Genomic DNA, 46,655 nt, shown 5'->3' on the forward strand with positions numbered 1-46,655 from the left:
GGCCTGCGGGCCGGGGCCTTGCCGGGAACCGCGAAGTTTACTCGCGAAAACCCTAGGGCGTCAACTTGTCTTATGTCTTATATAAGATATGATTGCACTTGTTTCAAGCAGCAAATTCCACCCCCTGACCGCACGCTGACGCGATGGCCCAGACGCCCTCCTCTTCCAACGACAACGCCCTGGCACAGCTCGGCGCGCAGGAGCAGGCGACACCGGCGTTCAGCCCCCTGTACCAGCAGATCAAGGTGCTGATCCTGCAAAGCCTGCAGTCGGGCGAGTGGAAGCCCGGCGAGGCCATCCCCAGCGAGATCGACCTGGCCGCGCGCTTTAGGGTGAGCCAAGGCACAGTGCGCAAGGCGATCGACGAGTTGGCGGCAGAAAACCTGGTCGTGCGGCGCCAGGGCAAGGGCACCTTCGTCGCAACGCACTCCGAGCAGCACGTTCAATACCGGTTCCTCAAGCTGATGCCCGATTCGGGCAACCAGGACACCGACGGCCCCGCCCAGCGCTCGGTCCTCGAATGCAAGCGCGTGCGCGCCACCGCGGATATCGCGCGGGCGCTGGCGTTGCGCTCCGGCGACCCGGTGGTGCAGGTGCGGCGAACGCTCTCGTTCGGCGGCGTGCCCACCATCCTGGAAGACCTGTGGCTGCCGGGGAACGCCTTCAAAGGCATCACGGCGGACCAGATGGCCGGCTACCAGGGTCCGACCTACGCGATGTTCGAAGTCGAATTCGGCGTGCGCATGGTCCGTGCAGAAGAAAAAATCCGTGCCGTGGCGGCCGATGCGCAGCAGGCCTTGCTATTGAATGTGGAGCACGCGAGCCCGCTGCTGAGCGTCGAGCGGATCGCCTACACCTATAACGACGTGCCGATGGAACTGCGCCGGGGCCTGTATCGCACGGACACACACCATTACCGCAACGATTTGAGTTGACTTGAAGAAAGGTGAAGGTTCCGTGTCAGCTTGTTGCGTTGCAATAGAATTTTGGGCTGTCTGCCATTTCCGAATTACAAAGCGGTTACCACCGCGAAAGCCTTGCTCATGACCGACCTTGCCAAGAAGCGGCCCGAATTCCGCAACATCAACGCGCTGACGGACCTCCCCTCTTACCGTTTGCCGGCCGCCGGATGGGTTTCCATCCTGCACCGCGTGAGCGGCGTCCTGATGTTCCTTTTGATGCCGTTCATCATCTGGATGTTCGACACCTCGGTCTCGTCCGAACTCTCCTTCGCCAAATTCAGGGCCGCCTTCAACGTCGGCATCGGGTTCGTTCCCGGCTTCTTCATCAAGCTGGTGGTGCTGTCGCTGATCTGGGCCTACCTGCACCATCTGATCGCCGGCGTGCGTCACCTGTGGATGGACGTGAGCCACGCCGCCGTGAGCAAGGAATTCGGCCGCACCTCCGCGCTGGTGACGCTGGGCTTGAGCATCCTGCTCACCCTGGTGCTGGGCGCCAAGCTGTTCGGCCTGTACTGACAACAACAAGGAGCACCAGAAAATGTCCGTGAACTACGGCTCCAAGCGCATCGTCGTTGGCGCGCACTATGGCCTGCGCGACTGGCTCAGCCAGCGCGTGACGGCCGGCCTGATGGCCCTCTTCACCCTGATCGTCCTGGCCCAGGTGATCTTCTCCAAAGGCCCGATCGGCTACGACAAATGGGCCGGCATCTTCGCCGCCCAGTGGATGAAGGTGCTGACGTTCACCGTGATCGTCGCCCTGCTCTGGCACGTGTGGGTGGGCATCCGCGACGTGCTGATGGACTACGTCACCTCCCTCGTGTGGCTGCGCCTCCTGCTGCAGATCTTCACGATCGTCTGGCTCACCGGCTGCGCCGGCTGGGCGATCCAGGTCCTCTGGAGACTGTAAGAGTAAGAACATGAGCTACACCACCAACAACATCACCAAGCGCAAGTTCGACGTCGTCATCGTCGGCGCCGGGGGCTCGGGCATGCGCGCCTCGCTGCAACTCGCGCGCGCCGGCCTGAACGTGGCCGTCCTGTCCAAAGTGTTCCCCACCCGTTCGCACACCGTCGCGGCCCAAGGCGGCATCGGCGCGTCGCTGGGCAATATGTCCGAGGACAACTGGCACTACCACTTCTACGACACCGTCAAGGGCTCCGACTGGCTCGGCGACCAGGACGCGATCGAGTTCATGTGCCGCGAAGCGCCGAAGGTCGTGTACGACCTCGAGCACATGGGCATGCCTTTCGACCGCAACCCCGACGGCACGATCTACCAGCGCCCGTTCGGCGGCCATACGGCTAACTACGGCGAGAAGCCGGTGCAGCGCGCGTGCGCCGCGGCCGACCGTACTGGCCACGCCATGCTGCACACGCTGTACCAGCAGAACGTCAAGGCCAAGACCAGCTTCTTCGTCGAATGGATGGCGCTGGACCTGATCCGCGACGCCGACGGCGACGTGGTCGGCGTCACCGCGCTGGAAATGGAAACCGGCGACCTGCACATCCTCGAAGCCAAAACCACGCTGCTGGCCACCGGCGGCGCGGGACGCATCTTCGCTGCATCCACCAACGCCTTCATCAACACCGGCGACGGCCTGGGCATGGCGGCGCGCGCCGGCATCCCGCTGGAAGACATGGAGTTCTGGCAGTTCCACCCCACCGGCGTGGCCGGCGCGGGCGTGCTGCTGACCGAAGGCTGCCGTGGCGAAGGCGCGATCCTGCTCAACAGCAATGGTGAACGCTTCATGGAGCGTTATGCGCCCACCTTGAAGGACCTGGCGCCGCGTGACTTCGTGTCGCGCTCGATGGACCAGGAGATCAAGGAAGGCCGCGGCTGCGGTCCGAACAAGGATTACGTGCTGCTCAAACTGGATCACCTGGGTGCAGAGACCATCCACAAGCGTCTGCCGTCGGTGTACGAGATCGGCGTGAACTTCGCCAACGTCGACATCACCAAGGAGCCGATCCCCGTGGTGCCGACCATTCACTACCAGATGGGGGGCGTTCCGACCAACATCAATGGGCAGGTCGTCACGCAGCAAGGCAGTGATGGGAACATGGTGCACAACGCCGTGGTGAACGGCCTGTACGCGGTCGGCGAATGTTCCTGCGTGAGTGTGCACGGCGCCAACCGACTGGGCACCAACTCGCTGCTCGACCTGCTGGTGTTCGGCCGTGCGGCCGGCAACCACATCGTCGAATTCGCCAGCCGCACCAAGTCGCACAAGCCATTGCCGGCAGATGCGGCCGACCAGACGCTGGAGCGACTGAACCGCCTCGAAAACACCGCAAACGGCGAGTACGCGCAAGACGTTGCCAACGACATGCGCAACTCCATGCAGAAGCACGCGAGCGTGTTCCGCACGCAGGCACTGATGGACGCGGGCGTCAAGGAGATCGCCGTCATCCGCGAGCGCGTGAAATCGCTGGCGCTCAAGGACAAGTCCAAGGTGTTCAACACGGCGCGCATCGAGGCGCTGGAAGTGGAAAACCTGATCGAATGCGCTGAAGCCACCATGGTTTCGGCCGCCGCCCGCAAGGAGTGCCGCGGTGCCCATACCGTCGTCGACTACGAGCGCCCGGCCGACGACCCGGTCTCGCCGATGGGCCGCGACGACGCCAACTGGATGAAGCACTCGCTCTGGTACAGCGAAGGCAATCGCCTGTCGTACAAGCCGGTGCAGTTGAAGCCGCTCACGGTGGAATCGGTGCCTCCCAAGGTCCGCACCTTCTAAGCCATCCTACGTAATACCGCTGACCGGCAAAGCGCCTAGATTTAATAACTAAACGATTTTGCGGGACAGATCTTCAGCTCTGTCCCCAACTGACTAGGAATATATGCAAAAACGCACCTTCCAGATCTACCGTTACGACCCGGACAAGGATGCCAAGCCGTACATGCAGACCATCGAGATCGAGCTCGACGGCCACGAGCGCATGCTGCTGGACGCCCTGATGAAGCTCAAGGCGCAGGACCCGACGCTGTCCTTCCGCCGCTCCTGCCGCGAAGGCGTGTGCGGCTCGGACGCGATGAACATCAACGGCAAGAACGGCCTGGCTTGCCTGACCAACATGCTCACGCTGCAGGGCACGATCGTGCTCAAGCCCCTGCCCGGCCTGCCCGTCATCCGCGACCTGATCGTGGACATGACGCAGTTCTTCAAGCAGTACAACTCGATCAAGCCGTACCTCGTCAACGACAACATCCCGCCCGAGAAGGAGCGCCTGCAGTCGCCCGAAGAGCGTGAAGAGCTCAACGGCCTGTACGAGTGCATCCTGTGCGCCAGCTGCTCGACCAGCTGCCCCAGCTTCTGGTGGAACCCCGACAAGTTCGTCGGCCCGGCCGGCCTGCTGCAGGCCTACCGCTTCATCGCCGACAGCCGCGACGAAGCCACGGCCGAGCGCCTGGACAACCTGGAAGACCCGTATCGGCTCTTCCGTTGCCACACCATCATGAATTGCGTCGACGTGTGCCCGAAGGGACTGAACCCGACCATGGCCATCGGCAAGATCAAGGAATTGATGGTTCGCAGGGCTATCTAGTGAATGAAGGCAATGAGCTGATTGACGAGCGGTCGCTCAGCAAGCTGAAATGGCGGTGTCGCCGGGGCTTGCTCGAGAACGACCTGTTCATCGAGCGGTTCTTTGCCCGGCACGAAGCGAGCCTCACGACGAGGCACGCGGCGGCCCTGAACGAATTGATGGATTTGGCAGACAACGACTTGCTGGACCTGCTGCTTAGCCGCAAGGAACCGGAAGGCGACATAAATAGAAGCGACGTGAGAGAAGTGATCGAGATGCTGCGAAGCCGGTGACCTTGCGGACAGGCCTTCAGCTCTGTCCCCGACTGATTAAGACTCAAGGAAAATGCTATGAAACTCTCTGACAACAAAGCCACCCTGTCGTTCAGCAACGGCAGCCCCAACGTCGAGCTGCCGGTCTACCAGGGCAGCGTGGGCCCGGACGTCATCGACATCCGCAAGCTCTATGCGCAGACGGGCATGTTCACCTACGACCCGGGCTTCATGTCCACCGCCGCCTGCCAGTCTTCGATCACCTACATCGACGGCGACAAGGGCGAGCTGCTGTACCGCGGCTACCCGATCGAGCAGTTGGCCACTCAGTGCGACTTCCTGGAAACCTGCCACCTGCTGCTTTACGGCGAGCTGCCCGACGAAGCCGGCAAGAAAGACTTCACCAAGCGCGTGACCATGCACACGATGGTCAACGAGCAGATGCAGTTCTTCCTGCGCGGCTTCCGCCGCGACGCCCACCCGATGGCCATCATGACGGGCCTGGTCGGTGCCCTGTCGGCCTTCTATCACGACAGCACGGACATCAACAACCCGGAGCACCGCGAGATCTCGGCCATCCGCCTCATCGCCAAGATGCCCACGCTGGTCGCCATGGCGTACAAGTACAGCGCCGGCCAGCCCTACATCTACCCGAAGAACGACCTGTCCTACTCGGGCAACTTCCTGCGCATGATGTTCGCCACGCCCTGCGAGGAGTACACCGTGAGCCCGGTGCTCGAGCGCGCCCTGGACCGCATCTTCATCCTGCACGCCGACCACGAGCAGAACGCCTCCACCTCGACGGTGCGCCTGTGCGGCTCGTCCGGCACCAATCCGTTCGCGGCCATCGCGGCCGGCGTGGCCTGCCTGTGGGGCCCCGCCCACGGCGGCGCCAACGAGGCGGCGCTGAACATGCTGTACGACATCCAGAAGGCCGGCGGCGTCGAGAAGATCGGCGACTTCATCAAGCAGGTGAAGGACAAGAACTCCGGCATCAAGCTGATGGGCTTCGGCCACCGCGTGTACAAGAACTACGACCCGCGCGCCAAGCTGATGCAGGAAACCTGCAAGGAAGTGCTGGGCGAACTGGGCCTGCAGAACGACCCGCTGTTCAAGCTGGCCATGGCGCTCGAAAAGATCGCCCTGGAAGACGAATACTTCGTCTCGCGCAAGCTCTACCCGAACGTCGACTTCTACTCGGGTATCGTGCAGCGCGCCATCGGCATCCCCGTCTCGTTGTTCACCGCCATCTTCGCGGCAGCCCGCACCGTCGGCTGGATCGCCCAGCTCAACGAGATGATCGGCGACCCGGAATACAAGATCGGCCGCCCGCGCCAGCTGTTCACCGGCTCGGCCCGCCGCGAAGTGAAGCCGCTGAACCAGCGTTGATGCCGGATCCGTCCGGTGTGACAGGAAAGGAAAGCCCCGCGAGGGGCTTTTCTCATGGGCGAGCCGCCTGAGCGAGAATCCGACTCGCGTCCCACTTCATCCCCGACCGATGCCCCGCCAGCCTGCCAGCGTCTCGCGCCCCGCGGCCGCACCACGCCTGTCCCGCACCCGCAAGCCCGACCAGATGTCGCTCGAAGACTGGCAGGCCGCGCTGCGCGCGCAGTTCGGACGCGAGCAGCCATTCCGGATCCAGCGCCTGGGCGACGAGCCGGTGTTCTCCGATTTCGCCGTCAGCAACCCGGAAAGCGGCGGGCATTACCGGGTGGCCATCCGAGGCGGCTTGCCGGGCGACAATTTCTGCACTTGTCCTGACTTCGCCACCAATCAGCTGGGCACCTGCAAGCACATCGAGTCCACGTTGGCGCACCTGCTGCGCAAGCGCGGCGGCCCGGCGGCGTTGCGCAACGGCTTTACCGCGCCCTACAGCGAGGTTTACCTGGAGTACGCCGGCCAGCGATGCCTGCGCTTTCGCGCCGGCGCCGACTGCCCGCCTGCACTGGCCAAGCAGGGCCGGAAGCTGGTCGACGGCAGCGCCGATCCGGACTGCGCGCTGGAGGACTTCTTGCGCACTGCAGGGAAGACGGGCCACGAAGTGCGCTGCTATGACGACGCGCGCGCCTTCCTGGCCGAGCTGCGCGACACGCGGCGCCGGCGCGAGCTGTTCGCGCAGGCATACCCCCAGGGCGCGCAGAGCAAGGCGCTGCGCAACCTGCTGAAAGCGCCGCTCTATCCGTACCAGGCCGAGGGTGCGCTGTTCGCGGCCAGCGCCGGCCGGGCGCTGATCGGCGACGAGATGGGGCTGGGCAAGACCATCCAGGCCATCGCCGCGGCCGAACTGCTGTCGCGCCATTGCGGCGTGGAACGCGTGCTGGTGGTCTGTCCCACCTCCCTCAAGTACCAGTGGCAGCGCGAGATCGCCCGTTTCGCTGGGCGCGAGGCGCAGGCGATCCACGGCCTGCGACCGGCACGCCAGCAGCAGTACGCATCCGATGCGCCGTGCTGGGCCAAGATCACTAACTACGAAACCCTGTCGCGCGACCTGGACCTGATCCAGGCCTGGGGCCCCGACCTCGTGATCGTGGACGAGGCCCAGCGCATCAAGAACTGGAACACGATCGCGGCCCGATCGCTCAAGCGCATCGCAAGCCCCTACGCCATCGTGCTGACCGGCACACCGCTGGAAAACCGGCTGGAGGAACTGGTCTCGATCGTGCAGTTCGTCGACCAGCACCGGCTCGGGCCCACCTGGAAGCTGTTGAACGAACATCAGCAACGCGACGAAGCCGGCCGCGTGATCGGCTACCGCGCGCTCGACCGGATCGCCGGAACTTTGGCGCCCATCATGCTGCGACGACGCAAGGCGCAGGTACTGGACCAGCTGCCTGGCCGCATCGACAACACGCTGTTCGTGCCCATGACGGAACAGCAGCGCGTGCACCACGACGAGAACGGCGCCATCGTCAGCCGAATCGTGCAGCGCTGGCGCAAGACCGGCTACCTGTCGGATGCCGACCAGCGGCGCCTGACCTGCGCCCTGCAGAACATGCGCATGTCGTGCAACAGCACCTACCTGCTGGACCACGAGACCGACCACGGCAGCAAGGCCGACGAGCTGATGACGCTGCTGGAAGATCTGCTCGAGCAGCCCGACGCCAAGGTCGTGGTGTTCAGCCAATGGGTGCGCACCCACGAGCTGCTGATTCGGCGCCTCGAAGCGCGCGGCTGGGGCCATGTGCTGTTCCACGGCGGTGTGCCTTCGCAGCGGCGGCCGGCCCTGGTGGACCGCTTCCACGAAGACCCCGGGTGCCGGCTGTTCCTGTCCACCGATGCGGGCGGCGTCGGCCTCAACCTGCAGCACGCGGCGGCGGCCGTCGTCAACATGGACCTGCCCTGGAACCCGGCCGTTCTGGAGCAGCGCATCGGCCGGGTGCACCGCCTGGGGCAGAAGCGCAGCGTGCAGGTCGTCAACTTCGTGGCCCAGGGCACGATCGAGGAAGGCATGCTCTCGGTGCTGGCGTTCAAGAGGTCGCTCTTCGCCGGCGTGCTGGACGGAGGCGAAAGCGAAGTGTTCCTGCAGGGCACGCGGCTGTCCCAGTTCATGGCGAGCGTGGAGAAGGTGACCGGCGCGATGGGCGAGCCCGAATCCGGGATCGCCGACGAGAGCGCCGCAGCCGCCGGCGAAGCTGGCGTGCCGGTCGCATCGGCCGCGGCACCGGCCCTGCCCTCGCCCCCGGAAGCCGGGCCCGCGCCGGATCCCTGGGCGGCGCTCGCCGACGCTGCGCTGCCCCTGCTGCAGGCGCTCGCTTCACGCGGCGCCGGCACAACGCCTGCCGCGCCCTGGATCGAACGCGATCCGCACACCGGCCAGGAATTCCTGAAGCTGCCCCTGCCGCAACCGCAGACCGTTCAACGGCTGGCCGACGCGCTGCGCGGCCTGCTGAGCCGGCCGCCCTCCGCATAGCCATCCCTCATGCCGCTGGATGTCGCCACCCTCGAAACCCTGCGCCGCCAGCACCCGGCCTGGCGCTTGCTGGTGGCCGACTCGGCCCCGCTGGTGGCAAGCTTTCTGCACCGCGTGTTTGTGCAGCCCAATGTGCGCTCCATGCCGCAGGGCGCACTGGCCGAAGCGCTGGAGGACACGCTGTTCGCCTTGCGCGAGCAGCGCGGCGAATCCGCCTGGCCCCGGGGCGCGCTGGACTACCTGAACGACTGGTGCGCCAACGAACGCGGCTGGTTGCGCAAGTTCTATCCGCCGGGCTCGGACGAACCGCATTTCGACCTGACCCCCGCCACCGAGAAGGCGGTCGCCTGGCTGGCCGGCCTGACCGAACGCGCCTTCGTCGGCACCGAGTCGCGCCTGCTCACGCTGTTCACCTTGCTCAAGCAGATGGACGAGGGCAGCGAGACCGACCCCGCAGCCCGCCTGGCGGAGCTGCAGCGCCGGCGGGACGAGTTGGATGCGGAGATCGAACGGGTGCGCCAGGGCGAGATCGCCCTGCTGGGCGACACGGCGCTCAGAGAACGTTTCCAGCAGTTCACCGGCCTGGCCCGTGAGCTGCTGGCGGACTTCCGCGAGGTGGAGCACAACTTCCGCGCGCTCGACCGCCGCGTGCGCGAGCGCATCGCGCTGTGGGACGGCGGCAAGGGTGCGCTGCTGCAGGAGATCATGGGCGAGCGCGACCTGATCGCCGAGTCCGACCAGGGCCGCAGTTTCCGCGCGTTCTGGGACTTCCTGATGTCGCAAGCCCGCCAGGAGGAGCTGTCCCGGCTGCTGGAGCGCGTGCTGGCGCTGCCGCCGGTGGCGCAGCTGGAGCCGGATGCTCGCCTGCGCCGAGTCCACTACGACTGGCTGGAAGCCGGCGAGCATGCGCAACGAACCGTGGCCCTGCTGTCGCAGCAGTTGCGCCGTTTCCTGGACGACCAGGCCTGGCTGGAGAACCGCCGCATCATGGAAATCCTGCGCGGCATCGAGGCCGGCGCGCTGGCGGTGCGCGAGGCGCCGCCGGCCGGCGCCTTCATGGCCGTGGCCGAGACCCAGGCACAGATCGAGCTGCCGATGGAGCGGCCCCTGCACCGCGCCTCGGTCCGGTCCGCCATTGCCAGCCTGCGGCTGGAAAGCGGCGACGAGGACCTGGACGCCGCCAGCCTGTTCTCGCAGTTCGCGGTGGACAGGACGCTGCTGGCGCGCAACATCCGCCAGGCCTTGCAGCAGCGTTCGCAGGTCACGCTGGCGGAACTGGTTCAGGACCATCCGCTGCAGCAGGGCCTGTCGGAGTTGCTGGCCTATCTGCAGCTGGCCGCCGAACAGGGCGCCGCAGTCGCTGAAGAGGGCGAGGCTGACAGCGTGAGCTGGCCCACGCCCGACGGCGGCCAGCGCCGCGCGCGGCTGCCGCGCGTGATTTTCACGAGGTAATCAGGATGGACGAAACACCCGCCACCGGCCCGGCACCGGAGCTCTCCGCGCTGGTGGTGCCGCTGCTCAAGGGCGTGCTCTATCGCGACGACGACACGGCGCGCTGGAGCGCGCTGCTGCAGCTGCAAGGCCGGGTGCGCGACCACATGGCGGTGCTGGGTCTGGAGCTGAGCCTGGACGAGGCCGAGGGCTACGCCTTTCTGCGCTCACAGCCCGATTCGGAGGACCCGGCCGCACCGGCCCCGCCGCGGCTGGTGGCACGCCGGCCCCTGAGCTTCCCGGTAAGCCTGCTGCTTGCCCTGCTGCGCAAGAAGCTGGCCGAATTCGATGCCGCCGGCAGCGACACACGGCTGATCCTCTCGCGCGACGATGTCGCCGAGATGCTGCGCGTGTTCCTGCCGGCAGGCAGCAACGAGACGCGCCTCGTCGACCAGGTGGACACCCACCTGAACAAGGTCGCCGAGCTGGGCTTCGTGCGCCGACTGCGCGGGCAGGAGCACATGATCGAGGTGCTGCGCATTCTCAAGGCCTTCGTCGACGCGCAGTGGCTGGGGGAATTCGACGCGCGGCTGACCGAGTACCGCAAGCAGCTGGAAGGGGCCGCAGGCGACGAGTAGGTTTTTTGCGCAAGATAGGTTGCGCACAAGCCTTGATAATTGCGCAAAAATCAACCATAGTTGCGCACATCGCCATCGCGCAATCATTCGAAGGCTGATTCTGGCAAAACAAATTTCAGAGGCCGACCTGAATGCCATCGAGCGGGCCGTTCGCCGCTATCCAGCGGGTGCGTCGGCGCAGCAACTCCTGCACGACCTGTCCCCCATCCCCCAACGGACCTTGCAATACCGACTGAGGCATCTCGTCACCAGAGGGCGCCTGATACGGCACGGCGCGGGCCGATCGGTTCGATACGACTCGCCCCCCACGCCGCCGGGCGACGCTGCCGCCAAGAGGCCGTCGGAAAGCGAGGAATTCCTCCTCCCCTTCTCCTCGGCGGCCATCGCGATCCGTGACCATGTGCGCCAGCCCTCCGGAGCGCGCAAGCCGGTGGGGTACGACCGCCGCTTTCTCGACGCCTATCGCCCGAACGCGAGCTTCTATCTGTCGGAGGACGAACGTGCGCACCTCGCGGCTGTCGGGCGCCCGCAGGTTGCCGAGCAGCCGGCCGGCACCTATGCGAGGCAGATCCTGAACAGGCTGCTCATCGACCTCGCCTGGAATTCAAGCCGCCTGGAAGGCAACACCTACTCGCTGCTCGACACCCGGCGCCTGATCGAGCTGGGCGAGGAGGCGCAGGGCCGGATGCATGGCGAAGCGCAGATGATCCTCAACCACAAAGACGCGATCGAATTCCTCGTGAGCGCCGCGGACGACATCGGGTTCAACCGCTACACAATCCTCAACCTCCACGCGCTGCTTGCCAACAACCTGCTGGCCGACCCGGGGGCCGCCGGGCGGCTGCGCTACATCGCGGTCGGCATCGAAGGCTCCGTCTTCCATCCGCTCGAAGTGCCGCAGCGCATCGAGGAGGCCTTCGACCAGGTCCTCGCCACCGCGGCCGCCATCGCCGATCCGTTCGAACAGGCATTCTTCATCATGGTGCAGCTGCCCTATCTGCAGCCCTTCGACGATGTCAACAAGCGGGTGTCGCGCCTGGCAGCCAATATTCCGCTCATCAAGGGCAACCTTTCGCCGCTGTCCTTCGCGGACCTGGAGCGGCAGGCGTATACCGACGCCGTTCTCGGGGTCTACGAGTTGAACAAGGTCGACCTCCTGAAGGAGGTGTTCATCTGGGCCTACGAGCGATCAGTCGCCCGCTATGCCGCCGTCCGTCAATCCTTGGGCGAGCCCGATCCCTTCCGGCTTCGCTATCGCGACCAGCTGCGCGACATCGTCGCCGCCCTGATCCGTTCGCGCGTGAGCCGCAAGGAGGCAGCGGCGCGCATCGCAGCCTGGCCCGGCGAGGCGATCGACCCCGGCGAGCGCGAGCGCTTCAATGGGATCGTCGAAGCCGAACTGATGGGTCTGCACGAAGGGAATTTTGCGCGCTATCAGATTCGACCATCCGAGTTCTCGGCCTGGCGGGCGGCGTGGGACGCCGCGTGACATTCAATACCACCCCCGGCAAGTGCAAGACGATGCGGATGCTGCGCCCTGGACCAAGGACAAGGCATGACGGTTGCGGCACCCGGGCCGTTGACCAGGCATCACGATAGCTTAGGTTCTGGAGCACTGCCCGGTTGCCGATCACACGCGTTGTCCAAAATCGCACCGCCGCGGACTTCAATGCCGAAGGTCCGGGTTCGATTTGAGGGCCAGTCACCCGCACAGTGTCGATTCTCCGCGCCCATTTCGGCGCCCGATTCCTGTTTCGACGGCGCAGCCAGAGTCGCTCGACCCGCGACAGCCAGGGCCCGCAGTACCATTCCCTGCCGCGCGACCAACGAACCGATGAAAAACGACCCCCTGGCCCTGGACTTCCTGGCCGATGAGCAACTGGCCGGCTTCCGGCTGCAGAGGCTGGAGGTGCTCAACTGGGGCACTTTCGACCGGCGGGTCTGGACCCTGCGCACCGACGGCCGCAACGCGCTTCTGACCGGCGACATCGGATCGGGCAAGTCCACCCTGGTCGATGCGCTCACCACCCTGCTGGTGCCGGCGCATCGCGTCGCGTACAACAAGGCCGCCGGCGCCGAGGCGCGCGAACGCACGCTGCGTTCCTACGTGCTGGGCCACTACAAGTCGGAACGCAGCGACCTGGGCAGCGCAGGACGCCCGGTCGCCCTGCGCGACGCCGCCAGCTATTCGGTGCTGCTGGGCGTATTCCGCAATGCCGGCTATGGCCAGACGGTCACGCTGGCACAGGTGTTCTGGTTCAAGGAGCCGCACGGCCAGCCGGCGCGGCTGTACGTGGTGGCCGAGCGCGAGCTGGGCATCGCGTCCGACTTCGCCGGCTTCGGGCCCGACGTCACGAAGCTGCGCAAGCGCCTGCGCGCCGCCGGCGTCCTGGTGGAAGAGAGTTTCCCGCCCTACGGTGCGCAGTTCCGGCGGCTGATGGGCATCCGCAATGAGCAGGCGCTCGAGCTGTTCCATCAGACCGTCTCGATGAAGTCGGTGGGCAACCTGACGGAGTTCGTGCGCCATCACATGCTGGAGCCGTTCGAGGTGGCGCCGCGCCTGCAGGCGCTGATCGCGCATTTCGACGATCTGCATCGCGCGCACGAGGCGGTGCTCAAGGCCAAGTGCCAACTCGCGCTGCTGGAACCGCTGGTGACCGACTGCGGCCGGCACGAGGACCTGCAGGACGAGATCGCGCAGCTGCGGGCGGCGCGCGAGGCGCTGCGCGCTTACTTCGCCGGCCTGAAGGCCGGGTTGCTGGAGCGCCGGTTGGAATTGCTGGACGCCGAGCTGGCGCGCCATGCGCACAGGATCGAACGGCTCGATGCGCAGAAGTCGCTCCAGCAGGCCGAGGAACGCGAGCTGCGCCGCGCCATCGCCGACAACGGCGGCGACCGGCTGGAGCGGCTGGCGCTGGACATCGCCACCCGGGAGCAGGAGAAGCTGCGCCGGCAGGAGCGCAGCCGACGCTACGACGAGCTGCGCAGCGCGCTGCAGCTGCTTCCCATGCGCGATGCCGCGGATTTCCTGACGCAGCGCCAGCTCGGCATGCAGTTGCGCGAAGCGGCTGCCGAGACCGAGGCCCGGTTGCAGAACGAGGCCACCGAAACCGGCGTCGCTTTCGCCCAGGGACGGCAGGAGCATGAAGTACTGTCCGCCGAAATCGTCAGCCTGAAGGCGCGGCGCAACAACATCGATGGCCAGCAGGTCGCCATGCGCGCCGCGCTGTGCCACGCGCTGAAGCTGGACGAAAGCAGCATGCCGTTCGCCGGTGAGCTGATCCAGGTCCGCGCCGACCAGCGCGACTGGGAGGGCGCGGCCGAGCGCGTGCTGCGCAACTTCGGCCTGTCGCTGCTGGTGCCCGACGAACACTACGCGCGCGTGAGCGAATGGGTGGACCGCACCCACCTGAAAGGGCGCCTGGTCTATTTCCGGGTCCGCGCGTCGCGCCGGAACGCCCCGGCCGACCTGCCCGCCCTGCACCCCGGCTCCCTGGTGCACAAGCTGGCGATCAAGCCCGACTCGCCGTACTACGCCTGGCTGGAACGCGAGCTTGCGCACCGCTTCGACTATGCCTGCGCCGGCAGCGCGGAGCAGTTCAGGCGCGAGGCGCGCGCCATCACGCAGGCCGGCATGGTCAAGGCGGCGGGCGAGCGCCACGAGAAGGACGACCGGCACCGCATCGACGACCGCGGGCGGTATGTGCTGGGCTGGAGCAACCAGGCCAAGATCGACGCGCTGCAGGCACGCTCGCGCGTGCTGGAAGCGAGGCTGGGCGAGATCGCCGGCCGTGTCGCCGCGCTGCAGCAGGAGCAGCGCGCCGCGCGGGACCGCCAGCAGGCGCTGGGCAAGCTGGAAGAGTACCGCGACTTCGCCGAGCTCGACTGGCATGCAGTCGCGGCGGACATCGCGCGCCTGCAGGACGAGCAGCGCGCGCTGCGGGCCGCCTCGGACATCCTGGAGACGCTGGGCGAACGCCTCCAGGCCACCGAGGCCGCGCTGGCCGAAACCGAGCGGGTGCTGCGTGAACGCGCGGGGGAGCGGGCCCAGGCTATGTTGAAGAAAGAGCAGGCCGAAGCGTTGCTGGTGGAAACGCGCGCGATCCTGGCCGGCCCTGACGCTACCGCGCACGCGGCCCGGTTCGGCCAGATCGAACTGCTGCGCGCCGACGCGCTGGGCGAACACGGCCTGGCCGTCGAGTCCTGTGACCCCCGCGAGCACGACATGCGCCGCTGGCTGCAGGAGCGCATCGACGCGGAGGACAAGAAGCTGGCGCGCCTGCGCGAGAAGATCGTCAGGGCCATGGTGGAATACAAGGAAGCCTACAAGCTCGACACCCTGGAAGTGGACGCGAGCGTGGAGGCCGGCGGCGAGTTCCGCGCCATGCTGGACCAGTTGCGCGCCGACGACCTGCCACGCTTCGAGGCGCGTTTCAAGGAGCTGCTCAACGAGAACACCATCCGCGAGGTGGCGAACTTCCAGTCGCAGCTGGCGCGCGAGCGCGAGCAGATCAGGGAGCGCATCGCGCAGATCAACGGTTCGCTCACCCAGATCGACTACAACCCCGGGCGCTTCATCGTGCTGGAGGCGCAGCCCGCGCCCGATGCCGACATCCGCGACTTCCAGGCCGAGCTGCGAGCCTGTACCGAAGGCGCGCTGAGCGGCTCGGACGATGCACAGTATTCCGAGGCCAAGTTCCTGCAGGTCAAGCTCATCATCGAGCGCTTCCGCGGCCGCGAGGGCTCGGCCGAAATGGACCGGCGCTGGGCCGCGCGCGTCACCGACGTGCGCAACTGGTTCTTCTTCGCGGCGAGCGAGCGCTGGCGCGAGGACGGCCGCGAGCACGAGCACTATTCGGACTCCGGCGGCAAGTCCGGCGGGCAGAAGGAGAAGCTGGCCTACACCATCCTGGCGGCCAGCCTGGCTTACCAGTTCGGCCTCGAGTGGGGTGCCGCGCGCTCACGCGGTTTCCGCTTCGTGCTGATCGACGAGGCCTTCGGCCGCGGCTCCGATGAATCGGCGCGCTACGGGCTAGAGTTGTTTCGCCAGCTGAACCTCCAGCTGCTCGTCGTCACGCCTCTGCAGAAAATCCACATCATCGAGCCCCATGTGTACAGCGTCGGCTTCGTGCACAACGAAGGCGGCAGCGACTCGCGGCTGCGCAATCTGACCATCGAGGAGTACCGCGCCGAGCGCGAGGCGCGCGGGCAATGAGCACCGCGGTGTTCGGCAAGCTGATTGCCCCATGAGCGCGGCCTGGACCCATCCCGTGGATCTGCGCGCGCAGGTGCTGCGCCTGTGGGATCAGGGGCGTCTGCTGGCCTGCCTGGTGGATGAAGGCAGCACGCAGTTCCCCTTGCGCATGGCGCTGCGATGTCCCGATTCGGCCGATTGCACCAGCCGCTTTGACGAGGTGCGCGCCTGGTCGCAGGGTTTGCAGCAAGGCGCCATGGAGGGCTATCGACTGGCGATCCGCGAGTGGAAGCACCCGGTGCTCGGGCGCAACGCGTTGCCGCAGCAAGCGTGGATCGACTCGCTGGACGATGCGCTGCGCCTCGCCGGCAAGGCGTCCGAGGCGCGACGTTTCGCCACGCTGCTGGCGGCGACACGCAAGCGGCAGCCGGTCCTGGTGCCCTGGCTCGCACGGCGCCCCTTGCAGGCGCTCGCGCTCAGCCAGGAGTGGACGCGCCTGCTCGACGTGGTCGCCTGGCTGCAGGCCTGTCCGAGGCCCGGCATCTACCTGCGCCAAGTGGACGTGGCCGGCGTCGACAGCAAGTTCATCGAACAGCACCGCGCCGTGCTGGCCGAGCTGCTCGATCTGGCCTTGCCGGCGCAGGCATTCGACGCCGGCGCGGCCGGCCTCGCCAATTTCGCGCGCCGCTATGGGTTTCGCGACAAGCCGGTGCGCATCCGCTTCCGGCTGCTGGACCCGCGGCGCTCGCTGCTGGGCACCGGTGGCGGCGAAGACATCACACTGGACGCCGACAGCTTCGCGCAGCTGCGACCCGGGGCCTCGCGCGTGTTCATCACCGAAAACGAGATCAATTTCCTCGCATTTCCCGCCGCGCTGGACAGCCTGGTCATCTTCGGCGCCGGGTATGGCCTGGAAACGCTGGCCGACATTCCCTGGCTGCACGACAAGGAAGTCCACTACTGGGGCGACATCGACACCCATGGCTTCGCGATCCTTGACGAACTGCGTTCGGGCCTGCCGCATGCCCGGTCATTCCTGATGGACCGGCAGACCCTCATGACCCATGAAGCGCACTGGACCGACGAACAGCGCCCGGCGGTCCGCGAACTCGAGCATCTCGCCGCCGACGAACGCACGCTTTACGACGACCTGCGCCGGCAACGCCTGATACCGCGCCAGTTGCGGCTTGAGCAGGAGCGCGTCGGGTTCGGCCACCTGTTGACCGCGTTGGCCACCCTCGGCTGATCACTCGCCCGCCTGCGCTACCTCCGCGGGCCGCCCAAGCCGCGCCAACACCCTGCCGGCAAGGCGGCCATCGCCGATTGCGATGACAAAAGCGATTTCGTTAGGGGAAAATATCCTTGGCCTTCGCGCACGGCGATGGGCCGCCCTCATGAAACCCTCCGAACGCAACTTCGCCCGCCGGATCGACCTCACGTCACTGCAGCTCTTTGTGGCGGTGTGCGAGCTCGGTAGCATCGGCAAGGCGGCTGAGCGCGAATTCATCGCGGCCTCGGCGGTGAGCAAACGGCTGTCGGACCTGGAAGCGACGCTGGACACGCCCCTGCTGTACCGCCATACACGCGGCGTGGACCTGACGCCGGCCGGCGAGAGCCTGCTGCACCATGCGCGTTCGGTGCTGTTCAGCCTGGAGAAGATGCAGGGCGAGCTTTCCGAATACGCCGACGGCGTGCGCGGCCATGTGCGCATCCACGCCAGCATCTCGGCCATCGTCCAGTTCCTGCCCGAGGACCTGGGCCGCTTCGTGCAGGCCCATCCCGAGGTCAAGATCGACCTGGAAGAGCACCTGTCCACGGAAGTGGTGCGGGCGGTGCAGGAAGGCGCGGCCGACCTGGGCATCTGCAACGGCGGCGTTCTGGGCAGTGGGCATGAGCTACAGACCCGGCCGTACCGTCAGGACCAACTGGTGCTGATCGTGCCGCGGCGACACTCCTTGGCGCGCAGGAAATCCGTGGCGTTCGAGGACACGCTGGATTTCGACCACGTCGGCCTGCACTCCAACAGCTCGATCTACCTCGCGATGCGCGACGCGGCTGCCGCCGGCGGCCGCACCATCAAGCTGCGTATCCATGTCACCGGCCTGGATGCCATGTGCCGGATGATCCACAACGGGCTGGGCGTGGGCGTGATGCCGCGCCGCGCCTTCGAGCTGATGCACGGCGTCGGCGACCTGGAGTGCGTGCGGCTGACGGATGCCTGGGCCGCGCGCAACATCGACCTCGTGGCGCGCGACTTCTCCACGCTGCCGGTCACGGCGCGGCTGCTGGTCGATCACCTGCATGCGGGCGCGGAACAGACCGAGCCGCTCGCCACCACCGAATAAAATCGCTTTCACTAGGAACACCCCATGGGCAGAACCCTCTACGACAAGATCTGGGACGAACACGTCGTCCACACCGAGGAGGACGGCACCGCCATCCTCTACATCGACCGGCACCTGGTCCATGAAGTAACCAGCCCGCAAGCGTTCGAGGGCCTGCGCGAGGCCGGCCGCAAGGTCTGGCGCATCAGCTCCATCGTCGCGACAGCCGACCACAACACGCCCACCACCGGCTGGGAACTCGGCTACGACGGCATCACCGACCCGATCAGCAAGGAACAGGTCACCACGCTGGACAAGAACATCAGCGAGTTCGGGTCGGCCGCCTACTTCCCGTTCCTGTCCAAGCGCCAAGGGATCGTGCACGTGATCGGCCCCGAGCAAGGCGCGACGCTGCCGGGGATGACCGTGGTGTGCGGGGACTCGCACACGTCGACCCACGGTGCCTTCGGCGCGCTGGCCCACGGCATCGGCACCAGCGAGGTCGAGCACGTGATGGCCACGCAGACCCTGCTGGCCAAGAAGGCCAAGAACCTGCTGGTCAAGGTCGAGGGCAGGCTGGCCCCCGGCGTGACGGCCAAGGACATCGTCCTGGCCATCATCGGGCGCATCGGCACCGCCGGCGGCACGGGCTACACCATTGAATTTGCTGGTTCCGCCATCCGCTCGCTGTCGATGGAAGGCCGCATGACGGTCTGCAACATGGCCATCGAGGCCGGCGCACGGGCCGGGCTGGTGGCCGTGGACGAAAAAACCATCGAGTACGTCAAAGGCCGGCCGCTCGCGCCCACCGGTGTCGAATGGGAACAGGCTGTCGCCTACTGGAAGGAGTTGCAGTCTGACGCCGATGCGAAGTTCGACACCGTGGTCGAGCTCGACGCCACGCAGATCATCCCGCAAGTCACCTGGGGCACCTCGCCCGAGATGGTGCTGGGGGTGGACGCCCGCGTGCCGGACCCGGACAAGGAAAAGGACGCGAGCAAGCGCGGCGCGATCGAGCGCGCGCTGGTCTACATGGGCCTGGAACCGGGCAAGGCGCTGAACGACATCTACGTGGACAAGGTGTTCATCGGCTCGTGCACCAACAGCCGCATCGAGGACATGCGCGAGGCTGCTGCCGTCGTGAAGAAACTGGGCCAGAAGGTCGCGAAGAACATCAAGCTGGCGATGGTGGTCCCGGGCTCGGGCCTGGTGAAGGAACAGGCCGAACGCGAAGGCCTGCACGAAATCTTCAAGGCGGCGGGCTTCGAGTGGCGCGAGCCGGGCTGCTCGATGTGCCTGGCGATGAACGCCGACCGGCTCGAGCCGGGCGAGCGCTGCGCATCCACCAGCAACCGCAACTTCGAAGGACGCCAGGGCGCCGGCGGCCGCACGCACCTGGTCAGCCCCGCCATGGCTGCCGCCGCCGCGGTGCACGGGCACTTCGTCGACGTCCGCCAGTTCGCGTAAGGAAACGCCATGCAAAAGTTCAATGTGCACAAGGGTCTCGTGGCCCCGATGGACCGCGAGAACGTCGATACCGACGCGATCATCCCCAAGCAATTCCTGAAGTCGATCCGCAAAACCGGCTTCGGCCAGAACCTGTTCGACGAATGGCGCTACCTGGACCACGGCGAGCCGGGCCAGGATCCGGCCTCGCGCAAGCCCAACCCCGACTTCGTGCTGAACCAGCCGCGCTACAAAGGCGCTTCGATCCTGCTGGCACGCAAGAACTTCGGCTGCGGTTCGTCGCGCGAGCATGCGCCCTGGGCGCTGGACCAGTATGGTTTCCGGGCCATCATTGCCCCGAGCTATGCAGACATCTTCTTCAACAACTGCTTCAAGAACGGCCTGCTGCCGATCGTCTTGCCTGAGGCGCAGGTCACGGCGCTGTTCGACGAGGCGTTGGCCTTTCCCGGCTACCAGCTCACGGTCGATCTGGAGCGCCAGGTCGTCGTCAAGCCGCAGGGGGAAGAACTGGCGTTCGACGTCCAGCCCTTTCGCAAGTTCTGCTTGACCAACGGCTTCGACGACATCGGCCTGACCTTGCGCCAGTCCGACAAAATCAAGGCCTTCGAGGCCGAGCGCCTCGCCACCAAGCCCTGGCTTGCCCATATATTGAGATAACACCCCCGAAGCGCCTACGGCGCCTCCCCCTCAAGGGGGCGACACCAGCGGCCCGGCAAAGCCGGTTCCGCGGTGTCCCCCGAAACGGAGAAATAATGAAAATCGCAGTTCTGCCGGGTGACGGCATCGGCACCGAGATCGTCGCGGAAGCGGTGAAGGTCCTCAACGTGCTGGACCTCCAATTCGAGATGGAGTCGGCCCTGGTCGGCGGCGCGGCCTACGAGGCCCACGGCCATCCCCTGCCCGAAGCCACGCTCAAACTGGCCAAGGAAGCCGACGCCGTGCTGTTCGGCGCCGTCGGCGACTGGAAGTACGACAAGCTGGATCGGCCGCTGCGCCCCGAGCAGGCGATTCTGGGCCTGCGCAAGAACCTGGGCCTGTTCGCCAACTTCCGCCCGGCCATCTGCTACGAGCAGCTGGTGGATGCCTCCAGCCTGAAGCCCGAGCTGATCTCTGGCCTGGACATCCTCATCATCCGCGAGCTGACCGGCGATATCTACTTCGGCGCGCCCCGCGGCCGTCGCACGGCCGTGGACGGCCATTTCCCTGGCGCCGAGGAAGCCTTCGACACCATGCGCTACTCGCGCCCGGAGATCGAGCGCATCGCCCACGTGGCCTTCCAGGCCGCCCGCAAGCGCAGCAAGCGGGTCACCAGCGTGGACAAGGCCAATGTGCTGGAAACCTTCCAGTTCTGGAAGGACGTGGTCACCGAGGTCGGCAAGGAGTACCCGGACGTCGAACTGGATCACATGTACGTGGACAACGCCGCCATGCAGCTGGTTCGTGCGCCCAAGAAGTTCGACGTAGTCGTCACCGGCAACATGTTCGGGGACATCCTCTCGGACGAAGCCGCCATGCTCACCGGCTCGATCGGCATGTTGCCCTCGGCCAGCCTGAATTCCAGCAACCAGGGCCTGTACGAACCCAGCCACGGCAGCGCCCCGGATATCGCGGGCAAGGGCATCGCCAATCCTTTGGCTACAATATTGTCTGCTGCCATGATGCTCCGCTTTTCCTTGAACCAAGCCCAAGCCGCCGACCGTATCGAGTCCGCGGTGAAGGACGTGCTCGCCTCCGGCCTGCGCACGGCGGACATCTATTCCGACGGCAAGAGCTCCACGACCCCTGCGGTAGTGAAAGTCGGCACCCGCGAGATGGGCGATGCCGTCGTGGCCGCGATCACCACGAAGAAGATTACCAAGAGCTAGCAAGCTCCGGTTCGTCGCGCCCTCCCCCGGCCAGACGAGCCGGAGACCAAAAGTTTTGAAACTTTGAAAAGGGCGACGACATGAAACTCAGCAACGGACAACAACCCCTGGTCGGCCTGGTCGGCTGGCGCGGCATGGTCGGCTCGGTCCTGATGGACCGCATGCAGGCCGAGGGCGACTTCGCCTTGATCGAGCCGCTGTTCTTCTCCACCTCCAACGCCGGCGGCAAGGCCCCGGCCCAGGCGAAGAACGAGACCACGCTCAAGAACGCCTTCGACATCGAAGCGCTCAAGAAGTGCGACATCGTCATCACCGCCCAGGGCGGCGACTACACGTCCGAAGTCTTCCCCAAGCTTCGCGCCGCGGGCTGGAACGGTCACTGGATCGACGCCGCCTCCACGCTGCGCATGAAGGACGACGCGATCATCATCCTCGACCCGGTCAACATGCCGGTGATCAAGAACGCCCTGACCAAGGGCGGCAAGAACTGGATCGGCGGCAATTGCACCGTGAGCTGCATGCTGATGGGCGTGGGCGCGTTGTACAAGGCTGGCCTGGTCGAGTGGATGTCGAGCATGACCTACCAGGCGGCGTCGGGCGGTGGCGCGCAGCATATGCGCGAGCTGCTCACGCAATTCGGCACGCTCAACGCCGAAGTGCGCTCGCTGCTCGACGACCCGAAGTCGGCCATCCTTGAGATCGACCGCAAGGTGCTGGCGCGCCAGCAATCCCTGTCCGGCGACGACATCGCCAACTTCGGCGTGCCGCTGGGCGGCTCGCTGATCCCGTGGATCGACAAGGACCTGGGCGATGGCATGAGCAAGGAAGAGTGGAAGGCAGGCGCCGAGACCAACAAGATCCTGGGCCAAGGCGCGGGCTTCGACGTGCCGGCTGTCCCGGTCGACGGCTTCTGCGTGCGCGTGGGGGCCATGCGCTGCCACAGCCAGGCCCTGACCTTCAAGCTCAAGAAGGACGTGCCGCTGGCCGACATCGAGCAGCTCATCGCCAACGACAACGCCTGGGTCAAGTTCGTTCCCAACACCAAGGAAGCGACGCTCAAGGACCTGACGCCCGTGGCCGTCACCGGCACACTTGGCATCCCGGTGGGCCGCGTCCGCAAGCTCGCGATGGGGCCGGAGTATGTCGGCGCTTTCACCATCGGCGACCAACTGCTGTGGGGAGCGGCCGAGCCGCTGCGCAGGATGCTGCGCATCCTGCTTGACGCATAATCCGCGCTGCCTGCGTTGTGCGACGGCCTGTAATCATCGCGCTTACAGGCCGTTGTCACATCACAACGGTTGAAGGGGTGGTAACCATGCTCGAAGACAGCGTGCCGAAGTTAAAACCTGTCTCAGCTTGTCAGCCTAAGACATTGATGTTATGGTCCTTTTAGCAAATTCAGTGTCGAGGCGTTTGTTCGCATGATGAGAAAAAAATTGCCTGCAGACCGAGCAATAGGGGCGCAAAAACCGATGGAAAAGCAGCAATGGCGCGCGACGGCCCTGGCGATGGCCACGGCCGTGCTGCTGGGCGTATCAGCATCGGACGCCAGTGCCCTTGCTCTGGGTCGCGTCACGGTGCAGTCCGCATTGGGCGAGCCGCTGCGCGCGGACATCGAAATCCCCGAGATCAACGCTGACGAGATCGCGAGCCTGCGCGCCGCAGTCGCTTCGCCCGACGCTTTCCGCGCGGCCGGCTTCGACTTCAACCCGTCCCTGTCCGGCCTCACGATCACGCTGCAGAAGCGTGCCGATGGCCGCCATTTCCTGCGGCTGACCAGTTCACGGCCGATCAACGATCCGTTCATCGACCTGATCCTGGAGGCCAACTGGTCGTCCGGGCGCATCGTGCGTGACTACACGATGCTGTTCGACCCGCCGAACCTCAGGCAGACCGCGCCCCCACTCGCAGCGCAAGTGCCTGCCGCACCCGCGGCACGCGCCCCCGCAGAGCAGGCGCGCCCCACCACTGCGCCATCTCCATCCGTCTCGGCACTGCCGCCGTTGCGCACGGGGCCGCAGCGCGCTGCCGCCACGCCGACGCCGGCCAGTCCGAAAGCAGCTAGCGGCGACGGCAAGCAGGTCACCGTGCAAAGTGGCGAAACCGCAGGGAAAATCGCAGCGGCCCACAAGCCGGCCGACGTCTCGCTGGACCAGATGCTGGTGGCGCTGCTGCGTGCCAATCCCGACGCCTTCGTTGGCGGCAACGTCAACCGGCTGCGGGCCGGCGCAGTGCTCGAAGTGCCTTCTTCCGAAGATGTCGGCCTGGTGCCATCCGGCGAAGCCAGCCAGACCATCGTTGCACAGAGCCGCGACTTCAACGAGTTCCGCCGCCGTTTGGCCGAAGGCCTGCCGACCACGCGCATCGGTGCCGCGGACCGCCAGTCGTCTGGCAGGGTCCAGGCGCAGGTCGACGAAAAGAAGGCCTCCGCGACCGCCCCCGACAAGTTGACGCTTTCCAAGGGCGCCGTCGCAGGCAAGGCGAATGCCGACCAGATTGCCCGCCAGCGAGCGGCAAAAGACGCTTCCACCCGCGTCGCCGAGCTCAACAAGAACATCAGCGACCTCAACAAGCTGACCGGCCCCACCGGCAGTGCCAGCGCGGCCAAGCCCGGCATCGCGGTACCGTTGGGAACCGCCAGCGGCGCGCGGCCGGCTGCTGCGCCCGCCGCGCCTGTGGTGGCCGCCTCGGCCCCGAAGCCGGTTGCTGCGGCATCCGCCACGAAGCCGGCTTCCGCACCGATCGCTGCGGCACCTGTCGCCGCGTCCGCGGCCAAGCCGGCCTCTGCGGCTGCGAGCGTCGCCAAGGCTGCTTCCGCTCCTGTTGCTGCTGCAACACCGATGACGGCGGCGCCGGTCGCCGTTACGCCCGCGTTTGCGCCAGCAGCCGCGGCCCCGGCGTCGGCACCCGAGATGCCCGCCGCCGGCACGATGGCCTCGGCGGCGAGTGCGCCCGCCAGCGCCGCCGCTCCCGTTGCCGGCATCGCACCTGAGGTGCAGGCCCCGGCCAGCGCTCCGGTTGTCGCTGCTGCGCCTGCGGCAACGGCATCGAAGCCCAAGCCGGCCGCCGCGCCGATCGCACCCGCCGAAACCAGCCTGGTCGACGACCTGCTGGAGAACCCCATCATTCCCGCGACGGTGGGCGGCTTGTTGGCCTTCCTTCTGGGCTTTGCCTTCTATCGCGCGCAGCAGCGCAAGAAGTCCACGCAGGTCGACAGCTCCTTCCTCGAAAGCCGCTTGCAGCCCGACTCGTTCTTCGGTGCCAGCGGCGGCCAGCGCATCGACACCAACGAAGGCAATGCGACCGGTTCCTCGATGGTCTACTCCCCCAGCCAGCTCGACGCCGCGGGCGACGTGGATCCGGTGGCTGAAGCCGATGTCTACCTGGCCTATGGCCGCGACTTGCAGGCAGAGGAAATCCTCAAGGAAGCCATGCGCACCACGCCCAATCGCGTGGCAGTGCACAGCAAGCTGCTCGAAATCTATTCGAAGCGCCGCGACGCCAAAGCCTTCGAGCTGGTGGCGACGGAGGCTTATGGCCTGACTCGCGGCGAAGGCTCGGAATGGGAGCACATCTGCGAGCTGGGCCAGGAACTCGATCCGTCGAACTCGCTGTACCGCCCTGGAGGCCAGCCGCCCGGCGGCGCTGCGGCGGCGGCGGCAGCGGCAGCAGTTTCCACCGGCGCTTTCGGCGCCACGGCAACCACGCAACCGATGCATGCGGCGTCGGCGCCGCCGGTCGATCTGGATCTGGACTTGGACTTCTCGCTGGGCGACGACGAACCGACGGCCTCCGCCGCCCCCACGGTGATGTCCTTTGCCAGCCATCCGACGCTCCCCTTGACCGTGCCCCCGGCCTCGCAGCCCGAGCCGATGCCGTCGTTGGACATGGACTTCGGATCGGCCACCGTCACATTGGATCCCCCCGCCGTATCGCCCAAGCCGGTGCGCCTCGAAGCGCCCGACTTGAACCTTACTCTGCCCGACGTCAACTCGCTGAATTTCACGCCCGAGCCCCCCAAGGCGCCGGCCGCGACGCCGACTGCGGCGGCCCCGGCGGCCGACGCCGGCATGATCGAATTCGACTTGGGCGCTCTGTCGCTTGACTTGGACAGCCCGCCCCCGGTCGCCTCCAGGCCCGCCGCCGCGGAGGATGCTTCCCTCGGCACCACCGGCGCGCCGCTCAGCACAGGCGGTTTCGACGATACGGGTGGCGACCCGCTGGCTACGAAGCTCGCGCTGGCGCAGGAATTCAACGCCATCGGCGACCCGGACGGCGCCCGCAGCCTCGCGCAAGAAGTATTGGCCGAGGCCTCGGGTGACCTGAAGAGCAAAGCCCAGCGTTTCCTCGCGGAAATCAGCTGAGTAGCCGCCAGGCGTCACGCGTCCCCTCCTTCGTGAAGGCCTGCCAATGAGGCTGGCACTGGGCATCAGCTACAACGGACAGGCCTACGAAGGCTGGCAAAGCCAGTCTTCCGGGCGCACCGTGCAGGACCGCCTCGAAGACGCCCTCTCGCAGTTCGCGGCCCAGCCTGTGTCGACCTTGTGTGCGGGCCGAACCGATGCCGGTGTTCACGGCCTGATGCAGGTGGTGCACTTCGACACCGGCCTCGACCGCGAAGAGTTCTCCTGGATCCGCGGCACCAACCGCTTTCTGCCGGACGACATCGCCGTGCAATGGGCCAAACCGGTGCCCGACGCCTTTCATTCGCGCGCCTGCGCCGTCGCCCGCCGCTACGCATACGTGCTGCTGGAATCGCCCGTTCGGCCCAGCGTGGACGCGGGCCGCGTCGGCTGGGTGTTTCGCCCACTCGACGCGGCCGCGATGCGGGAAGCGGCATCCGCTTTGATCGGCCAGCACGACTTCACGTCGTTCCGTGCTTCCGCCTGCCAAGCCAAGTCGCCCGTGAAGACGATGAAGCGCGTGGACATCAGCCGCCGCGGTGCCTACTGGCGCTTCGAATTCGAAGCCGACGCCTTCCTGCATCACATGATCCGCAACATCATGGGCAGCCTGCTGGCCATCGGCCAGGGACACGAACGCGCGCTATGGATGGCCCAGGTCCTGGCCGCGCGCGACCGCGATGCCGCGTCCCCCACTTTCTCGCCCGACGGGCTGTATTTCATGGGCCCGGTCTACGCACCCGAGTGGGGGCTGCCGACCCGCACGGCTGCGTATGATTGGTTGCCATGAAAGCCCACCCCCGAAGCGCCTGCGGCGATGCCCCCTCGGGCGTTGCCCTCTCCCCCTCAAGGGGGCGCAACCAGCGGACCGGCAAAGCCGGTTCCGCGGTCACCCTATGAAGTCACGTCCATGAACCTCGTTGCCCGTACACGCATCAAGATCTGCGGCCTGACGCGTGAACAGGACGTGGACGCGGCCGTGGCGGCCGGGGCCGACGCCGTGGGCTTCGTCATGTACGCGAAGAGCCCGCGGTTCGTCGCGCCGCAACGTGCCGCGGAGCTCGCGCGGCGGCTGCCGCCCTTCATCACTCCCGTGTTGCTGTTTGTCAACGAAGCGCCCGGCACTGTGCTGGCCGCGTGCCGGGAAGTCGCCGGTGCGGCCATCCAGTTTCATGGCGACGAGACAGCCGCGCAGTGCCAGGAGGCGAGCGGAAACGGCCAGCACCCCTATGTGCGCGTGGCCCGTATCCCCCTGGATGGAACCACACCCTTCGACTTGGTAAGATTCGCCTCTGAATATCCACAAGCCCAGGCCATCCTGCTCGACGCTTATGTCGAGGAGTACGGCGGAAGCGGAAAAGCATTCAATTGGTCACTTCTTCCAGCAAGCGTCAACTCTCACCTCGTTTTGTCTGGTGGGTTGACGCCTGCAAACGTGACCGATGGCATCGTGCAGGTGCGGCCGCGCTGTAAAACGCTGGCCGTCGATGTGAGCTCCGGCGTCGAGGTGTCCGCTGCTGGCGGGGGAACCGTCAAGGGCATCAAGGACCCGGAAAAGATCCATCAGTTTGTCGCGGCCGTGCGCGCTGCCGACAAGCTCCTTGCGTGAGATTCAAATGCCTTCCTATCAACAACCGGACCCGACCGGCCACTTCGGGATTTACGGCGGTAGCTTCGTCAGCGAAACGCTGACGCACGCTATCAGCGAACTGCGCGATGCCTATGCGAAGTACCAGCACGACCCGGAATTCCTGCGCGAATTCCAGTACGAGCTGAAGCACTTCGTCGGCCGCCCCTCCCCGGTCTACCATGCCGCGCGCATGAGCCGCGAACAGGGCGGCGCGCAGATCTACTTGAAGCGCGAAGACCTCAACCACACCGGCGCCCACAAGATCAACAACGTGATCGGCCAGGCGATGCTCGCGCGCCGCATGGGCAAGCCCCGGGTGATCGCCGAAACCGGCGCCGGCCAGCACGGCGTGGCCACGGCAACCATCTGCGCGCGCTACGGCCTGGAGTGCGTGGTCTACATGGGCAGCGAGGACGTCAAGCGGCAAAGCCCGAACGTGTACCGCATGAACCTGCTCGGCGCCACGGTGGTGCCGGTCGAGTCCGGCAGCAAGACCCTGAAGGACGCGCTCAATGAAGCGATGCGCGATTGGGTCACCAACGTCGAGAACACGTTCTACATCATCGGCACGGTGGCAGGCCCGCATCCGTACCCGATGATGGTGCGCGACTTCCAGAGCGTGATCGGCAACGAGTGCATCGAGCAGATGCCCGAGGTGGCCGGCGCGCAGCCCAATGTGGTGGTGGCGTGCGTCGGCGGCGGCAGCAACGCCATGGGCATCTTCCACCCCTACATCCCCTTCGAACAGACGCGCCTGGTGGGCGTGGAAGCCGCGGGAGAGGGCCTCGACAGCGGCAAGCATTCGGCGTCTCTGCAACGCGGCAGCCCTGGCGTGCTGCACGGCAATCGCACCTATATCTTGCAGGACGAGGACGGACAGATCACCGAAACGCACAGCGTCAGCGCCGGTCTCGACTATCCGGGCGTCGGGCCGGAACATGCCTGGCTGAAGGACATCGGCCGCGCCGAGTACGTCGGCATCACCGACAAGGAAGCGCTGGACGCTTTCCACTACCTGTGCCGCACCGAAGGCATCATTCCCGCGCTGGAATCGAGCCACGCGGTCGCCTACGCGATGAAGCTGGCCAAGACCATGAAGCCCGAACAGAGCATCCTGGTGAACCTCTCCGGCCGCGGCGACAAGGACATCGGCACTGTGGCTGATCTGGCGGGCGTGGATTTCTACGACCGCCCGTCCATGCGCGGACTGCAGGTCAAAGGCGGCAAAGCATGAGAAACCCCCACGCTCACATTCGTTCGCTGCCCCCCGAGGGGGCGCGTGCCGCCCTAGAGGCGGCTCGTCGGGAGGCACGATGAGCCGCATTTCCACGACCTTCGAGGCGCTCAGGAGCCAGGGCCGCAAAGCCCTCATCCCCTACGTCACCGCCGGCTTCCCCTTCGCCGACATCACGCCCGAGCTGATGCACGGCATGGTCGCCGCCGGCGCGGACGTGATCGAGCTGGGCGTGCCGTTTTCCGATCCGATGGCGGACGGCCCGGTGATCCAGAAAGCTGGCGAGAAGGCGCTGGCGCTGGGCGTCGGCACCAGGCAGGTCCTCGCCATGGTCCGCGAATTCCGCCAGCGGGACACCAAGACCCCGGTGGTGCTCATGGGCTACGCAAATCCCGTGGAGCGTTACGACCTGACCCACGGCAAGGACGCGTTCATCCGCGACGCGGCTGCGGCGGGCGTGGACGGCGTCCTGGTGGTGGACTACCCGCCGGAGGAGTGCGAGGAATTCGCGGCCAAGCTCAAGGCGAATAGCATGGACCTCATCTTCCTGCTCGCGCCCACCAGCACCGACGAGCGCATGCAGCAAGTGGCTCGCGTGGCCAGTGGCTACGTCTACTACGTCTCGCTCAAGGGCGTGACGGGCGCCGGCCACCTGGACACCGGCGCTGTGGAGCAGATGCTGCCGCGCATCAGGCGCCACGTGCACATCCCCGTTGGCGTCGGATTCGGCATCCGCGACGCGCCCACGGCCAAAGCCATCGGCAAGGTGGCCGACGCCGTGGTCATCGGCACCAAAATCATCCAGCTGGCCGAATCACAACCTCGCGACGGCGTGGTGCCCGCCGTGTCGGAATTCCTGCGCGGAATTCGCTCGGCACTGGACGCATAGAATAGTCTTCCCCCGAAGGAGCACCCCTCATGAGCTGGCTCGAAAAACTGCTGCCCCCAAAAATCCAGCCGACCGACCCGGCCGAACGCCGGCAGGTCCCTGAAGGGCTGTGGGTCAAGTGCCCCAGCTGCGAAAGCGTGCTCTACAAGACCGACCTGGAGCAGAACCAGAACGTCTGCCCCACCTGCAGCCACCACCACCGCATGGGCGCGCGCGCGCGCCTGAACGGCTTCCTGGACGCCGAAGGCCGCTACGAACTCGGCCAGGAGGTGCTGCCGGTCGACGCGCTGAAATTCAAGGACAGCCGCAAGTACCCGGATCGCCTCAAGGAAGCCCTTGAGAACACTGGCGAGACCGACGCCCTGGTGGTGATGGGCGGCGCGGTGCACAGCATCAGCTTGGTGGCCGCGGCGTTCGAATTCGACTTCATGGGCGGCAGCATGGGCAGCGTCGTCGGCGAGCGCTTCGTGCGTGGCGTCGAATCGGCCGTGGAGCAGAAGGTCCCGTTCATATGCTTTACCGCCACCGGCGGTGCCCGCATGCAGGAGGGCCTGCTGTCGCTGATGCAGATGGCCAAGACCAATGCGGCGCTCACGCGGCTGGCCAAGAAGGGCCTGCCCTACGTCAGCGTGCTCACGGACCCGACCATGGGCGGCGTGAGCGCCGGCTTTGCTTTCGTGGGTGACATCGTCATCGCCGAGCCCAAGGCGCTGATCGGCTTTGCCGGCCCACGCGTGATCGAGTCCACGGTGCGCGTGACGCTGCCGGAGGGCTTCCAGCGTGCGGAGTTCCTGCAATCCAAAGGGGCGGTGGATTTCATCTGCGACCGCCGCGAACTGCGCAAGACGGTCGCGAACGCACTGGCCATGCTGCAGCGCCAGCCGGCCGACGCCGTCAGCTAACGCCTAGGACTCAGCGCAAGGCAACTGCTTGCAAATACGCCAGGGCGTACGACGCGATGCGCAGTGCCAGCAAAAATGCGATCGGCGACAGGTCAACACCACCGACCAGCGGAATCAGTTTACGCAACGGCGCCAGCATGGGGGCGCACAGACGATCCAGTACGTCAACCACCGGCGAATTTGACTGGACCCACGAAAGCACCGCGTAAGCGATCACTAGGCCAGTCAACCACCAGACAGCTAGGCGCAACAGCCCGAAAAGCGCCAGCATCGGCAGGATTGCGAAACTGGTGGGCTGTCCAGTGAGCAGCCACATCACGCTGAATTGCACCAGTTCCACCAAGTAGGCCGAAACGAGACTGGCCGTGTCGACCCGTCCGACCGCGGGCAACACGCGCCGGAGGGGCAGCACCAACCAATTGGTCAGCGCGAATACGAAACGGCCAACCGGATTGCCGAAAGGCGCGCGGTGGTATTGCATCATCAGCCGCAGAAGTAACGCACCGCCGAGCAAGCCGGCTAGGATGTCGAGAATGTCGGAAATTAAGGGGGTCATGTGACGCGACGCTAGGGGTCGTGGGATGATAGCGGGCAGAAACTGGATTCCGATGTCATCTGCCCTCACCCTGCAGTCGCTGCCGCTGTTCCCGTTGGGCACGGTCTTGTTCCCCGGCGGCGTGCTGCCGCTGCGTATTTTCGAAGTGCGTTACCTCGACATGATCGGCCGCTGCCACAAGGCGGGCGCGCCGTTCGGGGTGGTGCTGCTGACCCAGGGCAGCGAGGTGCAAAAGCCCGGCGGGATTGAGGCGTTCTCCCACGTCGGCACCCTGGCGACCATCACCGATTTCGACACCCCCCGCGCCGGGCTCATGATGGTTCGGGCCAGCGGCGCACAACGCTTTCGCATCACGTCCAGCGACCAACTGCGGCATGGCTTGTGGGTGGCGGACGTCGAGCGCCTGCCGGTGGATATGTCGGTGCCGATTCCGGACGACCTGAAGGTGACCGCCACCGCGTTGGGCAAGCTGATCGAGTCCCTGCAGCAAAAGGCCGGCGGGCCTGACCAGATGCCGCTGCAAGGCCCCTGGCGCCTGGACGACTGCGGCTGGGTAGCCAACCGCTGGTGCGAGCTGCTGCCGCTGCCCATGCAGCTGAAGCAACGCATGATGGAGCTGGACAACCCCTTGGTGCGCCTGGAGCTGGTGAGCGACGTGCTTTCGCGCACCGGCATCGCCAACTAGGGCGCGCCAACGCTCCGCAGTTTTCAGCGCGGAGCGTACTCGGGCACCTGGGTGCGCAGCCAGCGGCGGATTTCTTCTTGCGAAGGCGCCGGGCCGGCTTCCTCGATCCAACGCAGCACTGCCTCGATATCCGGCAGCGAGCCGTTGGTCTTGGCGATCCTCAACTTGGGGTGCGGCGTGGGCTCGGTGGTTTCGTCGTCGGCCAGCAATTCCTCATAGAGCTTCTCGCCCGGCCGCAAACCGGTGTAGCTGATCGGGATTTCCTGCTCGGTCCGGCCCGAGAGGCGTATCAGCATTCGCGCGAGCTCGACGATCTTCATCGGCTCGCCCATGTCCAGCACGAAGATCTGGCCCGATCGCCCCATCAGCCCGGCCTGCAGCACCAGCTGCGCGGCTTCGGGAATGGTCATGAAGTAGCGCACGATCTCCGGATGCGTCACCGTGACCGGGCCGCCGCGGGCGATCTGCGTCGTGAACAGCGGTACCACCGACCCGCTCGAGCCCAGCACGTTGCCGAAGCGCACCGACACGTACTGCGTCTGCGGGAAGTTCGCGGCCACGCCCTGCACCATGAGCTCGGCCAGGCGTTTGCTCGCGCCCATCACGTTCGTGGGGTTCACCGCCTTGTCGGTGGAGATCATGACGAAGCGGCGCGCGCCGCACTCGCCCGCCACCCGCGCCGCGTTGAGTGTGCCGACGACGTTGGTGCGCAGCGCCTCGACCTCGTTGAGTTCTTCCATCAACGGCACGTGCTTGTAGGCGGCTGCATGCAACATGACGGCGGGCCGGTGCTTGAGCGCGATGGCGCGCAGCCTGTCCACCTCACGCACGTTGGCCGTGTAATAGGCGCCGTGCATTTGCGGGTGGTTCTCGCGCATCTCCTGCTCGAGCTGGTAGACGGCGTATTCGGAAACATCGACGCAGATCAGGCGGCCGACCCCGAAGCGTGCCGCCTGCCGGCACAGCTCGGAGCCGATGGAGCCGCCAGCGCCCGTCACCAGCACCGTCTGCCCGGACAACAGTTCCGCCAGGCCCGCCTCGTCGAGCTGCACCGGTGTGCGGCCCAGGAGGTCTTCCAGTTCGATCCGGCGTGGGCCGGCGTTTTCGGTCTTGAGCCACTCGTCAGGGCGCGGCATCGTCAGCAGCGTCACTCGAGAGCCCGACGCGTTCATGAGCGCCTCGCGGCGGTCGCGCGAACCGGCCGGGCTGGCGACCAGCGCAGCTTCGGCTTCCACTGCTTCGCAAATGTCCGTGATGGCCGCCGTCTGGCCGAGCACGCGCACGTTCTGCATGGAGCGGCCCACCTCCGCGGCGATCGGTGACACGATGCCCACCGGCTGCCATTGCGCCGAGCCCTTCAGGGCGCGCAACGCGTCCGAGGCGTCCTGCAGCGAACCGACGATGACCATGCGGCGCCCGCCATGGCCGAGCGTCCGGCGCTCGATGAACGTCCGCCAACCCGCCCGCGCAGCGCCCAGCAGCACGAGTGCGATCAGCGGCTGCAGCATCAACACCGAACGCGGGAAGCTGGGCATCCGCTGCATGAGCACGGCGGCCGTGGTCAGCAGCCCGCCGAGCATGATGCCGCCGGCCAGTTGCCGCAGCTCGGGCAGGCCGATGTAGCTCCAGACCTGGCGGTACACACGCGCCAGCGACAGGCCGATGCCATACGCCAGCACGCACCATGGGCTGGCTCGCCACGCAAGCTGCACGAACTCCTCGGGGATGACGAAATTGAAGCGCAGCCAGAACGCCGCCCATCCGGCCAGCAGCACCAGCGCGAGATCGGCAGCGAGCAGGAACAGCGTGTTCCTAGGTAGCCGCACGCCTGTCCTCTGCCAATGCGCGGCGCAGCTGGTCAACGACGCGGCCTTGTTGCTCGGCCGTGAGGTTCGAGCCTGACGGAAGGCAGATGCCTGCTTCGAACAGGCTCGCGCCCACGTCGTCCGCGCTGTGCGGGAAGTACGGCGCCCCGCGGAACAGCGGCTGCAGGTGCATGGGTTTCCACACCGGCCTGGCTTCGATCGAGTGGCGCTCCAGCGACTTGAGCACCGCGTCCCGGCGTTTGGCCGCGCCGGGGCCCTGCAACGTGAAGCACGTGAGCCATCGGGTCGAGCGATAGCCTTCCGGCTCGGGCATCCAGTTGATTTGCGGCTGGTCGGCCAGTTCGCGCCGGTACGTCTCGAACACTTCACGCCTCTGCTCGACGCGCTGCTCCAGCACGCGCAATTGGCCGCGACCGATCCCGGCCAGCACATTGCTCATGCGGTAGTTGAAGCCGACCTCGACGTGCTCGTAGTGCGGCGCGGGCTCGCGCGCCTGCGTCGCAAGCTTGCGTGCGCGTTCCGCGACGGCCGCTTCATTCGCCACGAGCATGCCCCCGCCGGAAGTCGTGATGATCTTGTTGCCGTTGAAGGAGTACACGCCGATGACGCCGAAGCTGCCACTGGCACGGCCCTTGTACAAGGCACCCAGCGACTCGGCCGCGTCTTCCAGAACCGGCACGCCATAACGCTCGCAGATCGGGAGCAGCGCGTCCATGTCCGCGCTCTGGCCATACAGGTTCACGACGATGACGCAGCGCGGCAGCCGCCCTTCCTTCTTCGCCCACTCGAACGCGTGTTCCAGCGCGGCGGGCGACATGTTCCAGGTTTCCCGATCCGAATCGATGAACACCGGCTGCGCACCGCAATACATGATGGGATTGCAGCTGCCGACGAACGTGAGCGACGAACAGAACACCGTGTCGCCGGGCTTCACGCCCAACAGCAGCAGCGCCAGATGGATTGCTGCCGTGCCGGAACTGACGGCTGCGGCATGCCCCACCCCGACGTGCGCGGCCAGTTCGCGCTCGAATCCGTCAACGTGCGGGCCCAAGGGGGCGATCCAGTTGGTGCGAAAGGCGTCTTCGACGAAGGCTGTTTCCTCGTCGCCCAGGTGCGGGGACGACAACCAGATGCGCTGCGAAAGTTCGCGCCGCGAGATGAAGTCAATGAGACGGCGATCCGCGCCGACCACGGGGATGTGGTCGAACACGTGCTGGTTCATGAGCTCCATGAGCCGCGCTGCCGAGTCGCCCTCGGCGGCGCAGATGGGTTCATGCGAAGGCAACTCCGACAATGGCGTCGAGGGTTGGCGGCCCGCGAGCGTGGCCCGGCGAAGGTCACCGTCCGTCACGACGCGCACCAGCCGCGGCCCGTCGATCACGGCCAGCGCACCGAAGCCGGTGGCATCCAGCCGCGCAAGCGCTTGCAACACGGTGGTCTGAGGCGGAACGCAAATTTCCTGATTGATCATTCCATGGCCCTCGCCGGGTTGCCGACCACGGTCACGCCGTCGGCAACGCTTCGCGTCACGACGGCGCCCATGCCCACCACGGCGCGCGCGCCGACATGCATGGGCCGCTCCGGCGTGCCCTGGCGCAGCACGGCGCTGGTTCCGATGTACGCATCATCGCCCACGGTGACTGCGCCGTTGCAACGCACTGCGGGGGCGAAAGTCACGTAGTCGCCGATCACGCAATCGTGCGCGACGTACGAGTAGATATTGCAGTGGAAAAATTCGCCGATGCGGGCGTTGCTGGTCACGTTGGTGAATGGGCAGAGGATCGCGCCCGGGGCGATCGAATTGCCGTCGCCGATCACAACGTTGGGCGCGATCAGGCTCACCGGCTCGGCGCAAAGCCGGAGCCGTGCGGCCAACGTCCGACGGGTCGCGGCATCCGCGACCGCGATGTTGAACAACCGGCGCTCGCCGGTGGTCTCGAAATCCGCCACCGACAAGACGCGCAGCCCGTTGACAACCTGGCCCGCGAGGCGGTCGTCGACAAACACGACATCCAGTTGGCCGCCCGCCGCCCCGGTGCTGCGCTGCAGACTGTCACGGGCAAACGGCATCACCTCGCGGCCGAAGCCACCCGCGCCTACCAGGCCGAACGTCAGCATGAACGCTCCTTTGCCGTATCCATCCGATGGAAGCGCTTGCGCAGCCAATTGCGTGCGGGGTGCGATGCCTTCAACACGTCGGCGATGCGCTGGCTCGACTTTCCGTCGCCGTACGGATTGACGAACGGCTGGCCCTTCATGGCCATGGCCTGGCGGATGGCCGCGACGATGGCGGGCGCCGACGCCTGCGTGTGGATCACGGACGCACCGGCCAGCCGGCCGCCTTGCCGCGCACCGATGTTGACGGCCGGAAGGCCCAGCGACGGGGCTTCCGCGAGGGCTGCGGACGAGTTGCCGACCATGGCGCGGCAGTGCGCCATCAACCCCCGGAAAATCCGTGCCGGCACCGACGGGTACACGTGGACCCACGGCTTGCCGTCCGCCCACTGGCGCAACACCCGACCGAGTTCACGGCCCTGCGGGTCCGCGTTGGGCAGGGCCAGCCAGACGGTGCTGCCCGACGCAAATTCTTCCAGCGCCTGGGTCGTTTCACGGGCCAGCGCGGCCGTGGTCCCGAGACCGGACGCGTCGCCCAACGTCTCCGGATGCAGGCTGACGAGCAAGTCGTTCGCACCCACCGTGTAGCCTGCCGCGTGCAACTCGGCAAGCGTTGCCTGGGGCGCGCCCAGGATCGCGTCCAGGCCGGGATTGCCGACCCAATGGATGCGCTCCGGCTCCTCGCCCAATTGAGCAATCAACTGCGCCGCGCTTTCATGCGTCGCGAAATGCAAATGCGACATCTTGGTGATGGCATGGCGCATTGCATCGTCGATCGCGCCTTCGGTCACGTCGCCGCCGCCAATGTGCGCCACTGGGATCCCCAGCATCAAGCTGGCTTGCGCAGCGGCAAGGATTTCGTAGCGGTCGCCGAGCAGCAGCACCCATTCCGGCTGGGCCGTTGCCAGGGTGTCAGCGAAACCGATGACACCGAGCCCTGTCGATTTCGCCATGCCGACGCCGGTGTCGGACGACAGCAGCATCTCCACGCGATGACGCACTTCGATGCCGTCGGCTTCGATCTGCGTCACGGTCATGCCGAACTCGGCCGACAAGTGCGAGCCGGTGGCGATCACTTCGACATCGAAGAACGAGTCGGAGCGCAGCACGTCGATCACGGGCTTCAGGATTCCGTACTCGGAGCGGCTGCCGGTGACGACTGCGACCTTCATGCAGCGCCCTCGATGTCAACGGCCTGAAATGCCTCGAGGCGCCGGATGTCGCGCCCGAGGCGCTGGCCCAAGAGGCGCGGATACAGGCTGGCAGCCAGACCGGTGGCGGGCCGCATGGCCAGCACGTCGTCGGGGGCGACTTCCTCTCCCGCCTTCAGGTCGCGTGCCGCGTACAGCGAGCGACGGGCCAGTGTCTTCAATTCCACCTCGACCGGCAGGCACAGCTTGACGCCATCGCCCAAGCTCGCGGCCGTTTCGCGCAACTGCGCGGTGAAGGCTTGCAACTCGGCCGGTGACAGCGAAAACGCGTGGTCGGGGCCGGGAAGCGCTTTGTCCAGCGTGAAGTGCTTCTCGACGATGCACGCGCCCAGTGCGACGGCCGCACACGCCGCAGCGAACCCTGTGGTGTGGTCCGAATATCCCGTTGGCAAGCCAAATTCTTCTGCAAGCGTGGCAACCGCGCTGACGTTGGCGTCTTCCGCCGGCGCCGGATAGCTCGACACACAGTGCAATAGCGCGACGGCACCGGCGCGGCGTGCGCGCAGGTAGGCGAGCGCTTGCTCGATATCTTCGAGGTCCGCCATGCCGGTGCTCAGGATCAGCGTGCCAGGCGCGTCGGCCACGGCTTCGAGCAAAGAATAATTGTCCAGGTCGCCGGAGGAAATCTTGATGAAGGGCAGGCCCAGCTCCACCAGAAAGCGCGCGCTCTCGCGATCGAACGGCGTCGACATGAAGTCGATGCCGATGTCATCGCACAGCGTGCGCAGCCGCCGGAAATCGTCGAATGACAGCGCCAGCGGCTTCACCATGTCCAGCATGCCGTCGCCTTCGCCGGGCGATGCTTCCTGGTATTTCGCGCGCGGAGCCGTGGGCTGGATCACCGCCTCGGGCACAAAGGTCTGAAACTTCACCGCATCCGCGCCGGCCGCCTTGGCCGCGCGCACCAAGTCGCAGGCAAGGTCGAACCGGCCGTTGTGATTGACGCCGGCTTCGGCGATCACATACGGTGTGCGGCCCGCGAACGTCGGTGTGTTCATTTGAGGAAATCGAAACGCTTGGGCACGCCGGCCGCACGGTGCATCAGCCACCAGCCGTCCGCCCGCTTTTCCCAGAGGTGCGGCGCGCGAAACGAGTCGGCGATCCGCAGGAACTCCTCGCGCTCCAGGCCCATGTATTCCAACACCTCGGGCAGGTAGCGCTCGGGCAGCTCGCCGTCGTACAGGTCGACCAGCGCCAGCGCTTCGTCGCGGTCGATGTGGCCATGACGCACTTCCTGCGAGGCCTCGTGCGTGCAGCGCCCCACCCCGAACTTGAGGAAAGCGCACCAGTAGTGAAAGCCGTCGAGCTTGTCGTCGATGGAGTTGTACTTGGAGTACGTGCCCTCGGTGCGCCGGTCGTTGGGCCGGAAGGCCGTGTGCTTCTGCGCGTAGTAGAAAATTTCCTGCGGGTCCCAGCGCAGGAAGTAGCCCAGGAAGTGGGTCTCGATCCCGCTGGCCGTGTAGTCGGCTTCGGACATGGGCATGTAGATGTCCAGGTCGCGCTGGCTGATGCCCTGCTTCTCGAGCTCACTGACCGTGACACCAGAGATGCGGGTGTCGGGCGTGACTTCACCGGTGAGGTACTTGGGCAGAACGACGGACGATTCATCCTCGCCCTTGGGCGCGCCGTACTCGGCATGATGCTCGCCGTAGAACACCAGCGAGATGCCGAAGCGCTTCGCGAGCCGGGCGGCCTGGTGACGTTGGCCGAACACGAAGGGCTGGAAGGGATGCAGCAGGTTCTCGTAAGCCAGTCGCGTGAGCTTGCGGTGCACCGAGCCGTCCGGCGTCACCAGCAGGTTGTCGAAGCCGCCGTTGGTGATCCAGGCCTGGAAGTTCTCCCAGCCCACGTCGGTGTACATGTGGGGCGCCCAGGTGATGGTGAGCGGCCGCATGCCGTATTTGGTCTTGAGGATGTGCGCCTGATAGACCGAGTCCTTGCCGCCCGAGCCGGGGATCAGCACGTCATAAGGCTTGGACGGGTCCCGGAAGCGGTCCAGCAATTCCACCAGCGCGGCTTCTCTTGCGGCCCAGTCGATGCTGTCCTTTTTGGCCACGACCTTGCACGCGTCGCACACGCCGTCGTCGATTTCGAGCGTGTGGCGCACGTTCGTGCGCGAGTCCTTGGTCACCTCGGACGGGGAGACGCGCTGGTTGGACTGCACGCAACGCGTGCAGAAGCGAACCAGCCGCACATTCGTATCAGACATCAGGGCTTCCTGTGGAGATCTTTTCGATGCAGTGCTTGAGGAGATGCAGCCCCGCAAGCCCGGACTTTTCGGGGTGGAATTGCAGGCCCATGACCCGCCCCCGTCCGACAATCGCGGCAACGCGCGCGTTGCCGTAACTATACGACGCCAGGCACTGGGGATGATCCGCGGCCAGCCCATAAGAATGGTTGAAGTACATGTTGCGCCCGCCGACCTGCGCATCGGCGCTTTCCAGCCTGCGCCAGCCCGTGACGGGCACGCGCTCGCCGGCGAGCGGGAAGTCGGCCATATTGCCCACCCGGCCTTCGAGCAGGCCCAGGCCCTCGGCGCCCGGCGCCTCGACTGATTCCTTGAACAGCAGCTGCATGCCCAGGCAGATGCCCAGCAAGGGCTTGTCTTGCGCGACGTGCGTGCGCAACGCCTCGATCCAGCCCTGCCTCTCCATCAACTTCGTGACGAAGCCGAAATGGCCGATGCCTGGGATCAGGCAGACCGGCCCCAGCTCGTTGGGGCTCGACGCGACGGCCGCATCGATCCCCACATGTTCCAGCGCACCGATCACGGAGCGAATGTTGTTGACGCCTAGGTTGACGACTGTGACTTTCACAGGTTCACCTCGAACTCGTCCTGAAGCTGAGCCTTGGCTTCCATGGCGATGAAGCCTTCGTCGTGGAACGCCGCGCCGACGGCGACACCCGAAGCGCCCGCCCTGAAGGCCTGCCGGATGTCATCCACGTTTCGGATACCCCCGGAATACACGAGCGGCACCTGGCACAAGCCCGCCACCTGCTCGATGAGTTCCAGGTCGGGGCCTGTCAGGCAACCGTCGCGGTCGATGCTGGTGAGAAGGATTTCGCCGACGCGCGGTGCCATGGCACGGACGAAGTCCGCGACCATCACGCCCGTGTGCTCGCGCCCGCCCAGCACCTGGCACTCGTAGCTGCCCGCCCCCAACCGCTTGGCGTCGATGGACAGCACGCAGAACTGGCGGCCGAAAAGTGCGGCCATCTCGTCCAGCAAACCGGGGTTCTGGTGCGCGCTGGTGTTGACGCCGACCTTTTCAACGCCCGACACCACCAACGCCTTGGCGTCATCGATCGAGCGGACGCCACCGGTCACCGAGAAGGGAATGAAGAGCGAACTGGCCACCTGGGCAACGACCGACGCGTCGAAGTTGCGCCGGTACAGCGACGCCACCAGGTCGATATAGAACACCTCGTCGAAACCGGCGCCGAACGCGCGATGTCCGATCGCGCCGGCCGGACCGATCTTGCGGAGGCCCTCGTAGTTCTTGCCCTTGACGCAGTTCTCGCCCTTGACGTCGATGCGCGCGCAGATGCGTTTCATCGTGCACCGCCCCCCGCAAGCTGGCGCTGGTACAGCCAGGCTGCCCACTCGAAGTCGAGCATATCGTCGATGTCCGCCGACCGTTCGCGCGGCATGGGAACGCCCCGCACACGCAGGCTCCAGACGCCGTCCTTGACTGCGCGTGGCAGTGCTTGGCGCTGCCAGCAGTAGATGCTGCCGTTCAACGCATAGACCGGCTTGAGATCCTGGCGCCGCACGCCGCCTGCGGGGCTGCACAGCTTCGCGGTCCCGTCGGGAGCCAGTTCGACCAGGCTGAAGGCGGGGTGGACTCCGGACTCACAGACGGACAACGCGAGATCGGCCCCGTCCAATGCGTCGAGGCAGGCCTCGATGTCGCCGGGGGCGCGCAACGGGGACGTCGGCTGCAAGTCGACCACTTGCGCGACGTGCTCGCCACCGGACTCGAGATGAGCTACCAGGTGCTCGATCACTGGCACCTTGCCGGCGCCGTCGGTCGCAAGCTCGGCCGGCCGCATGAACGGGACCAACGCACCCGCCTGTCGCGCGACTTCGGCGATAGCCGGGTCATCGGTAGAGACGTAGGTCTTGTCGATGCGGGCGCACTGCAGCGCATGCCGGATGGTGTGGACGATCAAGGGCGCGCCGGCGGCGTCCGGAAAGGGACGGATGTTCTTGCCGGGTATGCCCTTGCTTCCGCCCCGTGCGCAAATCGTCGCGATGGTGATGCCGCGGGGTGATTCCATGGAGCCTGCGATTATAAATTGGCCGTCTGCGCCAGCACCTCGATCACTTGGGGCACGGCGGCACGCTGGGGCGTGCGCTCCGTCACGGTTTCGGCCAGGGCGGCGTCCATGGCAGCGCCGACGTCGGCCATCGGCGAGCCACGCGCGATACCCATGGCGGCAAACGGCGCCCCGTCATCGAACATCGAGCCCGGCACCTGGACCACCGGCTTGCCGATGAGCCAGGCCTGCAGCCCGACGGTGGACACCGTGACGCACACGGCGTCGCTGGCATGCAGCAGCGGCTCCAGTGGCCAGCCTTGCGCCGCGAGCATGGCGTTGCCGCCTTCCGGCAGCGAAATGTCCTGAGCCTGGCTAGGGTGAGGCCGCACGGCGAGGACGACGTCCGGCCGCCCCTTCGCCCATGCCAAGAGGTGGGCCAGCACGTCGTGGGGCAGGCGCTCATTGCCAGCCTGCTCGCGCACCGGATGCCGCAGCGGCTCCGGGCTGGGCGCATACAAGGCCACCTTGCGGCGCCCTGCATTCAGGCGCTGCCGCACGTCGATCGATGCTTGCCGATGCGCCGGATCGAAGAGGCCATCGAAGGCGGGATTGCCCGTCACCACCACTTCATCCGGCGCGCGGCCCTCCGCCAGCAGCATCTGCCGCACGCTCTCATTGAGCACGCACACCCGATTTGCATACCCCGGTTGCCCGATCCAGCGCTTTTCGTCGACCGCGAACAGGTCCACCATGCAGACCGAAGGAATGGTCAACGCCCCGGCCGCTTCGATAGCAGCCCGCTCGGCCCGCGGCGAATTGGTGGCCACGACGAGCGAAGGGGAGACGGCCTGCAGAATGCGTCGCAGGGTCGGCAAAGGATGAAAGCACTGGCGCCCGAACGTCCGGTACGCCTGCGCCGCCGCTTCTACGCCCAACTGCTCCACCAAATCTGCGTAACTGAGGCCGAGGTAGGCGGCGCTTTCTCGCGGGTCGGCGTTGCTCGCGGACAGCCCTGCCAGCAGCTGCGCGCCGTGCGCCAGGGCGGGCGCATCCTCGGGCTGCACAAAGTCCGCGAACCCTACCGTCTCCAGGCCGGCGGCACGGCTTGGCGCCTGCGCGGTCGTGAGGGCGAGCACAAGCGGTCGCGCGATTCCGAGGTCGCGCACGCGCTGCGCTACCGGCAGCACCATGGCGATATGCCCGCCCCCATACGCGACGAACAGCCAGGTCGGCAAGTGCTTGCCAGCAGAGCTATTGGGTTGGGCCATTGGCTTCCCACAAGGCCAACGCGGCCAGTGCCCGTAGCTCGCGCGTGTAATTGGCAGTGCCGGCGCGATGAGCAGAAAGCATCGCGTCGATGGCTTCCGTGCGGAACAGCCGGCGCAGCAAGTCGCTGCCGTGCAGCGTCTGCTTCAACCATTCATGGCTGGTCGAGCGGAACCATTCGCCCACCGGCACGGTGAACATCTGCTTCTTGCGGTAAGCCAGGTCCTGCCCGATCAACGGCGCAACGGCCTTCTTGTACCAATGCTTCTTGTCGCCGCCCTGCATCTTGGTGGCCCCACGAGAACGGAAGGCGAACTCCATCATCCGCCAGTCGAGGAACGGCGTGCGTGCCTCGATCGACACCGCCATGCCCATGCGGTCGGGCTTGACGAGGTTGTTGCCGGACAGCAGCAGCTGCATGTCGAGGTACAGCGCCTGGTTCAGCCGGTCGAAATGCGCGGCTTCATCGAACCACGGCTTCGCGGCGGCGTCGAAGCTGTCGATGCCTTGCAGCCGTGCCGCGACTTCCGGCCGGTAGAGCGCGTTCTTGTTCGCCGGTGCAAACAGCGAGATCGAGTCGAAGTAGCTGCGCTGGAAGCTCGCCGTGTCGAGCGTCTGTGCATCGGGCCGGCCGAAGAACTCTTCGTACTTCTCGTAGCCCGCAAAGAGCTCGTCGCCGCCGTCGCCCGTCAACACCACCTTCACGTGCTTTGCGGCGAGTTCACTCACTCGCAGGGTTGGCATGAACGACGCGTCACCATGCGGCTGGTCAAGGTGATACAGCACATGCGGCCAGCGATCCAGCATGTTCAGCTCGGCGATCTCGCTGGTGTGCTCGCAGCCAAAGCGGCGCGCAGCTTCGGCTGCGAAGGCGGATTCGTCGAAGCGCGGGTCGGCGAATCCAATGCAGAAAGTCTTGACCGGCTCCTTCACGTGCCGCGCCATCAAGCCGACGATGGTGCTGGAATCGACGCCGCCGGAGAGGAAAGCGCCCCAGGGCACATCCGCGCGCAAACGGATGCGCGTCGCGTCGTCCAGGATGGACATGAATTCCTCTGCCCACTCGCCGAACTCGAAATCCTGTTCGCGCTGTGCGGACAAGTCCCACCAGCGCTGCGTTTCCACGCCGCTGCGCGTGAACTTCATCCAGGTGCCGGGCATCACGTGGCGGATGCCGCGCCAAATGGTCCAGGGCGCGGGGATGTAGTTGAACGTCAGGTAGTGGTGGATCGCCTCGAGGTCGATGCCGTCGAAGCCGGTATCGGTGCCCGTCCAGGGCAGCATCGCCTTGATTTCGGAAGCGAAGATCGCGCGCGTGCCATCGTCCGCAAAGTACAGCGGCTTGACCCCGATACGGTCGCGCACAAGGTACATCGCGTCCTCGCGCGCATCGTCGATCGCGATGGCGAACATGCCGTTGAGCTTGCTCAGGAACGAAATGCCCTCGCGCTCGTAGAGCCGCAGGATGACCTCGGTGTCCGAATGCGTGCGCAGTTCCACGCCCTGCGCGCGCAGCTCGGCGGCCAGCTCGACGTAGTTGAAGATCTCACCGTTCTGGACCACAGCCACGCGGCCGTCGTCCGAAACGAAGGGCTGGTGTCCGCCGCCAATATCGATGATGGACAGCCGCCGGTTACCGATGGCGACGCCACGCTCAGGCTGGTGCCAGATGCCTTCATCGTCCGGGCCGCGGTGCACGAGCTTCTGCGCCATGGCGGGCAAGGCGCCGTCGGGCATGGCGCGGCGTTGGCGATCCCAGTAACCGAAGATGCCGCACATCTAGTTGCTCCCCTTGCCGCCCAAACGCGCCAACGTCCACCCGATGATCTTGAGATCCATCGAGAGGCTATGGAAGCGCGCATAGCGCAGGTCCAGTTCCAGCCGGCGCACTTCTGTCGCTTCGGAGCGCAGCAATGCTTGCGCAAGGCCCGTGATGCCGGGGCGCACACTGCACCTTACCGCCCAGTCCTCGTCGCTGTACAGCGCGCGCTGGGCCGACACGTCGGGACGAGGCCCCACGATGCTCATCTCGCCCTTGAGCACATTGAGCAGCTGCGGCAATTCGTCGATGCTGGTGCGGCGCAGAAAGCGGCCCACCCGCGTGATGCGCGGGTCATCGCTGGCCGTGTGCCAGGGGCCGATGCTGGCCGCGTCCTTCACCATGCTGCGAAACTTGTACATGCCGAACTCGCGGCCGCCCAAGCCGAGGCGCACTTGCTTGAAGAAGACGGGCGCGCCGCTTTCAATGGCGATGGCCGCCGCGGCCAGCAGCAGCACCGGAGAAAGCACGATGAGCGCGGCCAGCGACAGCAGCACGTCCAGCGCCCTCTTCATACGGCAAGACTTGCCGCGATGCCGTTGATCGTGGACGCCACCCGCAGGCGGTCGGCCTCGATCTGCGCGGGCGTGCGTTGCGACAGTTCGGCTTCGGCGCGCCGCAGTTTGGCCACTTCGGCATCGAAAGCACCGCTGTCGTCCGCGCGATTGAACGTGCGCGACAAGATGACCGAACCCGAGCCAAGGCGGAGATGCTCGGCCAGGACGTCGCGGCCCGGCAGTTGCCCTTCGTCGACCCGCGCGATGCCACCGAAGCCGAAGCGAAGGCCCTGGCGATGGGCTGCGTGCGCGACCCGGTCTACCAGGCCCTGCGCCAACGGCACGAACATGAAGCGGTGGCCCAGCGAAATGTGAAGGTCGTTCAGCCCCACATAAACCTCGGTGAGGCCGGGCGTGGCGATCCAGTCTTCCAGGCACTCCAGTGCGCCCGCAGTTTCCAGCAACGGAACGATTGGCAGGCGCCCATTCACAAGTGCCGAAAACTCGCGCACCTCATGCGCTTGGGTGAACATCGGCAGCATGAGCATGTCCGCGCCTTGCGCGATCACCGCGTCCACTTCGGCGGGTGTGCCCACGTTGAGAGGATTCACTCGCACCATCAACTTGGATTGGCGCACCACTTCGCGTACACGCGCCACATCGTCCAGCGCGTGCACGCTGATGAACGTGTTGCGGCCGGCCTGCCGTTCGGCCTTGCCCAAACGTTCCAGGTCGACGAACAGGCGGAAGTTGCCCAGGGCATCGCAGCGGCGAGCGAACGCCGGGTCGTTCGTGATCTGTATCAGTTCAAGCATGGGAGAGCGCGATTATCGCGCGAGGGCCGAGCGCAAGTCGCTGCTGCTCCACCACGCCGCACCCATCACGAGCAGGGCCGCCAAGGCCGCCAGGGCCAAGGCCGGAGCGAGGCCCGCCGACGATACATCCCACACCCGGGAAACGATCGCCACCACGCCCAGGAGGCAGGCAGCCGATGCCGTCATGGCGCGCCACGGCATCCACCCGAGAGCTTGTGGACCCAGCGCTGCGATGACGGCAATGGCCACCAGGCTCAGCAGGACGTTCAAAACCAGCATCAGCTGGGCTCCGTCTGCCGGTCCGCGTACGCCGAACCACAGCAGCAGTGCCAATGCCAGCGCATATGCCGCCACCGCGACTCGCATCCGGCCCCGCGCAGCCAGCACTGTCAGGCCGACGGCGATCAGCGCTTGCGGCAGCAGGCCCCAAGCGCCGGCAGCGCCCCATTGCGCAATCCGTGCCAGGGCTTGGGGCTCCATGCGCCCCCACCCGAATAGCAGTTGCGCGATGGCCGGTGCACCCACCAGCAGCGCGGTGGCAGCGGCGCAAGCGAGCACCCAAGCGAGGGCGATGGCGCTGCGGATGGCCCGCGCGGTCGCCGCCGCGTCGTCGCCCGCCAACGCCTTGGCGATTGCCGGGAAGGCCAGCGTTGCCACCAGTTGAATGGCGAGAATCAGCGGCAGCTCGATGAGCTTCCAGGCGTAGTTGAAAGTCGCCAGCGCGCCCTCGCCGGATTGGGAGGCGACGGAGCGCGCCACAAATGGCAGGGCCAGCGGCAATCCCGCGGACAGCGCGGCCCACAGCCACACCGGTGGAGAGGGCATGGCCGCAGGTGTCGGAGCCGATTGCAGTTGTGCCGCCGCGGCCTGCGGGGTACGCCACCGCAACCACGCCAAGCGCAGGGACATGGCGGCCAGCAAGCCTGCACCGAGCCAGGGCAAGGCCGTACCCGCCC

Annotated in this window: 40 protein-coding genes; 25 read left to right on the forward strand and 15 right to left on the reverse strand. The window is 66.3% G+C overall.

Annotated elements, in window-relative coordinates; all coding sequences use genetic code 11:
• Window positions 1-143: 143 nt before the first annotated feature.
• The 24 genes from EEB15_RS29440 to accD all read left to right on the forward strand — a co-directional run bounded on the left by EEB15_RS29440 (window position 144) and on the right by accD (window position 30,646).
• Window positions 144-935, forward strand: a complete 792-nt coding sequence (locus tag EEB15_RS29440; RefSeq protein WP_141513544.1) for a GntR family transcriptional regulator — start codon at window positions 144-146, stop codon at window positions 933-935.
• A gap of 108 nt (window positions 936-1,043) precedes the next feature.
• Window positions 1,044-1,478: a succinate dehydrogenase, cytochrome b556 subunit gene (gene sdhC, locus EEB15_RS29445; RefSeq protein ID WP_141513545.1), complete on the forward strand. Its 435-nt coding sequence runs from the start codon at window positions 1,044-1,046 to the stop codon at window positions 1,476-1,478.
• A 22-nt stretch (window positions 1,479-1,500) separates the two neighbouring features.
• Window positions 1,501-1,869 (forward strand): succinate dehydrogenase, hydrophobic membrane anchor protein, encoded by a 369-nt coding sequence (gene sdhD / locus EEB15_RS29450; RefSeq protein ID WP_141513546.1) that lies wholly within the window; start codon window positions 1,501-1,503, stop codon window positions 1,867-1,869.
• A 10-nt stretch (window positions 1,870-1,879) separates the two neighbouring features.
• Window positions 1,880-3,700, forward strand: coding sequence for a succinate dehydrogenase flavoprotein subunit (gene sdhA, locus EEB15_RS29455; RefSeq protein ID WP_141513547.1), 1,821 nt, complete (start codon window positions 1,880-1,882; stop codon window positions 3,698-3,700).
• Between the two features lie 103 nt (window positions 3,701-3,803).
• Window positions 3,804-4,508 carry a succinate dehydrogenase iron-sulfur subunit gene (locus tag EEB15_RS29460; protein WP_141513548.1) on the forward strand — a complete coding sequence of 235 codons (705 nt, stop codon included), beginning with the start codon at window positions 3,804-3,806 and terminating at the stop codon, window positions 4,506-4,508.
• Window positions 4,508-4,780 carry a succinate dehydrogenase assembly factor 2 gene (locus tag EEB15_RS29465; RefSeq protein ID WP_141513549.1) on the forward strand — a complete coding sequence of 91 codons (273 nt, stop codon included), beginning with the start codon at window positions 4,508-4,510 and terminating at the stop codon, window positions 4,778-4,780. Before EEB15_RS29460 ends, EEB15_RS29465 begins: the two co-directional genes overlap by 1 nt.
• Before the next feature lie 57 nt (window positions 4,781-4,837).
• Window positions 4,838-6,148 carry a citrate synthase gene (gltA, locus tag EEB15_RS29470; RefSeq protein WP_141513550.1) on the forward strand — a complete coding sequence of 437 codons (1,311 nt, stop codon included), beginning with the start codon at window positions 4,838-4,840 and terminating at the stop codon, window positions 6,146-6,148.
• 109 nt (window positions 6,149-6,257) lie between these two features.
• Window positions 6,258-8,669, forward strand: a complete 2,412-nt coding sequence (locus tag EEB15_RS29475) for a DEAD/DEAH box helicase (protein ID WP_233259666.1) — start codon at window positions 6,258-6,260, stop codon at window positions 8,667-8,669.
• A gap of 9 nt (window positions 8,670-8,678) precedes the next feature.
• The gene (locus tag EEB15_RS29480) at window positions 8,679-10,121 is read left to right on the forward strand and encodes a DUF3375 domain-containing protein (RefSeq protein ID WP_141513551.1); all 1,443 of its coding nucleotides are present in this window, start codon (window positions 8,679-8,681) and stop codon (window positions 10,119-10,121) included.
• A gap of 5 nt (window positions 10,122-10,126) precedes the next feature.
• Window positions 10,127-10,738, forward strand: coding sequence for a DUF4194 domain-containing protein (locus EEB15_RS29485; RefSeq protein WP_141513552.1), 612 nt, complete (start codon window positions 10,127-10,129; stop codon window positions 10,736-10,738).
• 19 nt (window positions 10,739-10,757) lie between these two features.
• Window positions 10,758-12,227, forward strand: a complete 1,470-nt coding sequence (locus EEB15_RS29490; RefSeq protein WP_233259667.1) for a Fic family protein — start codon at window positions 10,758-10,760, stop codon at window positions 12,225-12,227.
• Between the two features lie 345 nt (window positions 12,228-12,572).
• Window positions 12,573-15,953 carry an ATP-binding protein gene (locus EEB15_RS29495; protein WP_141513553.1) on the forward strand — a complete coding sequence of 1,127 codons (3,381 nt, stop codon included), beginning with the start codon at window positions 12,573-12,575 and terminating at the stop codon, window positions 15,951-15,953.
• 31 nt (window positions 15,954-15,984) lie between these two features.
• Window positions 15,985-17,178, forward strand: coding sequence for a Wadjet anti-phage system protein JetD domain-containing protein (locus tag EEB15_RS29500; RefSeq protein WP_141513554.1), 1,194 nt, complete (start codon window positions 15,985-15,987; stop codon window positions 17,176-17,178).
• 148 nt (window positions 17,179-17,326) lie between these two features.
• Entirely contained in the window at window positions 17,327-18,277 is a 951-nt protein-coding gene (locus EEB15_RS29505; RefSeq protein WP_141513555.1) for a LysR family transcriptional regulator, read from the forward strand.
• Between the two features lie 24 nt (window positions 18,278-18,301).
• Window positions 18,302-19,723, forward strand: coding sequence for a 3-isopropylmalate dehydratase large subunit (gene leuC, locus EEB15_RS29510; protein ID WP_141513556.1), 1,422 nt, complete (start codon window positions 18,302-18,304; stop codon window positions 19,721-19,723).
• A gap of 9 nt (window positions 19,724-19,732) precedes the next feature.
• A complete protein-coding gene (gene leuD / locus EEB15_RS29515) occupies window positions 19,733-20,380 on the forward strand; it encodes a 3-isopropylmalate dehydratase small subunit (protein ID WP_141513557.1) in 648 nt (215 codons plus the stop codon).
• A 95-nt stretch (window positions 20,381-20,475) separates the two neighbouring features.
• Window positions 20,476-21,588 (forward strand): 3-isopropylmalate dehydrogenase, encoded by a 1,113-nt coding sequence (gene leuB / locus EEB15_RS29520; protein ID WP_141513558.1) that lies wholly within the window; start codon window positions 20,476-20,478, stop codon window positions 21,586-21,588.
• A gap of 80 nt (window positions 21,589-21,668) precedes the next feature.
• Entirely contained in the window at window positions 21,669-22,817 is a 1,149-nt protein-coding gene (asd, locus tag EEB15_RS29525; RefSeq protein ID WP_141513559.1) for an aspartate-semialdehyde dehydrogenase, read from the forward strand.
• A gap of 243 nt (window positions 22,818-23,060) precedes the next feature.
• On the forward strand, window positions 23,061-25,952 hold the full coding sequence (locus EEB15_RS29530; RefSeq protein WP_233259668.1) for a FimV/HubP family polar landmark protein: 2,892 nt from the start codon (window positions 23,061-23,063) through the stop codon (window positions 25,950-25,952).
• Window positions 25,953-25,998: 46 nt separating this feature from the next.
• Window positions 25,999-26,781: a tRNA pseudouridine(38-40) synthase TruA gene (truA, locus tag EEB15_RS29535; protein WP_141513561.1), complete on the forward strand. Its 783-nt coding sequence runs from the start codon at window positions 25,999-26,001 to the stop codon at window positions 26,779-26,781.
• Between the two features lie 120 nt (window positions 26,782-26,901).
• Window positions 26,902-27,600: a phosphoribosylanthranilate isomerase gene (locus EEB15_RS29540; protein ID WP_141513562.1), complete on the forward strand. Its 699-nt coding sequence runs from the start codon at window positions 26,902-26,904 to the stop codon at window positions 27,598-27,600.
• 7 nt (window positions 27,601-27,607) lie between these two features.
• Window positions 27,608-28,855 (forward strand): tryptophan synthase subunit beta, encoded by a 1,248-nt coding sequence (gene trpB, locus EEB15_RS29545; RefSeq protein ID WP_141513563.1) that lies wholly within the window; start codon window positions 27,608-27,610, stop codon window positions 28,853-28,855.
• A gap of 79 nt (window positions 28,856-28,934) precedes the next feature.
• Window positions 28,935-29,744, forward strand: coding sequence for a tryptophan synthase subunit alpha (gene trpA, locus EEB15_RS29550; RefSeq protein WP_141513564.1), 810 nt, complete (start codon window positions 28,935-28,937; stop codon window positions 29,742-29,744).
• A 29-nt stretch (window positions 29,745-29,773) separates the two neighbouring features.
• The gene (gene accD, locus EEB15_RS29555; protein ID WP_141513565.1) at window positions 29,774-30,646 is read left to right on the forward strand and encodes an acetyl-CoA carboxylase, carboxyltransferase subunit beta; all 873 of its coding nucleotides are present in this window, start codon (window positions 29,774-29,776) and stop codon (window positions 30,644-30,646) included.
• A 10-nt stretch (window positions 30,647-30,656) separates the two neighbouring features.
• On the opposite strand, the gene EEB15_RS29560 is transcribed toward accD, so the two are convergent.
• Complete coding sequence (locus EEB15_RS29560) at window positions 30,657-31,202, reverse strand: YggT family protein (RefSeq protein WP_141513566.1); 546 nt, start codon at window positions 31,200-31,202, stop codon at window positions 30,657-30,659.
• Between the two features lie 52 nt (window positions 31,203-31,254).
• On the opposite strand from EEB15_RS29560, the gene EEB15_RS29565 reads away from it, so the two are divergent.
• Entirely contained in the window at window positions 31,255-31,887 is a 633-nt protein-coding gene (locus EEB15_RS29565; protein WP_141513567.1) for an LON peptidase substrate-binding domain-containing protein, read from the forward strand.
• A 23-nt stretch (window positions 31,888-31,910) separates the two neighbouring features.
• On the opposite strand, the gene EEB15_RS29570 is transcribed toward EEB15_RS29565, so the two are convergent.
• From EEB15_RS29570 to EEB15_RS29635, 14 genes are all read right to left on the reverse strand, one after another.
• Window positions 31,911-33,713: a nucleoside-diphosphate sugar epimerase/dehydratase gene (locus EEB15_RS29570; protein ID WP_141513568.1), complete on the reverse strand. Its 1,803-nt coding sequence runs from the start codon at window positions 33,711-33,713 to the stop codon at window positions 31,911-31,913.
• Window positions 33,700-35,184: an aminotransferase class I/II-fold pyridoxal phosphate-dependent enzyme gene (locus EEB15_RS29575; RefSeq protein ID WP_141513569.1), complete on the reverse strand. Its 1,485-nt coding sequence runs from the start codon at window positions 35,182-35,184 to the stop codon at window positions 33,700-33,702. Before EEB15_RS29575 ends, EEB15_RS29570 begins: the two co-directional genes overlap by 14 nt.
• Window positions 35,181-35,831, reverse strand: coding sequence for an acetyltransferase (locus tag EEB15_RS29580; protein ID WP_141513570.1), 651 nt, complete (start codon window positions 35,829-35,831; stop codon window positions 35,181-35,183). Before EEB15_RS29580 ends, EEB15_RS29575 begins: the two co-directional genes overlap by 4 nt.
• The gene (gene neuC / locus EEB15_RS29585) at window positions 35,825-37,000 is read right to left on the reverse strand and encodes a UDP-N-acetylglucosamine 2-epimerase (RefSeq protein ID WP_141513571.1); all 1,176 of its coding nucleotides are present in this window, start codon (window positions 36,998-37,000) and stop codon (window positions 35,825-35,827) included. The genes EEB15_RS29580 and neuC overlap by 7 nt, the downstream gene beginning before the upstream one ends.
• Entirely contained in the window at window positions 36,997-38,037 is a 1,041-nt protein-coding gene (locus tag EEB15_RS29590; protein ID WP_141513572.1) for an N-acetylneuraminate synthase family protein, read from the reverse strand. The genes neuC and EEB15_RS29590 overlap by 4 nt, the downstream gene beginning before the upstream one ends.
• Window positions 38,034-39,248 (reverse strand): N-acetyl sugar amidotransferase, encoded by a 1,215-nt coding sequence (locus tag EEB15_RS29595; protein ID WP_141513573.1) that lies wholly within the window; start codon window positions 39,246-39,248, stop codon window positions 38,034-38,036. Before EEB15_RS29595 ends, EEB15_RS29590 begins: the two co-directional genes overlap by 4 nt.
• Window positions 39,241-39,855, reverse strand: a complete 615-nt coding sequence (gene hisH / locus EEB15_RS29600; RefSeq protein WP_141513574.1) for an imidazole glycerol phosphate synthase subunit HisH — start codon at window positions 39,853-39,855, stop codon at window positions 39,241-39,243. Before hisH ends, EEB15_RS29595 begins: the two co-directional genes overlap by 8 nt.
• Complete coding sequence (locus tag EEB15_RS29605; RefSeq protein WP_141513575.1) at window positions 39,852-40,595, reverse strand: HisA/HisF-related TIM barrel protein; 744 nt, start codon at window positions 40,593-40,595, stop codon at window positions 39,852-39,854. Before EEB15_RS29605 ends, hisH begins: the two co-directional genes overlap by 4 nt.
• Window positions 40,592-41,320 (reverse strand): cytidylyltransferase domain-containing protein, encoded by a 729-nt coding sequence (locus EEB15_RS29610; protein ID WP_141513576.1) that lies wholly within the window; start codon window positions 41,318-41,320, stop codon window positions 40,592-40,594. Before EEB15_RS29610 ends, EEB15_RS29605 begins: the two co-directional genes overlap by 4 nt.
• An 11-nt stretch (window positions 41,321-41,331) precedes the next feature.
• Window positions 41,332-42,570: a UDP-glycosyltransferase gene (locus tag EEB15_RS29615; RefSeq protein WP_141513577.1), complete on the reverse strand. Its 1,239-nt coding sequence runs from the start codon at window positions 42,568-42,570 to the stop codon at window positions 41,332-41,334.
• Window positions 42,554-44,347 (reverse strand): asparagine synthase (glutamine-hydrolyzing), encoded by a 1,794-nt coding sequence (gene asnB, locus EEB15_RS29620; protein WP_141513578.1) that lies wholly within the window; start codon window positions 44,345-44,347, stop codon window positions 42,554-42,556. The genes EEB15_RS29615 and asnB overlap by 17 nt, the downstream gene beginning before the upstream one ends.
• On the reverse strand, window positions 44,348-44,902 hold the full coding sequence (locus EEB15_RS29625) for a sugar transferase (RefSeq protein WP_141513579.1): 555 nt from the start codon (window positions 44,900-44,902) through the stop codon (window positions 44,348-44,350).
• Window positions 44,899-45,699 carry an aldolase/citrate lyase family protein gene (locus tag EEB15_RS29630; RefSeq protein ID WP_141513580.1) on the reverse strand — a complete coding sequence of 267 codons (801 nt, stop codon included), beginning with the start codon at window positions 45,697-45,699 and terminating at the stop codon, window positions 44,899-44,901. Before EEB15_RS29630 ends, EEB15_RS29625 begins: the two co-directional genes overlap by 4 nt.
• Before the next feature lie 12 nt (window positions 45,700-45,711).
• A partial coding sequence (locus EEB15_RS29635) for a lipid II flippase MurJ (protein WP_305000516.1) occupies window positions 45,712-46,655 on the reverse strand: 944 nt, incomplete at its 5' end.

It is taken from the genome of Ramlibacter sp. WS9 (genome assembly GCF_003797765.1).
In the GTDB taxonomy this organism is placed as follows: Bacteria; Pseudomonadota; Gammaproteobacteria; order Burkholderiales; family Burkholderiaceae_C; genus Ramlibacter.

Coding starts and splice junctions, on each gene's coding strand:
- EEB15_RS29440 (WP_141513544.1), top strand. CDS start 144: ATGGCCCAGACGCCCTCCTCTTCCAACGACAACGCCCTGGCACAGCTC.
- sdhC (WP_141513545.1), top strand. CDS start 1,044: ATGACCGACCTTGCCAAGAAGCGGCCCGAATTCCGCAACATCAACGCG.
- sdhD (WP_141513546.1), top strand. CDS start 1,501: ATGTCCGTGAACTACGGCTCCAAGCGCATCGTCGTTGGCGCGCACTAT.
- sdhA (WP_141513547.1), top strand. CDS start 1,880: ATGAGCTACACCACCAACAACATCACCAAGCGCAAGTTCGACGTCGTC.
- EEB15_RS29460 (WP_141513548.1), top strand. CDS start 3,804: ATGCAAAAACGCACCTTCCAGATCTACCGTTACGACCCGGACAAGGAT.
- gltA (WP_141513550.1), top strand. CDS start 4,838: ATGAAACTCTCTGACAACAAAGCCACCCTGTCGTTCAGCAACGGCAGC.
- EEB15_RS29475 (WP_233259666.1), top strand. CDS start 6,258: ATGCCCCGCCAGCCTGCCAGCGTCTCGCGCCCCGCGGCCGCACCACGC.
- EEB15_RS29480 (WP_141513551.1), top strand. CDS start 8,679: ATGCCGCTGGATGTCGCCACCCTCGAAACCCTGCGCCGCCAGCACCCG.
- EEB15_RS29485 (WP_141513552.1), top strand. CDS start 10,127: ATGGACGAAACACCCGCCACCGGCCCGGCACCGGAGCTCTCCGCGCTG.
- EEB15_RS29495 (WP_141513553.1), top strand. CDS start 12,573: ATGAAAAACGACCCCCTGGCCCTGGACTTCCTGGCCGATGAGCAACTG.
- EEB15_RS29500 (WP_141513554.1), top strand. CDS start 15,985: ATGAGCGCGGCCTGGACCCATCCCGTGGATCTGCGCGCGCAGGTGCTG.
- EEB15_RS29505 (WP_141513555.1), top strand. CDS start 17,327: ATGAAACCCTCCGAACGCAACTTCGCCCGCCGGATCGACCTCACGTCA.
- leuC (WP_141513556.1), top strand. CDS start 18,302: ATGGGCAGAACCCTCTACGACAAGATCTGGGACGAACACGTCGTCCAC.
- leuD (WP_141513557.1), top strand. CDS start 19,733: ATGCAAAAGTTCAATGTGCACAAGGGTCTCGTGGCCCCGATGGACCGC.
- leuB (WP_141513558.1), top strand. CDS start 20,476: ATGAAAATCGCAGTTCTGCCGGGTGACGGCATCGGCACCGAGATCGTC.
- asd (WP_141513559.1), top strand. CDS start 21,669: ATGAAACTCAGCAACGGACAACAACCCCTGGTCGGCCTGGTCGGCTGG.
- EEB15_RS29530 (WP_233259668.1), top strand. CDS start 23,061: ATGGAAAAGCAGCAATGGCGCGCGACGGCCCTGGCGATGGCCACGGCC.
- truA (WP_141513561.1), top strand. CDS start 25,999: ATGAGGCTGGCACTGGGCATCAGCTACAACGGACAGGCCTACGAAGGC.
- EEB15_RS29540 (WP_141513562.1), top strand. CDS start 26,902: ATGAACCTCGTTGCCCGTACACGCATCAAGATCTGCGGCCTGACGCGT.
- trpB (WP_141513563.1), top strand. CDS start 27,608: ATGCCTTCCTATCAACAACCGGACCCGACCGGCCACTTCGGGATTTAC.
- trpA (WP_141513564.1), top strand. CDS start 28,935: ATGAGCCGCATTTCCACGACCTTCGAGGCGCTCAGGAGCCAGGGCCGC.
- accD (WP_141513565.1), top strand. CDS start 29,774: ATGAGCTGGCTCGAAAAACTGCTGCCCCCAAAAATCCAGCCGACCGAC.
- EEB15_RS29560 (WP_141513566.1), bottom strand. CDS start 31,202: ATGACCCCCTTAATTTCCGACATTCTCGACATCCTAGCCGGCTTGCTC.
- EEB15_RS29565 (WP_141513567.1), top strand. CDS start 31,255: ATGTCATCTGCCCTCACCCTGCAGTCGCTGCCGCTGTTCCCGTTGGGC.
- EEB15_RS29575 (WP_141513569.1), bottom strand. CDS start 35,184: ATGATCAATCAGGAAATTTGCGTTCCGCCTCAGACCACCGTGTTGCAA.
- EEB15_RS29580 (WP_141513570.1), bottom strand. CDS start 35,831: ATGCTGACGTTCGGCCTGGTAGGCGCGGGTGGCTTCGGCCGCGAGGTG.
- neuC (WP_141513571.1), bottom strand. CDS start 37,000: ATGAAGGTCGCAGTCGTCACCGGCAGCCGCTCCGAGTACGGAATCCTG.
- EEB15_RS29590 (WP_141513572.1), bottom strand. CDS start 38,037: ATGAACACACCGACGTTCGCGGGCCGCACACCGTATGTGATCGCCGAA.
- EEB15_RS29595 (WP_141513573.1), bottom strand. CDS start 39,248: ATGTCTGATACGAATGTGCGGCTGGTTCGCTTCTGCACGCGTTGCGTG.
- EEB15_RS29605 (WP_141513575.1), bottom strand. CDS start 40,595: ATGAAACGCATCTGCGCGCGCATCGACGTCAAGGGCGAGAACTGCGTC.
- EEB15_RS29610 (WP_141513576.1), bottom strand. CDS start 41,320: ATGGAATCACCCCGCGGCATCACCATCGCGACGATTTGCGCACGGGGC.
- EEB15_RS29615 (WP_141513577.1), bottom strand. CDS start 42,570: ATGGCCCAACCCAATAGCTCTGCTGGCAAGCACTTGCCGACCTGGCTG.
- asnB (WP_141513578.1), bottom strand. CDS start 44,347: ATGTGCGGCATCTTCGGTTACTGGGATCGCCAACGCCGCGCCATGCCC.
- EEB15_RS29625 (WP_141513579.1), bottom strand. CDS start 44,902: ATGAAGAGGGCGCTGGACGTGCTGCTGTCGCTGGCCGCGCTCATCGTG.
- EEB15_RS29630 (WP_141513580.1), bottom strand. CDS start 45,699: ATGCTTGAACTGATACAGATCACGAACGACCCGGCGTTCGCTCGCCGC.